The 57,671-nt window shown below is 72.3% G+C and carries 44 protein-coding genes and 4 pseudogenes (1 of these 48 running past the window's edge); 41 read left to right on the top strand and 7 right to left on the bottom strand.

The annotated features are described in order from the left end of the window. Window positions 1-634, top strand: partial view of a class III extradiol dioxygenase subunit B-like domain-containing protein gene (locus ACF1B9_RS31070; protein WP_391744727.1) — the 3' portion only. Its footprint begins 80 nt before the window's first position; the window shows 634 of its 714 coding nt (coding positions 81-714); the start codon falls outside the window, past its left edge; it ends in the stop codon at window positions 632-634. Window positions 635-728: 94 nt separating this feature from the next. Here the strand turns inward: ACF1B9_RS31070 and ACF1B9_RS31065 are convergent, their stop codons facing one another. Then, window positions 729-1,007, bottom strand: a complete 279-nt coding sequence (locus tag ACF1B9_RS31065; RefSeq protein ID WP_391744726.1) for an antitoxin — start codon at window positions 1,005-1,007, stop codon at window positions 729-731. 604 nt (window positions 1,008-1,611) lie between these two features. On the opposite strand from ACF1B9_RS31065, the gene ACF1B9_RS31060 reads away from it, so the two are divergent. From ACF1B9_RS31060 to ACF1B9_RS30950, 23 genes are all read left to right on the top strand, one after another. Continuing rightward, on the top strand, window positions 1,612-1,806 hold the full coding sequence (locus ACF1B9_RS31060; protein ID WP_391744725.1) for a hypothetical protein: 195 nt from the start codon (window positions 1,612-1,614) through the stop codon (window positions 1,804-1,806). Window positions 1,807-1,947: 141 nt separating this feature from the next. After that, a complete protein-coding gene (locus tag ACF1B9_RS31055; protein ID WP_391744723.1) occupies window positions 1,948-2,991 on the top strand; it encodes a DUF6879 family protein in 1,044 nt (347 codons plus the stop codon). An 87-nt stretch (window positions 2,992-3,078) separates the two neighbouring features. Next, window positions 3,079-3,348: an acyl carrier protein gene (locus ACF1B9_RS31050; RefSeq protein ID WP_391744722.1), complete on the top strand. Its 270-nt coding sequence runs from the start codon at window positions 3,079-3,081 to the stop codon at window positions 3,346-3,348. 49 nt (window positions 3,349-3,397) lie between these two features. Further along, on the top strand, window positions 3,398-4,672 hold the full coding sequence (locus ACF1B9_RS31045; protein WP_391744720.1) for a beta-ketoacyl-[acyl-carrier-protein] synthase family protein: 1,275 nt from the start codon (window positions 3,398-3,400) through the stop codon (window positions 4,670-4,672). Next, window positions 4,669-5,865 carry a beta-ketoacyl synthase N-terminal-like domain-containing protein gene (locus ACF1B9_RS31040; protein ID WP_391744718.1) on the top strand — a complete coding sequence of 399 codons (1,197 nt, stop codon included), beginning with the start codon at window positions 4,669-4,671 and terminating at the stop codon, window positions 5,863-5,865. The genes ACF1B9_RS31045 and ACF1B9_RS31040 overlap by 4 nt, the downstream gene beginning before the upstream one ends. Then, window positions 5,862-6,917: a beta-ketoacyl synthase N-terminal-like domain-containing protein gene (locus ACF1B9_RS31035; protein WP_391744716.1), complete on the top strand. Its 1,056-nt coding sequence runs from the start codon at window positions 5,862-5,864 to the stop codon at window positions 6,915-6,917. Before ACF1B9_RS31040 ends, ACF1B9_RS31035 begins: the two co-directional genes overlap by 4 nt. Continuing rightward, the gene (locus ACF1B9_RS31030) at window positions 6,914-7,771 is read left to right on the top strand and encodes an alpha/beta fold hydrolase (protein WP_391744715.1); all 858 of its coding nucleotides are present in this window, start codon (window positions 6,914-6,916) and stop codon (window positions 7,769-7,771) included. The genes ACF1B9_RS31035 and ACF1B9_RS31030 overlap by 4 nt, the downstream gene beginning before the upstream one ends. Then, on the top strand, window positions 7,768-8,742 hold the full coding sequence (locus ACF1B9_RS31025) for an acyl-CoA thioesterase (protein ID WP_391744713.1): 975 nt from the start codon (window positions 7,768-7,770) through the stop codon (window positions 8,740-8,742). The genes ACF1B9_RS31030 and ACF1B9_RS31025 overlap by 4 nt, the downstream gene beginning before the upstream one ends. After that, entirely contained in the window at window positions 8,739-9,926 is a 1,188-nt protein-coding gene (locus ACF1B9_RS31020) for a beta-ketoacyl-[acyl-carrier-protein] synthase family protein (RefSeq protein WP_391744711.1), read from the top strand. The genes ACF1B9_RS31025 and ACF1B9_RS31020 overlap by 4 nt, the downstream gene beginning before the upstream one ends. Next, on the top strand, window positions 9,923-10,978 hold the full coding sequence (locus tag ACF1B9_RS31015) for a beta-ketoacyl synthase N-terminal-like domain-containing protein (protein ID WP_391744709.1): 1,056 nt from the start codon (window positions 9,923-9,925) through the stop codon (window positions 10,976-10,978). Before ACF1B9_RS31020 ends, ACF1B9_RS31015 begins: the two co-directional genes overlap by 4 nt. Beyond that, window positions 10,962-11,777, top strand: coding sequence for an SDR family NAD(P)-dependent oxidoreductase (locus tag ACF1B9_RS31010; protein ID WP_391744707.1), 816 nt, complete (start codon window positions 10,962-10,964; stop codon window positions 11,775-11,777). The genes ACF1B9_RS31015 and ACF1B9_RS31010 overlap by 17 nt, the downstream gene beginning before the upstream one ends. A gap of 161 nt (window positions 11,778-11,938) precedes the next feature. Next, the gene (locus ACF1B9_RS31005) at window positions 11,939-13,057 is read left to right on the top strand and encodes a beta-ketoacyl synthase N-terminal-like domain-containing protein (protein ID WP_391744705.1); all 1,119 of its coding nucleotides are present in this window, start codon (window positions 11,939-11,941) and stop codon (window positions 13,055-13,057) included. 91 nt (window positions 13,058-13,148) lie between these two features. Then, on the top strand, window positions 13,149-13,412 hold the full coding sequence (locus ACF1B9_RS31000; protein WP_351082769.1) for an acyl carrier protein: 264 nt from the start codon (window positions 13,149-13,151) through the stop codon (window positions 13,410-13,412). Further along, window positions 13,409-13,822 carry a 3-hydroxyacyl-ACP dehydratase FabZ family protein gene (locus tag ACF1B9_RS30995; protein WP_391744703.1) on the top strand — a complete coding sequence of 138 codons (414 nt, stop codon included), beginning with the start codon at window positions 13,409-13,411 and terminating at the stop codon, window positions 13,820-13,822. Before ACF1B9_RS31000 ends, ACF1B9_RS30995 begins: the two co-directional genes overlap by 4 nt. After that, window positions 13,819-14,322 (top strand): 3-hydroxyacyl-ACP dehydratase FabZ family protein, encoded by a 504-nt coding sequence (locus tag ACF1B9_RS30990; RefSeq protein WP_391744702.1) that lies wholly within the window; start codon window positions 13,819-13,821, stop codon window positions 14,320-14,322. Before ACF1B9_RS30995 ends, ACF1B9_RS30990 begins: the two co-directional genes overlap by 4 nt. Before the next feature lie 12 nt (window positions 14,323-14,334). Further along, on the top strand, window positions 14,335-15,129 hold the full coding sequence (fabG, locus tag ACF1B9_RS30985) for a 3-oxoacyl-[acyl-carrier-protein] reductase (RefSeq protein ID WP_391744701.1): 795 nt from the start codon (window positions 14,335-14,337) through the stop codon (window positions 15,127-15,129). Continuing rightward, window positions 15,126-15,854, top strand: coding sequence for a 2-hydroxychromene-2-carboxylate isomerase (locus ACF1B9_RS30980; RefSeq protein ID WP_391744699.1), 729 nt, complete (start codon window positions 15,126-15,128; stop codon window positions 15,852-15,854). Before fabG ends, ACF1B9_RS30980 begins: the two co-directional genes overlap by 4 nt. A gap of 179 nt (window positions 15,855-16,033) precedes the next feature. After that, complete coding sequence (locus ACF1B9_RS30975) at window positions 16,034-19,600, top strand: AMP-binding protein (protein ID WP_391744697.1); 3,567 nt, start codon at window positions 16,034-16,036, stop codon at window positions 19,598-19,600. Window positions 19,601-19,640: 40 nt separating this feature from the next. Beyond that, complete coding sequence (locus ACF1B9_RS30970; protein ID WP_391744696.1) at window positions 19,641-21,467, top strand: acyl-CoA dehydrogenase family protein; 1,827 nt, start codon at window positions 19,641-19,643, stop codon at window positions 21,465-21,467. Next, window positions 21,464-21,763, top strand: coding sequence for an acyl carrier protein (locus ACF1B9_RS30965; protein ID WP_351075201.1), 300 nt, complete (start codon window positions 21,464-21,466; stop codon window positions 21,761-21,763). Before ACF1B9_RS30970 ends, ACF1B9_RS30965 begins: the two co-directional genes overlap by 4 nt. Before the next feature lie 128 nt (window positions 21,764-21,891). Next, window positions 21,892-22,875 carry a 2,3-diaminopropionate biosynthesis protein SbnA gene (gene sbnA, locus ACF1B9_RS30960; RefSeq protein ID WP_391744695.1) on the top strand — a complete coding sequence of 328 codons (984 nt, stop codon included), beginning with the start codon at window positions 21,892-21,894 and terminating at the stop codon, window positions 22,873-22,875. Window positions 22,876-22,880: 5 nt separating this feature from the next. Then, entirely contained in the window at window positions 22,881-24,239 is a 1,359-nt protein-coding gene (locus ACF1B9_RS30955) for a condensation domain-containing protein (RefSeq protein WP_391744694.1), read from the top strand. Continuing rightward, window positions 24,236-25,042, top strand: coding sequence for an FkbM family methyltransferase (locus ACF1B9_RS30950; RefSeq protein WP_391744692.1), 807 nt, complete (start codon window positions 24,236-24,238; stop codon window positions 25,040-25,042). Before ACF1B9_RS30955 ends, ACF1B9_RS30950 begins: the two co-directional genes overlap by 4 nt. A gap of 108 nt (window positions 25,043-25,150) precedes the next feature. Here ACF1B9_RS30950 and ACF1B9_RS30945 read toward each other — a convergent pair. From ACF1B9_RS30945 to ACF1B9_RS30930, 4 genes and pseudogenes are all read right to left on the bottom strand, one after another. Continuing rightward, window positions 25,151-25,366: pseudogene (locus ACF1B9_RS30945) on the bottom strand (hypothetical protein); the annotation flags it as partial. Window positions 25,367-25,487: 121 nt separating this feature from the next. Next, a pseudogene (locus tag ACF1B9_RS30940) lies at window positions 25,488-25,592 on the bottom strand (transposase); the annotation flags it as partial. A 25-nt stretch (window positions 25,593-25,617) separates the two neighbouring features. Next, complete coding sequence (locus ACF1B9_RS30935) at window positions 25,618-27,093, bottom strand: IS1182 family transposase (protein ID WP_391744691.1); 1,476 nt, start codon at window positions 27,091-27,093, stop codon at window positions 25,618-25,620. 190 nt (window positions 27,094-27,283) lie between these two features. Next, window positions 27,284-27,793 carry an AAA family ATPase gene (locus ACF1B9_RS30930; protein ID WP_391744690.1) on the bottom strand — a complete coding sequence of 170 codons (510 nt, stop codon included), beginning with the start codon at window positions 27,791-27,793 and terminating at the stop codon, window positions 27,284-27,286. Window positions 27,794-28,282: 489 nt separating this feature from the next. On the opposite strand from ACF1B9_RS30930, the gene ACF1B9_RS30925 reads away from it, so the two are divergent. Next, window positions 28,283-29,212: a hypothetical protein gene (locus ACF1B9_RS30925; protein WP_391744688.1), complete on the top strand. Its 930-nt coding sequence runs from the start codon at window positions 28,283-28,285 to the stop codon at window positions 29,210-29,212. 206 nt (window positions 29,213-29,418) lie between these two features. Here ACF1B9_RS30925 and ACF1B9_RS30920 read toward each other — a convergent pair. After that, window positions 29,419-29,493, bottom strand: a pseudogene (locus tag ACF1B9_RS30920) (GNAT family N-acetyltransferase); the annotation flags it as partial. On the opposite strand from ACF1B9_RS30920, the gene ACF1B9_RS30915 reads away from it, so the two are divergent. From ACF1B9_RS30915 to ACF1B9_RS30895, 5 genes are all read left to right on the top strand, one after another. Next, on the top strand, window positions 29,487-29,906 hold the full coding sequence (locus tag ACF1B9_RS30915; RefSeq protein ID WP_391744686.1) for a hypothetical protein: 420 nt from the start codon (window positions 29,487-29,489) through the stop codon (window positions 29,904-29,906). The pseudogene ACF1B9_RS30920 and the gene ACF1B9_RS30915 overlap by 7 nt on opposite strands. 687 nt (window positions 29,907-30,593) lie before the next feature. Further along, on the top strand, window positions 30,594-30,851 hold the full coding sequence (locus tag ACF1B9_RS30910; RefSeq protein WP_391744684.1) for a hypothetical protein: 258 nt from the start codon (window positions 30,594-30,596) through the stop codon (window positions 30,849-30,851). Between the two features lie 8 nt (window positions 30,852-30,859). Then, window positions 30,860-31,228: a hypothetical protein gene (locus ACF1B9_RS30905; protein WP_391744780.1), complete on the top strand. Its 369-nt coding sequence runs from the start codon at window positions 30,860-30,862 to the stop codon at window positions 31,226-31,228. 499 nt (window positions 31,229-31,727) lie between these two features. Then, entirely contained in the window at window positions 31,728-32,588 is an 861-nt protein-coding gene (locus ACF1B9_RS30900; RefSeq protein WP_391744682.1) for a phosphotransferase, read from the top strand. Window positions 32,589-32,654: 66 nt separating this feature from the next. Beyond that, entirely contained in the window at window positions 32,655-33,035 is a 381-nt protein-coding gene (locus ACF1B9_RS30895; protein WP_391744681.1) for a hypothetical protein, read from the top strand. A 76-nt stretch (window positions 33,036-33,111) separates the two neighbouring features. Here the strand turns inward: ACF1B9_RS30895 and ACF1B9_RS30890 are convergent, their stop codons facing one another. Further along, window positions 33,112-33,855 carry a hypothetical protein gene (locus ACF1B9_RS30890; RefSeq protein ID WP_391744679.1) on the bottom strand — a complete coding sequence of 248 codons (744 nt, stop codon included), beginning with the start codon at window positions 33,853-33,855 and terminating at the stop codon, window positions 33,112-33,114. Between the two features lie 25 nt (window positions 33,856-33,880). On the opposite strand from ACF1B9_RS30890, the pseudogene ACF1B9_RS30885 reads away from it, so the two are divergent. From ACF1B9_RS30885 to ACF1B9_RS30835, 11 genes and pseudogenes are all read left to right on the top strand, one after another. Continuing rightward, window positions 33,881-34,463, top strand: a pseudogene (locus ACF1B9_RS30885) (IS5/IS1182 family transposase); the annotation flags it as partial. 236 nt (window positions 34,464-34,699) lie between these two features. Further along, the gene (gene sbnB / locus ACF1B9_RS30880; protein WP_391744677.1) at window positions 34,700-35,698 is read left to right on the top strand and encodes a 2,3-diaminopropionate biosynthesis protein SbnB; all 999 of its coding nucleotides are present in this window, start codon (window positions 34,700-34,702) and stop codon (window positions 35,696-35,698) included. A 59-nt stretch (window positions 35,699-35,757) separates the two neighbouring features. Next, a complete protein-coding gene (locus ACF1B9_RS30875) occupies window positions 35,758-35,976 on the top strand; it encodes an MbtH family NRPS accessory protein (protein ID WP_351075194.1) in 219 nt (72 codons plus the stop codon). 41 nt (window positions 35,977-36,017) lie between these two features. Beyond that, on the top strand, window positions 36,018-41,036 hold the full coding sequence (locus tag ACF1B9_RS30870; protein ID WP_391744675.1) for an amino acid adenylation domain-containing protein: 5,019 nt from the start codon (window positions 36,018-36,020) through the stop codon (window positions 41,034-41,036). Continuing rightward, the gene (locus ACF1B9_RS30865) at window positions 41,033-51,886 is read left to right on the top strand and encodes an amino acid adenylation domain-containing protein (RefSeq protein ID WP_391744674.1); all 10,854 of its coding nucleotides are present in this window, start codon (window positions 41,033-41,035) and stop codon (window positions 51,884-51,886) included. The genes ACF1B9_RS30870 and ACF1B9_RS30865 overlap by 4 nt, the downstream gene beginning before the upstream one ends. Before the next feature lie 40 nt (window positions 51,887-51,926). Then, the gene (locus ACF1B9_RS30860) at window positions 51,927-52,850 is read left to right on the top strand and encodes an ornithine carbamoyltransferase (protein ID WP_391744672.1); all 924 of its coding nucleotides are present in this window, start codon (window positions 51,927-51,929) and stop codon (window positions 52,848-52,850) included. Then, complete coding sequence (locus tag ACF1B9_RS30855; protein WP_391744670.1) at window positions 52,847-54,115, top strand: MFS transporter; 1,269 nt, start codon at window positions 52,847-52,849, stop codon at window positions 54,113-54,115. The genes ACF1B9_RS30860 and ACF1B9_RS30855 overlap by 4 nt, the downstream gene beginning before the upstream one ends. After that, a complete protein-coding gene (locus tag ACF1B9_RS30850) occupies window positions 54,090-54,869 on the top strand; it encodes a thioesterase II family protein (protein ID WP_391744669.1) in 780 nt (259 codons plus the stop codon). Before ACF1B9_RS30855 ends, ACF1B9_RS30850 begins: the two co-directional genes overlap by 26 nt. A gap of 4 nt (window positions 54,870-54,873) precedes the next feature. Continuing rightward, a complete protein-coding gene (locus ACF1B9_RS30845) occupies window positions 54,874-55,809 on the top strand; it encodes a TauD/TfdA family dioxygenase (protein ID WP_391744668.1) in 936 nt (311 codons plus the stop codon). A 45-nt stretch (window positions 55,810-55,854) separates the two neighbouring features. After that, window positions 55,855-56,628: a 4'-phosphopantetheinyl transferase family protein gene (locus tag ACF1B9_RS30840; RefSeq protein ID WP_391744667.1), complete on the top strand. Its 774-nt coding sequence runs from the start codon at window positions 55,855-55,857 to the stop codon at window positions 56,626-56,628. Beyond that, on the top strand, window positions 56,625-57,548 hold the full coding sequence (locus ACF1B9_RS30835) for a TauD/TfdA family dioxygenase (RefSeq protein WP_391744665.1): 924 nt from the start codon (window positions 56,625-56,627) through the stop codon (window positions 57,546-57,548). The genes ACF1B9_RS30840 and ACF1B9_RS30835 overlap by 4 nt, the downstream gene beginning before the upstream one ends. The last annotated feature ends 123 nt before the right edge of the window (window positions 57,549-57,671 follow it).

Genomic DNA, 57,671 nt, shown 5'->3' with positions numbered 1-57,671 from the left:
CACCCTGCGGGACGCCTGCGCCGATGCCCTCGGCGTACTGGCCGCCGCCCGGCCGGATCTGCTGATCGTGATCGGGACCGCGGACCACGAGGGCCGTGGCCCGCACCCCGAAGGGGCCACCGGCACCTTCCAGGGCTTCGGCGTGGATCTCGGCGTACGGCTCGGGCGTGACCGCGGACCTGTGGCGGACCGGCCGCTTCCGCCGTCCCTGGCCGTCGGTGCCTGGCTGCTCGCCCGCGCGGGCTGGGCCGCCGCGCCGGTCGAGGGGCTCGCTGTGGGGGCGCCGCTCGAAACCGAACGCTGCATGAGCACCGGACGGGACCTCGCCGCCAGGGCGGACCGGTTGGCGCTGCTGGTGATGGGCGACGGCAGCGCCTGCCGCACGCTCAAGGCCCCCGGCTACCTGGACGACCGCGCCGAGGCGTTCGACGCGGCGGCCGCCCGCGCGCTGGCCGCGGCGGATCCAGGGGCGCTGACGGCGCTGGACGCGTCGCTGGCGTACGAACTGAAGGCGGCGGGCCGGGCGCCGTGGCAGGTGCTCGCGGGCGCGGCCGAGGGGGCGGGCCTGGGCGGCCGGCTGCTGTACGAGGACGCCCCGTACGGCGTCGGCTACCTGGTCGCCACCTGGTCCTGAGTCCGTGCCGCACCCCGGCGCAGGCGTACGGCGGCCGTGCGGCGTTGTCACCGTACGGCCGCCGGTCGGTGCCGACCGGTTGAACGGCCGCTGTTCAGGAAGCGGGCGGCGGCGTACCCGGCGGCGTACCGCCCTCCTCGTGTTTGGGCGTACCACCCTCGTCGTGTCTGTGGGACAGGCGCTCGACCGCTTCCTTGGCCTTCCTCGTGCCGGACTCGATCTTGTCGCTGTACTTGCCCTTGGTCTTTTGGTCGACCGTCCGTGCGGCTTTTTCGAGCCCGTGGTCGATCTTCTCCCCGTGCTGCTGCGCGAGATCGCCGACCTTGTCCTTGGCGGGGCTCAGCTTGGCCTTCAAATTGTCCAGGAAGCCCATCGGACACCTTCCCTGCTGGGGGACTACGGTCGGGCGTCCTCTCCGGCCGCGCTGCCGACCGCCTCGTCGGGCGGTCCTGCACAAACGACAAACCATGAAAAACGCCCTTATTCACCTATGAATTCTACTGGCATGGGCGTGGATCCGCGTCAGCCGGAACGTGCCGGCTCCCTGTCTCGCGCATGCCCCGCGGCCGGCACGGCAAACGGCTCCTCGTCCGGGTGCCGCTCCTATCGGCTCCCGCGCTGTCCGCCGTGCCCGGAAGGAGGATCGACCGGCAGGGCTGGCATCATGCTGCACGTCGAGGGGGTCGGGGCGGAATGTGCCGCCCGACCGCTCATGGCCGTCACGGCCCGACCGGCCGACGCGGGAGGGCGTGAAAGGGCGTAACTCCCACCTCGGGGACGGGTGAGTTCCCTCCCGGGGCCGTACGGATGAGAAGTGGGAGTCACAATTCCGCTGTCAGTACCTTGTCAGCGCAGTTCCCTGCCGGTGAATCCGCTGGTCTCCGGCGGAGGGTTTCGGCGAGGATTCCATCACCGGCCGACGCGAGTCGGACAAGGGAATCGACAAGGAATCCATACTCCCGGGGGGCGTACGTTTCATGGGCAAGATGCAGGTGCGTGCCGTTGTTGTCACACTGGCCTTCTTCGCCGCGGCTTTCGGTGCCGTCGGCACCGTCGGCGCGGCTGCGGCCGACCGATCGAATGCGTTGTCCGCGGTGGTTTCGGTGACAACTCCGCAGGACCCCATCTGGGGAGTCGAGCCGACCGACCCCCAGGACCCGATCTGGGGATGACATTCGCGTCGTGAGACATGAATGGATGCAGGGTTGCGCAACTGAGCAGCCCTGCATCTGTGTTTGCTCTGTGCTACCGTGCGGTTCATACGCGTGTTCGTTGCTAAATCCTTTCGATTTCTTCATGATGCTTCATGCTTCGTGGAGATCGGCGAAGGGTGGGGGACGTACATGCTTGAACCGTTGGGGATCGGACCCCGTGCGGCCGAGGCCTATCGAGCCGTACTCGGACGGCCGAATTCCGATGTGGAGAGCCTTGCCGAGGCGCTGGGCTGGAATGTGGAGCAGGTCCGTTCCGCGCTCGACGAATGTGTGCGCCTCTTACTTGTGAAACCTTCGTGGGACTCGCCCGGAAGGGTCAGACCGGTCAGTCCCGAAGTCGGCCTGCAGGCGCTTCTCGCGCGTCAGGAGAGTGAACTCCTGGAGCGGCAGAGGAAAATATCCGAGACGCGCGTCGAAGTTGCTCGTTTCATCGACGAGTACACCGAAGTGCAGCAGAAATTACGCAGTTTCCTTGTGGAGCGACTCACAGGGATCGAGGAAATCCGTTCCCGTATCGAGGAACTCACCCAGGACTGCTCCTCCGAACTGCTCACCTTCGCGGCCGGAGGCCGGCAGGCCGAGGCCAGCCGGCAGGCCAGTCGCCCCTTGCTGGAGGATCTGGCCGCGCGTGGTGTCGTGATGCGCAGCATCTATCTGGACAGCGTCCACAACGACCCCGCCACCGTGGAGCACCTGCGCTGGTTGCACACCCATGGCGATCAGGTGCGCACCACTCCCTCGCTGCCGTCGCGCATGCTTCTGTTCGACCGCAGTCACGTGGTCCTGCCCATCGATCCGGACGACTCCGCTTCCGGCGCACTCGTGTTGAGCGGTGCGGGCGTCATCACGGCGCTGTGCGAACTCTTCGACCGGATCTGGGACAGCGCCGTCCCGTTCAGCGGCTACCGGCCGCCGTCGCGCGAGCCGGGGAACGAGAGCCTCTCCGTGCAGGAGCAGGCCGTGCTGCGGTTGCTCAGCGAGGGGCTCACCGACGAGGTCGTGGCCCGCAAGCTGGGCATCTCCGTGCGCACCGGGCGTCGTATCACCGCCGATCTCATGGGGCGGCTCGGCGCGCGCAGCCGTTTCCAGGCGGGACTGCGAGCCGTGCAACTCGGCTGGCTGGAAGGGCCAGAAACCGTATAGGGCGCGTATAGCCGCCGATCCCACTCTCGACTCATCACATGGATGGCGGAGTCGCCGGACTCCGGTTTTGATCCCGAGGGAGTCGAGATGACCAACGCGAACGTGACGAACGGACTTGACGCTGCCCGCAAGCAGGAGATCAAGGAGATCGTCTGCGACATTCTTGAGATCGACGAGGACGAGGTCACCGAGACCAGCCTCTTCAAGGAGGAGCACGACGCGGACTCGCTCCGCGCCATCGAGATTCTCGCCGCTCTCGAGCGCACCCAGAAGGTGACCATCGACCAGGCGGAGCTGAGCCGGATGGTCAACCTGGAGGGTGTGTACGTCGTGGTGTCCGAAGCCGCCCGTAACTGATCTGCCGTCCCGATCGCCAGCAGATGGGTGAGCTTCGATGAACGCTTCGATGAAGACAGACGCGCGAGGTCACGGCGGACACGACGGTCCTTTCTCCGAGACCGCAGGACGACGGGTGGTCATCACCGGACTCGGTGTGGTCACCAGCATCGGGATCGGTGTCGAGGCCTTCACCGCCGGCCTTCGTGAGGGACGCAGCGGCGTCAAGCCGATCACCGCGTTCGACACGACCGGGTTCGCCCATGCCAACGGCTGCGAGGTCACCGACTTCGAGCCGGAGCGCTGGATCGTCGGGCAGCCCGTGGAAGAGCTGGGCCGGGCCGGCCAGTTCTCGGTGGCGGCCGCCCGCATGGCGGTCGAGGACGCGGGGCTGAGCGCGCAGGACGTGCGGGCCCGCCGCTCCCTGGTGTCCGTCGGCACCACGGACGGTGAGTCCCGCGACCTCGACCAGCTCGTCGCCACGGGCCTGGACGGCGGGCCCGAGGAGTACGACCCGGTCGTCGCCCGGCGCTTCTCCGCCGGACGGCTGTCCGCGGGCATCGTGCGCGAGCTGCATCTGGAGGACGTGGAGGCGGTGACGATCCCGACCGCGTGCGCGGCCGGCAACTACGCGGTCGGATACGGCTACGACGCGCTGCGCAGCGGGGACGTGGACATCGCCCTGTGCGGCGGCGCCGACGCGGCCTGCCGCAAGACGTTCACCGGGTTCTACCGGCTCGGCACCATCGCCCCCGAGGTGTGCCGGCCCTTCGACAAGGACCGGGAGGGCATCCTCACCGGCGAGGGAGCGGGCATCCTCCTCATGGAGAGTCTCGACTCGGCACTGGCGCGCGGTGCCCGCATCTACGCCGAGGTCCTCGGGTACGGGCTCGCCTGCGACGCCCTGCATCCCGTCGCCCCGGACCGGGACAGCATCGCGCGGACCATCCGGATCGCCCACCGGAACGCGGGCATCACGCCGGACCAGGTCGATTTCGTGTCCGCGCACGGCACCGGCACCAAGGCCAACGACATCACCGAGGCCGGCGCCATCCGCCAGGTGTTCGGCGCGGACACCATGCCCCGCACTGTGTCCATCAAGTCGATGATCGGCCACAGCATGGGCGCGGCCAGCGCCGTCTCCGCCGCAGCCTGCGCGCTCGCCCTGACGGAGGGGTTCATCCCGCCGACGGTCAATCACCGGGAGACCGATCCGGAGTGCGGCGTCGACTGCGTACCCAACGAGGCGGTCGAGGCGGAGCTGTCCGTCGTGCAGAACAACGCGCTCGCCTTCGGCGGCAACAACGCGGTCCTGGTCCTCGGGGCCCACCGGAGCGCGTCATGAGCTGGATCGTGACCGGTATGGGCGCCGTCGCCAGCATCGGCGGCAGCGTCGAGGAGATCTTCGGTTCGCTGGTCGCGGGCCGCAGCGGGCTCGCCCCGCTGCGCGGCTACGACCCCGCCAACTTCCGTGCGCGGGTGGCCTACGAGATCGACGACCGGCCCGCGCCGGGCGTCGACGAGCCGCTGCGCGCCACCCGCTGGCTGGAGAGGGCCGTCGCACAGGCGGCGGCGGACGCCGGACTCGGCGACGACCTGTCCGGGGTCCCGGTCCTGATCGGCACCACCCTGCGCGAACTGCGCTCGGTGGAACTGTCCTGGCGCGACGACGTGCCCTTCGACGTACGGGACCTGCACTTCGGAACGGCCCTGCGCAGGCGCTTCGGCGCGGACGACACCCACACCGTCGCCAACGCCTGCTCCGCCTCGCTGTACGCGCTCGGCCTCGGCGCCGACCTGCTCGACCTGGGCGCCGCGGACACCGTCGTCGTCGCCGGGGTCGACACCATCACCGAGAGCACGTACGGCCTGCTCGACCGCTGCTATCCCGAACCCCCCGACCGGGTCCGGCCGTTCGACCGGGCCCGGCGCGGCATGCTGCAGGGCGAGGGCGCGGTGGCCATGGTGCTGCGCAGGGAGGCGGACGGGCCCGGAGCGGGAGCTCGGGTCCACGCGCGGGTGCGGGGCGTCGCCGTCAACTGCGATGCCCACCACCCGTCCGCGCCCGACGCGAAGAACATCGCCGCGGCCGTCCACGAGGCACACGAGCGGGCCGGGGTACGGCCCGCCGACATCGATCTCGTGATGCTGCACGGCACCGGCACACCACTCAACGACGAGGCCGAGTCCACGGCCCTGAACACCGTGTTCGCCGGCCTCGACCCCTCCCCGTACATGACGGCCATCAAGTCGATGACCGGACACACCGCCGGGGCCTCCGGACTGCACAGCCTGGTCGCCGCCGTGGACGCGATGCGCACGGGGACCGTCCCGCCGACGGTGTACCTCGACGACCCGGTGGACGCCGTGGCCGGATTCCGGCTGGTCCGGGGCCGTGCCGAGCGGCCCGGACAGCGGCTGGAGCTCGCGCAGATCGACTCGTTCGGATTCGGCGGGCTCAACGCGGTCGCGGTCGTGGAACGGGTCGACGGACACCCGGCCGGACTCGGGGAACCGGACGAAGGAGCGGGCCAGTGAGCACCACACCCACGGCACGCGCCGTGATCACCGGGATCGGCACGGCCGTGCGCGGCCTGGCGGAGCCCGCCGGACTGCTCGGGCCGCTGCCCGAGGACCACCGGGCGGCGCCCGACCCCGTGTCCCGGCTCACCGGACGCGGCCTGCGCTACAAGGACCGGGCCACGAAGCTGGCCATGGCCGCCGCGCGGGACGCGCTGGCCGAGGCCCGACTGGTGGACGCCAAGGGGGAGCTGACCGTTCCGGGCGAGAGCGTCGGGGTGGTCACCAGTACCAACTACGGCAACGCCGACACGGTCTGCGAGACGGTGCGCACCATCGCCGAGTCCACCTATCTGGCGACCAGCCCGATGATGCTCCCCGCCACTTCCAGCAATGTGGTCGCCTCGTGGCTCGCCATCACGCACGGCCTGCGCGGCGCCAACCTGACTCTGTGCAACGGGCCGACCTCCGGGCTCGACGCCGTCCACTGGGCCCGGCTGCTGATCGGGGCGGGCCGGGTGGAACGGGTGCTCGTCGTCGGCACCGAACCGGACAACGCCCCCGTGCGCCACCTCACCGAGGTGCCGGACGACGACGGCGCCGGTGCGCCCGCGCTCTTCGACGGCGCGGTCGCCCTGGTCGTCGAGTCCGCCGCTTCGGCAACGGCCCGTGGAGTGGACGCGCTGGCCGCGATCGGACCGTACGCACGCCGTGGCGATCACGCCGTCGCCGTCGCCGACGTGCGCGGCAGGCTGCCGGGACCGGTCGGCCTGTGGTGCGTGCCGCAGCACCCGGACGGGGTGCGCGCCCCCGCACCCGGGCTCGGCGCCGGGGCCGGAACGGTCCCGGTCCACGACCTGTCCGCGCTGTACGGCCCGTCGTCGGGCGCGCTCGGCGTGCTCCAGTGCGCGGCGGCGGCCCTCTGGTTCGACGACGCGGAAGCGGGCTCCGGGACCCTGGTCCTGGCCAGCGCGGGTACGGGCGACGCGGGCGGGGACGACGCGAGCGCGGCCCTGCTCCTGGCGGCCCCCGGTGCCCCGGTACCCGGTCCGGCGGGCGCGGCGCGATGACCCACTACGACGGGGAGGGCAGCCCGGAGCCCATGGCCTCGGTACGGCTCCGGCGTTCCGCCCGCGGACCGGGGGGCGCCGTGCGCGTGCTCGCGCTGCACGGCCTCGCCGGGAGCGTGTCCAGCTGGGCGCCGTACGAGCGACTCGCCCTCGACGAGGTCGAGTTGTGGGACGGGGAGCTGCCCTGGGGCTCCGCCGGCGACCCCGGCTGGAGCCTGCGGGACGACCCGGCCGACCATGTGGAGCGCGCGCTCGACGCGGTGCCCGGAGGCGTCGATCTCCTCCTCGTGCACTCCTTCACCGCGGGCCCCGCGCTGGAGGCCCTCGTACGCCGGGCGGACTCCGGCGGACCTCGGGCCGCCGTGGTCGTCGCCCCGTTCCACCGGCGTCGTACCGACGACTTCTCCTGGGACGACGCCACGTACTACCTGGGCGGCTTCCACCGCATCCTGGAGGAGGGCCTGCGGATCGGCGGCGGCGAGCGGCTGCCGGCCGAGGTGCGGGCCGCGATGGCGCTGCGGGTCCGCGACCGGGTCGGCCCCTACGGCTGGCAGCAGTTCTTCGGCGCCTATCTGCGCAGCCCCTTCCTGGACGTCGCCTCCTTGCGGCTTCCGGTGCTCGTCGTGGCCGGGAGCGGGGACTTCGCGGCTCCGCCGGACGACGCCCGCGCGCTGGCCGCCGCCCTGCCCGACGGCAGGCTCCGGCTCTTCGACGACTGCGGCCACTTCGCGATGGCCGAACAGCCGCAGCGCTTCGCCGACGCGGTGCACGAACTGCTCCGCGAGACCTTCCCCGCCGCTCCCGCCACCCCTTCCCCTTCCGATGTCCATCCCTACGTACCGGAGTTGACGTGACAACGAACACCGCTGGCATCGAGGCCGCGGCTCTCGCGCTCCAGGAGCCCAGCACCCTGGAGATCCGCCCTCGCTACGAGGGCTCCAACATCTGCACCTGGATCGGCTTCAAGCACGTCAACTACCTCGTCGAGGAAGCCGTCCTGAACCATCTCAGGCAGGCCGGGATCGCTCCGGGCGCGATCTACGAGACGTACGGCCTGTGCACGGACATCGTCGACATCGACACCCGCATCCTGCACGCCTTCCACATCGACGACACGGCCGTCGCCGAGGTCAGGCCGCACCGCAGGGCCAAGGACGGCGAGCTCGTCCTCGCCGTCACGCTCCAGGTGCGGCGTGAGTCCCTCCTGAAGGCGGTCACCTCCACGGTCCGTGTCCAGTTGCGCCTCGACCCGCGCGGCGGCAGCGAGCAGCCCGTTCCCGCCGCGCTCGCCCCCTACGCCGTCGACCGGCTCGGCGCCGTGCCCGGCTGGACGCCGGAGCCCGTCGCGGCGGACCCGGCCGCCGCCGACCTGGTCAAGGAGCTGACCGCCGGACGCAACGCGTACGCCTGGAAGTTCCGCATCCCCTACTGGTACTGCCACTTCACCGAGCGTCAGCAGATGTCCGGCTATCTGCGGCTCATGGAGGAGGCCAAGGACCGGCTCGTCGCCGATCGCGGGGTCTCCATCAAGACGCTGCTCGACGAGCAGAACTGGATCCCCGTCGTGCCGCACTCGCGGATCACCGTGCTCGACGAGGCGCGGATGGAGGAGGACCTGTATGTCGTCCTCACCGTGGAGAACGTCTTCAAGGGCTTCACGTACGACTCCCGCATGGACACCTACGTCGTCCGTGACGGGAAGCTGCTGCAGACCGCGACCGGCCGGATCACCCACGGCTACGCGGTGATCGAGAACCGCCGCGACTGGAGCCTCGTCCCCTTCGACGACCGTATGAACGCGGCCCTGGAGGGCCGGACGGCATGAACACCGAGGTCGAGGTCGTGGTCACCGGGGTCGGCGCCGTCACCTGCCACGGTGCGGGTGCCGACACCCTGTGGCGGGCCATGGCGGCGGCCGGGGTCCGTCGGCCGGAGCGGCCGGCGGACCCGCTCGCCCGGATGGACCTGCCGCTGATCAACCTGGTGCCCGACCTCGGCCCCGACCCCGTCCCGGCGGCCGAGCGGGCGACCCGCTTCGCCTCCCACGCCGCCGCCGAGGCCCTCTGCGACGCCCGCCACGACGCCGCCTCACTGCGCGCCTGCCGCACCGCCGTCGTGCTCGGCAGCTGCATGGGGGAGCCCGGCCCGAACGAACGCGGACGGGGACGCGGGATCCACGGCGACGGCTTCGACTGGACCCCTCCGTTCCGGCTCGCCGGCCGACTCGCCTCCGAACTGGGCGTGTTCGGGCCCGTGCACGACATCGCCAACGCCTGCGCGGCCGGCGGCTACGCCCTCGGTATCGCCGCCGACCTGATCCGCGCGGGGGAGGCCGACGTGGTGATCGCGGGCGGATCCGACGCGTACTCACGCGTCGCGCTCGGCTGCTTCAACCGGCTCGGCGCCGTGGACCCCGAGCGGTGCCGCCCCTTCGAGAGCGACCGGGCCGGCACGGTGTTCGCCGAAGGCGCCGCAATCCTCGTCGTCGAATCGGCCGCGCACGCCGGGGCCCGGGGGATACGGCCCGCACTGCGTCTGAGCGGGACCGCGTGGAGCTGCGACGCGGGCCACCCGACGGCCCCCGAAGCGGACGGCGAGCAGATCGTACGGGCGATGCGGCAGGCCGTCGGCGATGCGCCGGAGACCATCGGCTGTGTGATCCCGCACGGCACCGGCACCCGCCTCAACGACGTGCTGGAGAGCCGCGCGCTGCACCAGGTGTTCGGCCCCCGCGCGGCGCGCGTCCCGGTCTACAGCCTCAAGGCGCTGCTCGGTCACGCGGGCGGCGCGTCCGCGGCGCTCGGCGCGGTGGCGGCGGCCCTGATCCTGCGGCACGGCTCCGTCCCCCCGAACGTGCCGCTCAAGGACCAGGATCCCGAGTGCGAGGTGCTGCTCCCGCAGGGAGCAGCCGTCCCGCTGCCGCCGTCGCGGCGGCGCGTACTCGTCAACGCGTACGGGTTCGGCGGCAACAACGCCTCGCTCGTTCTCGCGGGAGGTGAGGACCGGTGAACGGCCCGTACGGACAGCAGCTCGCCGTCACCGGCGTCGGCGTCGTCTCACCCTGGGGCGACGGGCCCGGACCCGCCCACGCCGCCCGGGGAGCCGCCCCGGCCGGGAACGGTGCCTGGTTCGACCACCGGGTCCGGCTCGGGCCGCGCGGCTACAAGTACCTGCCCGCCGCCGCCCAGTACGCGCTGGCCGCGGCCCGTGCCGCGCTCGCCGACGGCGGGCGGCCCGACGCGGTGCCCGACCACCGGCGCGGTCTGCTGCTCGCCACCAACGCGGGGCTCGCCGGGCTCTTCGACACCATGGACGCGACCGTGGCCGAGGACGGTGGAGCGGCACGCCTCTCTCCGGCCACGGCCCCCTACTTCGCCGTCAATGTCCTCGGCAACCGGCTGGCCGCCGAACTCGGCCTCAAGGGCTTCGCCCTGACGGTCGCGAACGAGCGCACCGCCGCCGTCGACGCGCTGGCCACCGGTGCGCTCGCCCTGGCGGCGGGCCGCTGCGACACACTCCTGATGGCCGCGGCCGAGGAGCCGCCGCCCGGGGGGCGGGGCGAGCAGGGGGCCGCGGCCCTCGCGCTGGAGCCGCTCGCCGCCGCGCGGGCCCGGGGAGCCGGGGTGCACGCCCTGGTGGCGGCGCGCTCCCTGTTCCTGCCGCCGCGCGCGCTGGAGAGCCCTGCGGGCCGGGACGGCGCGGTGAACCGTCTCGCGGAGGTTCTCGCGGCGGTACCGGGCCCGCGCACCGTACATCTGGACCTCGACGGGTCCGCGGTGTCCGAGACGGTGGCGCTCGCCGTGGCCCGGGCCGCGGCGGGCCGGACCGTGCCGCCGCCCGGCGGCGCGACGGCCGAACCGCGCCGCACGCAGCCGCTGTCGCCGCATCGCGGGGCCGGCTGCCTCGGACCCGCGTTCGCCGTCGCGCACGCCGTCACCACAGCCCGCGAGGAAGACCGGCTCGTCGTCACGGCCGACGGCGCCGGACACGTCGCCCTGGTCCGGATCTCTTCCCCGCCGGCCCACCACACACAGGAGTCGCAGCATGCTGAAACCGCTTGAGGGGAGCTGGAGCCTGGTCCTCGGAGCGTCCAGCGGGATCGGCCGGGCCATCGCCCTCGGACTCGCCCGCGAGGGCGTGCACATCGCCGGGGTGCACTTCGACACGGCCTCCCGCACCGAGGAGGTCGAGGCCGTCGTCGACGAGATCCGGTCGCTGGGTGTCGAGGCGCACTTCTTCAACGCCAACGCCGCCGCCAGGGCCACCCGGGCCGACATCGTGCCGCAACTCGCCGAGCTGACCGGATCGGGCGGCGGCGTCCGGATCCTCGTCCACTCGCTGGCCTTCGGCACCCTCGTCCCGTTCACACCGCGCGAGGGCTGGGACAAGCAGGTCAGCTCGCGCCAGCTGGAGATGACGCTCGACGTCATGGCCAACAGTCTCGTGTACTGGACCCAGGACCTGCTCGCCGCGGGCCTGCTGCGCAGCGGGGCGAAGGTGTACGCGATGACGAGCGCGGGCACCTCCCAGGCGCTGCCCAGTTACGGTGCGGTCTCCGCGGCCAAGAGCGCCCTGGAGTCCCATGTGCGCCAACTGGCGTGCGAGTTGGCCGTCAGCGGCATCGCTGTGAACGCCCTGCGCGCCGGCACCACCGTCACCCCCGCGCTGCGGCGCATCCCGGAGCACGCCGGCTACATCGAGCGCGCGGCGGAGAACAACCCGCACGGCCGCCTCACCCGGCCCGACGACCTCGCCGAGGCAGTCGCCCTGCTCTCACGCACCGACTCCTCGTGGCTGACCGGCAACACCATCGGCGTCGACGGGGCGGAACTGCACGCCGCCGCCGGGGCGTGGGGCTGAGAGCCCGTCGGCCCCCAGGGGCCTCCACCGGATCCCCCTCGTCCGGCCCGCCCGTCCCGCCCGTCCCGGCCGGGGCGGGCACCGGGCAGGGAACCACACCGGCCAGGTATTCGACCGACGGGTCCACACCCCGGATCCTTCACCGACAGGAGCAGAACGCGATGAGTGCCAGTCTTGCCACCGGGGCGGACCCGGACACCCTGGTCGTATCCGGCTGGTCGGCGTCCTCCCCGTACGGGCTCGGCGCAGCAGCCTTCACCGAGGGCATCCGCGCCGACCGGGACGGGACGCGGGCCGCCGACGGCACCGCGGACCTCGGACCCTACGAACGGGCGGGCCGCATACCGGACTTCGACGCCCGGTCGGTACTCGGCCGCAAGGGCACCCGCGCCATGGACCGCGCCACGGCCATCGCCGTCGCCACGGCCGGGATGCTCCTCGGCCAGGCCGGGTCCGGTCTCGCCGAGGACGTCCCGGAGGCCGTCGGCATGGTCCTCGGCACCGGGCACGGCAGCGTCCAGAGCATCATGGACTTCACCCGGGACTCCCTCACCGGCGAGAAGCCCTTCCACGTCGACCCGGCCCTGTTCCCGAACACCGTGATGAACCGCGCGGCGGGCCAGAGCGCCATCTGGCACATCCTGCGCGGTCCCAACACCACGGTCGCGGGCGGCGCCCCGACCGGGCTGCTCGCGCTCAACTACGCGGCCAGGCTGCTGCGTCAGGGCCATTGCGAGGCCGTGCTGTGCGGAGCCGTGGAGGAGTTCTCGGCCGAGCGGGCCTGGCTGGAGTACCGGGCCCGCACCGGTGGCCCGCACCGCAGGCCCGCGGGGCCGCTCGGCGAGGGCTGCGCCCTGTTCCTGCTCGAATCGCCGGACCGGGCCCGCTCCTACGGGCGGACCCCGCTCGCCACGCTGCTCGGTACCCGCTTCATGGCGTTCACCGACCCCGAGCGTGCCCAGGACGTGGTGTCCCGCGCCGTCACCGAGGCGCTCAAGAACGCCGACGTACGTCCCGACGAGATCACGCTGATCGTGCCGTCGGACAGCGGCGGCCCGCTCGGCGCCCGCGAGGACGCCGCGCTCGCCGCGCTCTTCGGCGACCGGCTGCCGCCCCGGCTGCGGCTGCGCAAGCTCGTCGGCGACGCCGGGGCGGCGTCCGCGTCGCTGCAGCTCGCCGGCGCGCTCGCCGCCGACGCCGCGGCCGGGCCCGTGCTCGTCACCTCCATCGACCCGGACGGCCAGACCGGTGCGGTCGTACTGCGCACCGGCGCGTCCTGACCCCTGGGCCCACCGCGCGGGGTGCCGGCCGCACCGGATCCCCGACCACCGCCCGTATGCCGAACCACACCCGGAAGGACGTGTCCCGCTCATGCCCGAGACCACCACCCCCGCACTCGACAAGGAAGAACTGCGCGACCTGGTCGCGGATGTCCTCGACCTGGACGTCGCCGAGGTCACCGACAGCGCCCACTTCATGGAGGACCTGGAGGTCGACTCGCTGATGGCTCTGGAGATCGTCGTGCGCCTGGAGAAGGAGTACGGGGTCCGGCTCGCCGAGTCCGAACTGACCTCGATCACCTCGCTGCTGGGCACCTACGAACTGCTCGCCGACAAGCTGCGGGACGCACGGTGAGCGCCGCCACGCCCCTGGGCGACATCGAGCTGATCCGCATCGGCGCGCAGGGCGCGATCGCGGCGTTCGACGCTCCCGTCGACGGCCCGGTCGTCGACGGGCACTACCCCGGCTTCCCCCTGCTGCCCGGCGTGTTCCTCATCGAGGCCGCCGACCGCACGGTCCGGCAGTGGGCCAGGAGCAATCGCGCCACCCCCGGCGGCGACGACGGCGAGGTGGAGCTGGTCGCCATGGACCGATGCCGCTTCCACCGGCCCGTCCACCCGGGCGACCGGGTGCACACCGACATCGGCGTCACGGAGAGCGCCGCCGGGCTGCTGTTCAAGGCGGCCGTCACCACCAACCGCGGCAAGGTGGCCGACATCCGGCTGCGCTACCGCGACAAGGACCGGCACGAGGAGGTCCGATGACCGTCCACGGCGTCGACCGGATCAAGGGCACCATCCCGCACCGCGGCGAGATCCTGCTGGTGGACCGGGTCGCGGACGTGGTGCCGGGCGTGAGCCTGACCGCGTACAAGGCCGTCTCCGGCAACGAACCGGTGTACGCGCCGCTCGGCCAGGACGCCACGGCGTCCGACTACGCCTACCCGACCTCGCTCGTCATCGAGTCGTGGGCCCAGTCCGCGGTGCTGCTCTCCGTGTGGGAGAAGCCCAACCCCGACGTGCTCGCCGGGAAGGTCGAACTGGCCGGGGCCATCAACGAGGTCGTCGTCGGCGGGCGCGCCTGGCCCGGCGACGTGCTGGAGCACCGGGTGCGCCTGGTGAAGGCCGCCGGGGAGACCTCGGTCCTGGCCGGCGAGACGCTCGTCGGCGGGCGCGAGGTGCTGCGGGTCGGCGCGTTCGTGGTCGCGCTGCGCGACATGAGCGAGTTGCTTCCGGCGCCCGACCGCGCCCTGCTGAAGGTGTGAGGAGAGGACGCAATGAGTGCGCACAGCACTGCACGGAACCAGACCACCGCACAGAGCGGCGGCGAACCGCACGGGGACAGGGTCGCACTCGTCACCGGAGGGTCGCGGGGCATCGGCCGCGCGGTCGTCGGGCGGCTGGCCCGCGACGGCTACGACATCGGCTTCTGCTACCGCTCCGACGACCAGGCGGCGGCCCTGGTGGAGAAGGAGGTACGTGAGCTGGGGCGCCGCGTCCTGGCGCGGCGGGTGGACGTCACGGACCGCACGCAGGTGCGGGACTTCGTCACCGCCGCCGAGGACCGGCTGGGCCCCGCGTCGGCGGCGGTGACATCGGCCGGCATCACCCGGGACTCCCCGCTGGTGCTGATGCCGGACGAGGACTGGGACGCCGTACTGCGCACCAACCTCGACGGCACGTACAACCTGTGCCGCGCGGTGGCCTTCCCGATGATCAAGCGCGGCGGCGGCGCCGTCGTCACGCTGTCGTCGGTGGCGGGCGTCGCGGGCAACGCGGGCCAGACCAACTACTCGGCGTCCAAGGCGGGGATCATCGGCTTCACCCGGTCGCTCGCCAAGGAGGGCGGGCGGCACGGCATCCGTGCCAACACGGTGGCGCCGGGGTTCATCGACACGGACATGACCTCGGAGCTGCCGCCGAAGGTGGCCAAGGAGATGCTGGGCCGGATCCCGCTGAAGCGGTTCGGGCGACCCGAGGACGTGGCGTCGCTCGTGGCGTTCCTGGTGTCGCCCGAGGCGTCGTACGTCACCGGGCAGGTGTTCCAGGTGGACGGCGGGATCGCGCTGTGAGCGGCGCCGCCCGCGAGCAGCGCCGTCGCAGGCGTCCCCCGCGGTTCTACTTCTCGCTGCGCAGCCCGTACTCGTGGCTGGCGTGGCGGGACCTGCTCGACCGCTGTCCGGCCACCGCCGCGGCCGTGGAGTGGGTGCCGTTCTTCGAGCCGGACGAACTGAGCCGGAAGCTGCTCGCCGAGGCGGGCGGCGCCTTCCCCTACACACCGATGTCCCCGGCCAAACACCGCTACATCCTTCAGGACGTGCGGCGCCTGGCCGCCGAACGGGGACTGTCCTTCACCTGGCCGGTGGACCGCGATCCGGTGTGGGAGGTGCCGCACCTGGGCTACCTCGCCGCGCACCGGCACGGCAGGGGGGCCGAGTTCATCGCGCTCGCCGCGCGGGCCCGCTGGGAACGGGGGCAGGACATCTGCGACCGCTCGGTGATCGGCGGCTTCGGCCCCGAACTGGGCCTGGACGGCGAAGAGCTGGCGTCCGCCGCCGACGACCCGGGACTGCGGGCCGAGGGCGTGCGGGTGCTGCTCGACATCGAGCGGGACGGAGTCTTCGGCGTACCGTTCTTCGTCGACCACTTCGACAAGTACTGGGGCGTCGACCGGCTGCCGGCCTTCGCCGCGGCACTCGCCGCCGAGCCCCCCGAGGCCCCGCCCCCCGCGGACGCAGCCCCGCCGCCCGCCCCCGCGGCCTCGGTGGACGACGGCCACGCGGGCGGCTGCGGCTGAGCCGCCCCGCACCGGCGCGGCCCGCAGCAGGCCGCGTCCAGGGCCGCCGCACGACGCCTCCCCCGCGTCGTGCGGCGGCCCTTCCGTGTCCCCCGGACGGCCGAGTCCGCGTATAGGTGCCGCATAGCGCACGGCGGTTGCCTGGGGATCCGTACTGCTACGAGAAGGTGGGTGGTTGGGTGTCCGGCTTCGAGAGCTTCGTCAGCGCGCTGCGCCGCGGGGCGGCGGCGGCGCCCGAGCGCCGCGCCGTCGTGTTCGGTGCCGCGTCCGGCGAGGAGGAACTGTCCTACGCGTTGCTGGACACCGGGGCGCGGGCCGCGGCCGTGACGGTCGCGGAGCTGGTCGCACCCGGCGACCGGGTGCTGGTCTCCTGCCTGCCCGGCACCGGCTTCCTCCGCGCCTTCCTCGCCTGCCTGTACGCGGGTGCGGTCCCGGTCCCGGTCCCCGCCCCCGGAGGGTTCGGCCGGCAGGAGTCCCGGACCAACGCCATCGCCGTGGACACCGGCGCCCGGCTGGTCCTCACCGACGAGGCGAGCGCCGCCGCCGTCACCCGCTGGATCGAGGACGAGCGTGCCGCACTGCCCGGCCTCGACGCCGTCACGGTGGAGTCCGCCGAGCGGGCGGGCGATCCGGACGCGTGGACCGAGCGGTCCGTCGAACCCGGCACGCTCTGTTTCCTGCAGTACACCTCCGGGTCGACCGGCGACCCGAAGGGCGTGATGGTGCCGCACGGCGCACTGGTGCACAACCTGCGTCTGATGCGGGACAGCCACGGCTGGCACGGCGGCATGACATGGTGCAGCTGGCTGCCCGCCCACCACGACATGGGCCTCATCGCGATGATGCTCGCCCCGCTGTACCTGGGCGGCACCGCGGTCCTCATGTCGCCCACCGACTTCCTCAAGCGGCCGGTGTCCTGGCTGCGGTTGATCGCGCGGCACGGCGCCGAGATCAGCTGTGCCCCGAACTTCGCCTACGACCTGTGCGCCCGTCGCCTCACCGAGGAGCAGACCTTTGGGCTCGACCTGTCCCGCTGGCGGTACGCCTGCAACGGCGCCGAGCCCGTCGACGCCGCGACCCTCGCCCGCTTCGCGGAGCGGTACGCCGCAGCGGGCTTCGAGGCGCGCTCCCTGCTGCCCGGCTACGGCCTCGCGGAGTCCACGCTGTACGTCAGCGGAACCCGTGCGGAGCTTCCTCCGACGGTGCTCCGCGCGGATTGCGACGCGCTGGCCCGCGGCGAGCTGACCGAGGCCCGGCAGGGCGTTCCGGTGCAGGAACTGGCGAGCAGCGGCGTCGTGCGCGGACTCGACGTCCGGGTCGTCGACCCCGCCACGTGCGCCGGACTGCCGGACGGGCGCGTCGGCGAGATCTGGATCCGCGGCGGCAGCGTCGCACTCGGCTACTGGAACCGTCCCGAGGAGACCGCCGCCGTCTTCGGCGCACGCACCGCCGCCGGCGAGGCCGGCTTCCTGCGCACCGGCGACCTGGGCGCGCTGCGCCTCGGCGAGCTGTACGTCACCGGGCGCATCAAGGAAATGATCATCGTGCACGGACGCAACCTGTACCCGCACGACATCGAGCGTGAACTCCGCGAAGCGGTACCCGCGTTCGCCGAGCACACCGCGGCCGTCTTCGCGGTGCGTCCGGGCGGCGGTCACACGGCGGAGGAGATCGTCGCCGTGCAGGAGACCCGTGGGCGCGGCCTGTCGGGGGAAGAGCTCACCGCCCTCGCGCGCGGCGCCCGCGGCGCTCTCGCCCGGCGGCTCGGATTGCGGGTCGGCGGTCTCGTCCTGGTCAGACCGGGACGGGTCCGGCGCACCACCAGCGGCAAGGTGCGGCGCGCGGTGATGCGGGAGCTCTTCGAGCGCGGTGAGCTGGAGGTTCTGCACGAGGAGCTGGCGCCGGAGGTGGCCGCCGCGTTCCGGGGACCGGCCGCGGCAGGGCGGGCCCGCCCCGTGGACGCGCTCGGCGTGCCGGCCGACGAGCCCTGGCACCCGTACGCGCTCAGCCGCGAACTGGAGGCGAGGCTGGGCGACCCCGGCGACGAGAGCGGGGTGTTCTCCCGCCCGGCCTGCGCACGGCTGGACCGGGCCGAGGAGTTCCCCGCCGCGATCTGCCGGGAGCTGGACGCCCTCGGGGTGCCGCGCTGGTTCGCCCCCGCCCGGCACGGCGGCGAACTCCGCTCCGTCGAAGAGCTGTCGCAGCTCATCAGGACGCTGGGACGGCGCGACTTCACCGTCGCCCTCGGACACGTCAAGACGTACCTGGGTGCCGTCTCGGTGTGGGTGGCCGGAACTCCCGAACAGGCCCGGACCCTCGCCTCGCGCGTCGCCTCGGGCGCGGTGGTCTCGCTGGCGGTGACCGAGCGGGAGCACGGCAGCGACCTGCTCGCGGGGGAGCTGCGAGCCACACGCACGGAGCGCGGATGGCGGCTCGACGGTGAGAAGTGGCTGATCAACAACGCGACGCGGGCCGATTTCGTGACCGTGCTCGCCCGCACCACCGACCAGGGGGGAAGCCGGGGCTTCAGCCTCTTCCTGGTCGACATGTCCCGGCCGGCGGCGGGGAGCCGGCGCGCCCTTCCCCGAGTGCCCACGCACGGCGTGCGCGGCGCCGACATCAGCGGCATCGCCTTCGACGGCGCCGAGGTGCCCGCCGACGCGCTGATCGGCGCCGAGGGCGAGGGCCTGGAGATCGTCCTCAAGGGATTCCAGATCACCCGGACCCTGTGCTCGGCGATGTCGCTCGGCATGACCGACCACGCGCTGCGCATCGCGCTGGACTTCGCCCGCACGCACCGCCTCTACCGGCGTCCGCTCGCCGAACTTCCCTACGCCGCACGCACCTTGGCCGAGTCCTACGCCGACCTGCTCGCGATGGAGGCGGTGAGCCTCGTCGCGACCCGCTCGATCCACACACTCACCGGTGAGCTGGCTGCGGTCTCGGCCGTCGTCAAGTACCTGGTGCCGACCCTGGGCGACGAAACGATCGGGGCGCTGCGCGGACTGCTCGGGGCACGGGCGATGCTGGTCGAGGACTTCGCCGACGGCGCGTTCCAGAAGCTGGAGCGCGATCACCGCATCGTCGGCATCTTCGACGGCAGCACCGCCGTCAACCTCAACTCCCTGATCAACCACTTCCCGGTGCTCGCCCGCGGCTACCGCGACGGCACTGCCGACCGGGACGCGGTCGCGACGGCCGCCCGCCTGGACGGGCCGCCGCCCGAGCTCGACCACGGACGGCTCGCGCTGTACGCGCGGTCGGGCTCCGGCGTCGTGCAGTCCCTGCCGGACGCGGTGGCGCGGATCAGGTCGGCGGTGCCGTCCCAGGTCGCGGAGCGCGCCGCGCGGCTGCTCGCCCTGGCCACCGAACTCCACGAGGAGCTGAAGGCGTCGCGGCACAGCCCCCGCGCCGTGCCGCCGGAGGCGTTCGCCGCGGCGCGCCGCTACGCCCTCGTGTACGCGGGCGCCGCCGCGGTGCACCTGTGGCTGGAGAACGCCGGCACCGTCCGGGCGAGCGGCCCGCTCTGGCAGGACGCGGCATGGCTCGACGCGGTCCTGGCCCGACTGCTGCGCCGCCTGACGGGTGTCCCCGACCTGGAGGACGAGGACGGGCCCGCCCTCGACGCCCTGCTGCCCGCCCTGTACGCCCAGCACGAGGAGGGGCTGCTGTTCTCGCTGCTGCCCTGCCCGTTGGGCGAGGGGCGCCGGGTGCCCGGCGGCGGGCCGGCGAGGGACGCGGCGTGACGCACCCGACCACCACCCCGACATCGACGAAGGACCTGGCATGACGGACCTGTTGACCACCGGCGCCCGCGAGGCCCCGCACCTCGCCGGGGAGGGTCCGGTGTCCGACCCGGACCTGGCGCGCGTCGACCGCCTGGAGACCCTGCTGGGCGATCCGCGGGACGCCGCCAATCCGCTCGGTCTGCGAGCGGTGCTCGCCGCCGACGAGCGCGGCGAGCTGTCGGCCGACGGAGAGCGCGCGCTCGCGGACTTCGGGCTGGGTGCCGAGTTCGTGCCGGTCTCCCTGGGCGGCCGGTTCGCGCGCGCCGACCGGTTCGCGCTGCTCATGCGCTCCCTGTTCCGGCGCGACTGCGCGCTCGGCATCGGCTACGGCGTCACCAGCTTCATCGCGGGCCTGCCCATCTGGGCCGACGGCAGCGACGAACAGCGCCGCCGAGCCGCTGAACTGCTCATCGGCGGCGGCCGGATCGTCGCCGCGTACACCGAACTCGACCACGGCAGCGACTTCGCCCGTATCTCGCTGACCGCCGCGCCGGCACCCGGCGGCCATCTCCTGGACGGCGGCAAGCAGCTGGTGAACAACATCGGCCGCGCCGAGGCCGCCGTCCTGTTCGCCCGCACGGGCGAGGACACCGGCAGCCGCGCCCACGCGCACTTCCTGGTCGATCTCGACGCGCTGCCCACGGAGCGCGCGGACCGCTCCGCCCGGTTCGCCACATCGGGCGTACGGGGATGCCGTCTCGGTGGCATCGACTTCGACGCCTGCCAGGTACCGGCCGATGCGCTCCTCGGCGTCGAGGGGGGTGCCATGGAGACCGTCCTGAAGGTCTTCCAGGTCACCCGCAGCGTGCTGCCGGGCATGGTCGTCGGCGTCGGCGACACCCAGCTGCGCGCGGTGCTCGACTTCGCCCGGCAACGCCTCCTCTACGGACGGCCCGTGTCCGAACTCCCCGAGGTACAGGGCGTGCTGGCGGAGTCCTTCCTCGATCTGCTGATCTGCGACGCACTGTCGGTCGTGGGGGCGCGGACACTGCATCTGGCACCGGGGGAGGCGAGCGTACGTGCCGCGGCGGTGAAGTACCTGGTGCCGAAGCTGCTTCAGGACAACTCCTACCGCCTGGGTGTGACGCTGGGCGCCCGCAGCTACGTACGTGAGGGGCCGTACGCCGTCTTCCAGAAGGCCGCCCGGGACCTGCCGGTCGTCGCCCTGGCGCACGCGAGCGGAGCGGTGTGCCTGTCGAACATCGTTCCCCAGCTGCCGCGGCTCGCGGAGCGGTCCTGGCGGCCCGCCCTCGACGGCGGGACGGCCGCCCCCGGTGCCGCGGCGCTGTTCCGGCCCGACGACCCGATGCCCGACCTCGACTTCGGCCTGCTCGAACTGTCCGCGCGAGGCGCCGACGGCCTCGCGGCGTGCCTGCCCGCGTTCGCCCGCGACCTCGCCGAGCGCGCCGTCCGCGAAACCGAACTCGGTGAACTCGCCGCACTGGCAGGCATGTTCGCCGAGGAGCTGGCCGGCCTCGCCGACCGGGCCGCCGTCCTGCCGCCGCGCGACCGCACTCCGCTCGCGAGCCGTCGCGCCTTCCTGCTCGCCGAGCGCTACACCCATCTGCTCGCGGCCGCCTCCTGCCTCGGCATCTGGCACGCGGCCACGCCCGCCGACGGCTTCGCCGCCGACCCGCTGTGGGTCACCGGCGCGCTGCACCGGCTCGCCGCCCGGCTCGGGCCGCGTCGCGGCCCGCTGCCCGGACACCTGGTCCGGGGCCTGACGGCGGAACTCGCCACCAGACACGAACACCACCGCACCTTCGACCTGTTCCGCGGACGGCTCGCCCACGGGCCGGTCCCCGCCAAGGGAGTCATCGCATGACCGAGACCACCGCAACCAGCCCCGACCCCGTCATTCGCACGCCGCAGGCGATCAGCTCCTGGCTCGTCGACCGCGTCTCCTACTACCTGGAGCGCCCCGCCTCGGAGATCGACGAGGGCGCCCAGCTCGCCGAGATGGGCCTGGACTCGGTGTACGTGTTCACGCTCTGCGGTGACATCGAGGACCGGTTCGGCCTGGTCGTCGAACCGACCATGGCGTGGGACCACCCGACGGTCGAGGCCATCACCGCCCACCTGGTGGCCGAGCTGGCCGGCCGGGCCGCGTCCGACCGATAGCGCCGTCCGCCCGGAGGGCGCCGGGCGGGATCCGTCAGACACGACCTGGTCCGGCGGACCGGGGCCGGACAGGGCCCCGGTCGCGCCCAAGTACGCGCTTCGCAGTGACTATCCGGGAAGGGGCAGCCATGCCCGACAAACCGTTCCCAGGCATTCTGTCGACCGTGGGGAACACCCCACTCGTGGAATTGGAGAAACTGCTGCCGGATTTCGGCTCCCGGGTCTTCGGGAAGATCGAGCGCTTCAATCCGGGCGGCAGCATCAAGGACCGCTCAGCCCTCGGCATGCTGCGCGAGGCCATCCGCAGCGGTGAGGTGCAGCCCGGCCGTTCGGTGATCGTCGAGTCCAGCTCGGGCAACCTGGCCGTCGGCCTCGCGCAGATCTGCCGCTACTACGGACTGCGCTTCGTCTGCGTCGTCGACGCGAAGACCACCGAGCAGAACCTCGCGATCCTGCGCGCCTTCAGCGCCGAGGTGGAGGTCGTCACCGAGCGCGACGAGCTGACCGGGGAGTACCTGCCCGTGCGACTGCGCCGGGTACGCGAACTGGTGGCCTCCATCGACGGGGCGTACTGGCCCAACCAGTACGCGAGCCTGCTCAACCCCAAGGCACACGAGACCACCATGCGCGAGATCGAGGAAGCTCTCGACGGCAAGGTCGACTACCTCTTCTGCTCGGTCTCCACCTTCGGCACCCTGCGCGGCTGCCGCGACCACATCAGGGCCCGGGGCCTGGACACCACGATCGTCGCGGTGGACGCCCAGGGCAGCGCGATCTTCGGCCTGGAGTCGACCCAGCGCCTCATCCCCGGGCACGGCGCCTCGGTGGTACCGCCCCTGATGGACGCGTCGGCGGCCGATGAGGTGGTGCACATATCCGATCTGGAGTGCGTGGTCGCCTGCCGTCGTCTGATCGCCCGCGAGGCCGTCCTCGCGGGCGGATCGTCGGGCGCCACCGTCGCCGCACTGTGGAAGTTCAAGGACCGCGTTCCCCGGGGTTCCCACTGCGTGCTGGTCTTCCCCGACGGCGGCGACCGCTACCTCGACACCATCTATTCCGACAACTGGGTGAGCCGGAACTTCGGCGACGTGGCACACCTGTGGAAGGACTGACCTGCATGTCCACCGGGCTCATCTCCACCGGCCAGGAAGGACTCTGGCTCGCCCATCAACTCGACCCGGACAGCTCCGCGTACAACGTGGTTCTCGCGGTCCGGCTGCGCGACCCGGTCCGTACCGACGTCCTCCAGGACGCGCTCACCGCGCTCGTGCTCCGGCACGAACTGCTGCGCTCCCGCTTCCCCGGTACGGACGCGGGGCCGACACGGGTGACCGATCCCGCCGACTCCGTACGGCTCGATGTGCGCGACGTGCCGGGAGCGGACGAGGAGGAGTTGTTCCGGCTGGCCCGGCGAGCGGGCGAGGAGCCCTTCCGCCTCGCCGACGAGGGCGCCTTCCGGGCGGTGCTGCTGCGCGCGGCGCCCGACGACGCCGTGCTCGTCACCGTCACGCACCACATCGTCAGCGACGCCACCTCGCAGTGGCTGCTCGTCAGGGACCTGTTCGCCGAGTACGGCGCACGCACCGGTCAGGGCGGCGCGGCCCGCCCCCCTGCCCCCACCGGCTGGGACCAACACGTCCGCGCGGAACACGAATTCATCGCCTCACCGCGAGGCGAGCGGTCGGCTGCGCACTGGCGCGACCTGTGCCGGGGCCTGCCTGCGGCGGCTCTGCCCACCGACCGGCCGCGCCCGGAACAGCCCACCCTCAACGGGGCCACCGCTGAACTCACCCTTCCCGTCACCACCACCCGCCGGCTGCGCGAGGCCGCCGCCGAACGCGCGCTGACGCCGTTCGCCTGGCTCCTCGGCACCTTCCAGTCCGCGTTGCACCGCTGCGGCGCCGGGGACGCCTTCCTGGTCGGCTGCCCGGTCACCACCCGGTTCACGCCCGCGACCCGCGAAGCCGTCGGCTACTTCGTCAACTCGCTCCCGGTGGCCGGCCGGTTCGTGCCCGCCACCACGTTCCTTGAGACCTTCGAGGCGGCGCAGCGTCAGCTGCGCACCGGCATCGCGCACGCCCGTCACCCGGTCGAGCTCCTGCCGGGCGGCGCCGAGCGCGGTCCGCTCTTCCGGATCGTCTGCACCCTCATCGCCGTGGACCGGCTGCCGATCCCCGGGCTCTACGAGGGCCGGGTGCGCCTCGGCGGCCTGCGGGCCGAACTGTGCGACGTGCCGCAGCAGGAGGGCCAGCTCGACCTCGCCGTCGAAGTCCTGCAGAACAGCGCGGAGTTCAGGGCTGTTCTGCGCTACAACACCGACCTGTTCGACCGGGAGACCATCGAGCGGTTCCGCGACACCTGGCGGCGGCTGATCGACGTGTCCCTCGACACGCCCGCGGCCCGCGTCGCCGATGTCGGCCTCGTCGCCGTCGACGACCTGGCGCGTCTGATCGCTCTCGGGGCAGGTGCGCCATGACGGGGGACACGGTCCAGGCCGGTCCGGAGGAGCAGCTCCGGCTGCGGCTTCCCGCAGGACCCGCCGTCTGGTGCACCAACGGGCCCGCCGCCGTGGCGATGTGGCGCGAGATGCAGCCGCCCGGCGCCTACCACCGGGTGGCGCACAGGCTGCCGGCCGCCGCCACCGTCCTGGACATCGGCGCGAACATCGGGCTCATGGCGGTGCACTGCGCCCGCGTCCGGCCCGACGTCCGCGTCGTCGCGGCCGAGCCGGCCCCCGACCTGCACGCCTGTCTGGTCCGCAATCTCGCCGAGCACGCGGCCCCCGGCTGGCAGGCGGAGTGCGCGGCCGTCGCGGACCGCCCCGGCGAGCTGCGCTTCACGTACTACCCGCAGGCGCCGGGCAACTCCGGCGTCTACGCCGACCGGCACGCCGACGACGAGATAACCCTGGCGTACCTGCGCAACAGCGGCGTCGACGCCGAGGACGCCGAGGAACTGGTGGAAGGGCTCCACGACGGCGTCGAGTTCACGGTCCCCGCGCTCACCGTCTCCGAGCTCATCCGGCGCCACGGCGTCGCCCGGGTCGACCTGCTGAAGGTGGACGTGGAACGCGCCGAGATGGATGTGCTGCGGGGCGTCGAGGACGAGCACTGGCCCCTGATCGGCGCGGTCGTCGCCGAGGTCCACGACGAGGACGAGCGCCTGGCCCGCTTCACGGCCCTGCTGCGCTCCCGGGGCTTCACCGTCACGGCCCGCCAGGACCCGCTGCTCAAGGGGACGGGACTGTACGACGTGGAAGCGGAGCGGCACGAGTCCTGAGCCGGCACGGGTCCTGAGCCGGCACGGGTCCTGAACGGCGCCGCACACCGAACGGGGCCGGTTGCGAACGACGCCGTGGCCCGAGGACGGTTCGTGCCCCTGGAAGACTCATAAGGATCTTGCTGAGGGGCTGTCCGGCCGTGGGCCGGGTGGCCCCTCGGTCCATGCGGTGGCTGGGTTGATCGTCCAGGTGCTGCCTGTGCGGGTGAGTCCGAGGTTGATCAGTGGGCGGAGGTTGAGGGCGGCGGCTCGGGTGTGGAGCCAGATGTCGTTGGCGATCGTGCCGCGGTAGCGGAATTTGCGGTTGCCGTGGTGGACGAGCCCGGCAACGGCGCGTTCGACCGGTGGTCTCCAGCGGCGGTAGTCGGCTTTGCCAGTCGGGGTCGGTGGCGGCCTGGCGGCGGGCGGCCGCGAGCAGGTCGTGGTGGGGGCGGATGGTCAGGATGCGTCCGGCCTTGGCCTTGGTGCACCGCTCGCGCAGGGGACATCCGGTGCACAGGTTTCCGAAGGCGGCCTTGCGCTGGTTGTGCCGTCCGCCGGGGTCTGACAGGGGGACGGTGTGGCCGGCGGGGCAGTCACCGTGGCGGCGGCGCGCGGGAGCGGGCCCGGCGTATGCCGGTGATGTCCAGGGCCTGGTTGATGGTGCCCTCCACGCCCGCGCGCAGGGCGTATTTGGTCTTCCATGTCTCGGTCTTCTGCTCGGCGCGGGCCCGGACGAGGGCCTCGTACGGTTCCCTGGGCCGCAGGGTGAGCATGCGCCGGCCCGCCGCGGAGTTGGTGCACTGTTCCTGGAAGGGGCAGGGGCGGCAGGTGCGGATGCTGAAGGTGATGACGATCGCGTCCGCGCCGTGCTGCTTCACCGGGTTCCAGTGCGCGCTGGTCTTCCCGGCGGGGCAGCGGACCTGGCGGGCTTGCCAGTCGATGGTGAAGGCGTTCTTGTCGAAGCCGGTGGCGGCCTTCGCCTGGGCGGAGTGGTCCAGCAGGACGGGGGTGACCATGCGGGTGCCCTGCTTCAGGGCGGTGGTGATGAGATCGGCGGAGGGGTATCCGGAGTCGAGGTAGTGCTCTGCGGGTCGCACCCCGTGCTCGGCCAGGCGCTGTTGGACAGGCTCGGTCGCCTTCACGTCGGGCACGGTGGCGTCGGTGGTGAACACGTCGGTGATCAGGTTCGGTGCCACCTGGCCCTCGGCTTCGGCTGGAGTGTCGCAGGTCTCGGTGAGGTGGACCTTGTATCCCATCCAGAACAGGTCTGCGCCCTTGGCCGCCCAGCGGGCATCGGGGTCGTAGGGGGAGGCCAGGCGGAGTTGGCCGGGCGGGACGCCCTCGTCGTCGGCGTCCCGCTTCCTGATCACCTCCGGTCCCCGGGTGTCGGTGTGCAGGTAGTAGGTCTGCACGAGGATCTGCCGCAAGAGCCGTAGGGACTCGATCTCCCGGATCCAGCCGGGGGCGTCCACGGCCCAGGCGGCCCGGCACAACGCCAGGGCATCCTGCCCGAAGACCTGCGCGAGCCGGTCGCGTTTCGTCTGCGTGGACGGCATGCGCCAGCCGTCCACTCTCGGCCCGTAGCGGTGGGCGAACTCCGCCACGTCAACCTGCCCGGCCAGCCAGGCCGGCGCCGCGACCGCGAGGGCCTCCAGGGCCGCCCGCACGCTCTCCCCGGCCAGTTCCAGACGGTTCAAGTGCCGCACCGCGCTGATCACATGGGTGGAATCGGTGCGCTGCTTGCCCCCGGCCGTCACCAGGCCCTCGTCCTTGCAGTGTTCCAGGATCCGGTCGAAGATCACACGCTCCATGCCATGCCCGGCCAACCGAGCGCGGAACCGGCTCAGCACGCTGGCATCGAAGCCCGTGTCCGTCAACTCGGCCCCGAGCGCGTACTTCCAGTCGATCGCCCGCACCGCCATCGCCGCGGCCTGCCGATCAGTCAGGTCCTCGGCAAACTGCAACACCGTGACCAGCGACAACACCCCCGGTGACAGCCCAGGGGTGCCACGCACCCCGAACGCCTCGGCGAACGGCTCGTCGGCGAAGACCTCCGCAAAGCCGATCACGCACCCGCATCGCCAGGCTCCCCCGCGGGAACGCCGCCCGGGCCACCGCCGCAGTCTGCACCGGCACCTCCGGCAGTCCCTTCGGCCGCATCGACAACCGCATCACCCCCACGGCCGCACAACAGGACAACGACCGCACGGACGATCATCCCGCGCCCACCTGTCCTGTCGCAGCGAAGGTTGAGCAGTCTCACCGAAGTTTGAGCACGGCCTCTGCGGTCTCCTCCGCGGTGAGGTCGGTGGAGTCGAGAACGTTCTTCTCGTACGGGCCGAGGTCGGCGAAGCTGTCGTATATCTGGTTGAGGATCTGCCGGTCGGTGAGCGGGTGTTGATCGCGGGACATCCCGCGATCAAGTGCGACTTCCCGGTCAGGCCGCAGCACCACGTAGACCAGTCCGACACCCACGCCCTTCGCCGCCTTCTCGTACTCCTCCAGGAACCACGGCCCGACTACCCCGTCGACCACGGTGTGGTAGCCCCCGGCGGCGTAACCGGCGGCAGCCCGGGCGATCACCCCAGCGACGGTCCGGTTCTGCGCGTGCGCCTCCGGCAGGTACGGCGCCAACGCTCCCTGCTTGATCGCCGCGTAGAAGTCGTCCGTATGAAGATGCACGCTGGGAGAGAGCCTGCTCTGGGCCAGGATGCGCGCGACGGTCGTCTTCCCTGAGCCCGAGGGCCCGCTCACCAGGATGATTTGCATCCTCCCACCCTAGGGGCAGGTGCTCAGCCTTCGCTGCGGCAGGACACCACCCTCACCTCGCACGGAATTGCGCAGCAGAGTCGTCCTGCTGGTGGCTGCGGGTCTTGTGGATGTGCCGGGCTTCGGGGTCGACGGTGGAGTGAAGTTTCCCCGCGATCTCGGACGCTCGTTCGTTATGCCGCGAGGGCGTGCTTGTGCCGTTGCCGGGTCTCAGCCGGGGTGAGGTAGCCGAAGACCTTGTGTTTACGCAGGCGGCGGCGGTTGTAGAACGTCTCGATGAAGGCGAAGACCTCGGCGCGGACGGTGGCCCGGTCGGGCCAGACACGAGTGCCGATCTCTTCCTTGAGCAGTGCAGTGTGCTACGGGCAATGTGGCTGACCGTAGTTGGCCGGTAACTGACTCGCCGGAAGCAACTTTCGCGCCGAAACCCACGTCTGCCAGTGGGAACGGGACCGAACCCCACCGACCCATACATGAACGGAGCTTTCGGTGCTCATAGGACTGCTCACCGCCGTGGCAGCATCGATCTGTTACGGCACGGGCTCCGTCCTTCAGGCCGTCGGATCACGGAAGTCAGCCCGCCGGGAGGCTGCCGCGGGCAGCGTGACCCAGCACGGTGGCCCGAGCCTGTCGTCCACTGCGAAGGCGGCGATGACCTGGGAGTTCATCGTCGGGACCATCCTGGACTTCGTCGGCTTCGGGCTCGGCGCACTGGCGGCGCGCCTCCTGCCGCTGTTCCTGTCGCAGACCGTGATCAGCGCCAACTTGGTGATCACGGCGGTGCTGAGCGTCAAGCTCCTCGGCATCCGGCTCAACCGCGCCGAGTGGACCTCGATTGCTGTGGTCTGCTCCGCGCTGGTGCTTCTGGCGACGGCGGCGGGCCCGGAAGGCAGCGGCGACACCCCGATCTCCACGCACTGGTGGCTGCTGGGGATCTCGCTGCTCCTGATCGTGGGCGGCACCGTGGTCGTACGCCTACTGGGGGCGCGCGCCGCGATCCTGGCCGGCCTGCTCTCCGGACTGGGCTTCGGCGCCCTGGGTGTCGGGGTCCGTGTGCTGAACGGCATCGACCCTTTCGACCCGGGAGCGTTGCTCTGCGACCCGGCGCTCTACGCGATCCTGGTGGCAGGCATCGGCGGCATGTACCTGCACACGGTCGCCCTGCAGATCGGCTCGGTCAACGGCGCCACCGCCGCGCTGGTCGTCGGCGAGACCGTCCTGCCGGGCATCATCGGCGTGCTGTGGCTCGGCGATGCCTCCCGTCCCGGCTTCGCCTGGGCGGCGATCACCGGGTTCGTGCTCGCCGTATCGGGCGCGGTGGCAGTGGCCTGGTTCGGGTCCCCGAAAGGGCACGGCAGCGGCCCTGCGGCGGCGCCCGTGACACCCACCAAGGACGCCCGGACGTCCGCGGGGGTCTGACCCGGCACCAGATGCGCCGAATTTCCAACGCTTTGCTTTGTTCACCGGTTTCCGACAGCAGTTGTTCAGTGCTTCGAGAGGCACCCGGGCCGCAGCGTGTTCGATGTTCACGCACAGAAAGTGAGCCAGAACCCGAGTAGCGACAGCACTCGCGCGCGCCGATGAAAATGTTGCCGCTCCAGGCGGACCCCACGAGCTACTGGATGCGGCGCCGCGTCGGCGTCGGTGAACGGCCGTAGTCGCAGGCGGGCGGTGTGCAGCTCGGGGGTGGGCAATGTCATACGGAGCATCCTGCCGCGTCACGCTCGCCCCCGACCATCCGTCTATCCGGACGGTCGGGGGCGCCTACGTCCTCGGTGACGCCGGACGCGCCGCATGGGCGGTGATCCGCAGCGGCATGGCGAGTAAACGGCGACCGTACTGGCGCACCCTCGGGACGCCGACCAGCCTCGTCCTGTACCGGACCCCGGACGGATGGAGGTACGCCGTCCACTTCACCGGGCCGGCCGGCATCGCCGACGGCGCGTTCGCTGGTCCTCCGCCCCCGTCCGAGCCGGACATCGCGCAGGCGGCCCTGGTTCAGAAGGCGGAGGAACTCACCCACCGCGGGCTCGACGTCCTCTGGCACGCACCCGATCAACCGGACTGGCGGACCGGCACGGTCACCGTCGCAGAGCCGCTTCCACCTGCCTGAAGCCGGCGCACCGATGCGGCCGGAGCACCAGACCCCGACGGCGTTGGCCATCGCACCCCAGCAGCAACCTCTCCGTGCCAGTACTGCTGTCGAAACCGTGAACATTTCGATTCCCTCTCGGGCGGCGGCTGCCTCCCGAACCGGTGTACATCCGCTGCCCGTTCGCGCGTACCTGCACGCTTGTGCGTGACATGCGACGGCTTCGAACAGAGGCTGGATGCTGACCGTGACTCGGATGCGATGACCTGCGGCAGGTCGCCCCATCTGTTCGCCCTGTCTACTTGGGCGGATTCGGCGCCTACTTTGAGAGATTCGTTCAGTTCTCCTCATGGGCATTGGAGCTTCAGGCCGGTCCATAGTGTGCTGATCACGCGGTCCCGCCTTGTCGCGTCCCTCCGGTCCAGTTGGCCGGAGGGAGGACGGCCTCCCCTTTCGGTCACCGGTAAGGAGGCAGTGCATGAGGGGGACGATGCGCCGGACCACGCCGCGTGGAGCTTCTACCTGAGTCTGGTCGAGGTAGCGGTCGACGGCTCCGCGCCCGACGCGGCATCGCTTGACGACAAACAAACTCTGGCATACCCCTCATGCGACCGACCTGGTGGCCCGCCCTTCGTCGTCCTCTCAACACTCAGGTCAATGGGTACGGGTACGCACCCGTATCCTGGTGGGATGGGAAGGAGTACGACAATGTCCGATGCCAATGTCCGTATCCCCGAGGAGGCCAAGGACCGGCTGGCCGCGATCGCGGCTGCCGAGGGCCTGTCACTGCGCGCGTACCTCGCGCGCCTGGCCGAGACCATGCTCACCCCGGCCGAGCGTGCAGAGCGCGCGGAGAAGGCCCTGGCCGCGCTGAAGGCGTGGAACGGCTACGCCCCCACCCGCTCCGAGCAGAACGAGCTGGACAGTGAGCTGGACCGGCGCCTGGCCCGGGTGACGGCCCGGTGAGCGACGCCATGCACATCGTCCTGGACGACACCGCGATGGCCGCGGCCGGCCAGGGCAACGTCCTCGCCTCCCGCCTGATCCACCGGGCCCATGCCGAGCCCGGCTGGTTCCTCTATGCCCCGTCCTGCGCCCTCGTCGAAGCCGACCGTGCACGGCCCGGCACGGCGGAACATCTGGCTGCTCTGCCCGGTATCACTGTCCTGGACCTGGATCTGCCGGCCGCCCTGGCCGTCGCGCGGCAGGAGACGTGGGCCGCGGCGCACAGTCAGTACGCGGCGCAGCCCACGGCGGACCGTCCCGATGGGGCGATCATTGCGACCACTGCCCCGGGCCGGTGGGTTGGTGAGCTGGTCCGCGTCCTGGATCTCACACCCTGACCATCGGCAGCATTCCGCCTGTGGCCCTGCCGGATCCGGCAGGGCCACAGCGCGTCATGGGGTGCCGTGCGGAGGGTCTCTCGTCGGGTTGCCCAAGGCGCCTGCCCACGAGGGCGGGCCGCACCGGTGCTCGCACGCAGGCTAACTCCTCCGGCGGGGACGGAGGCCGGCGGAACAGAAGGCTGCTCCGCGACCTGCTCGATTGAACCTGCGAACCCACGATGCCGCAGGGGAAGGACATCGTGCGCCCCGGCCGACCAGTGGGCTTGCAGGATCCGGCCGTCCCAGGTGCGCCGGAAGCGTCGGCCGAGAGTGACGCCTTCTCCGCGACGGGGTGCGGGTCTGGGCTGAGGGCGGTCCGTTCCAGACCCGATTGATCTGACCTCTTGCAGCGAAGTTTGAGCGATTGTCGTTGAACTTTGAGTGACCTGCGTCACTGTACCGAGTCGCGATAGTTGGCATCGCCCTCGCTCATCTATGCCAAGATTCGAGGGTGGATATGACCGACGTCACGCGTGCGATCGCGGCTGCGACTTCGGTCGCCGCATCGCTCGACCTGCCGGCCAACGATGCAATCGTTCTCCACAACTCGAACAAGCTGGCACTGCGGCTGACGCCATGCGACGTCTTTGCCCGGGTCGCCCCTGTGGGACAAGAGGTTGCACAGTTCGAAGTCGATCTCGCTCAGCGGCTCACCGAGGTCGGATGCCCGGTGTGTCCCTTGGAGCCTCGGGCGGACCCGCGTGTGTACACGCGCGATGACTTCGCGGTGACGCTGTGGACCTACTACGAGCCCGTGACACCTCACACCTCACCGGTCGACTACGCCAAGGCACTGGAGCAGCTGCACGCCGGCATGCGCCAGGTCGAGGTGCCGAGTCCGAGGTTCACGGACCGGATCACGGAGGCGGAAGAAGTTGTCGCCGACCCGGATCGCTCGCCGGAGCTCACCGACGCGGACCGCGTGTTCCTCAGCGGCAGGCTGGCAAGTCTGCGACGAGCGATCGACGACCGCGGCGCCGTGGAGCAGCTGCTCCACGGCGAGCCGCATCCAGGCAATGTGCTCAGCACGAGGAACGGCCCGTTGTTCATCGACCTTGAGACGTGCTGCCGTGGACCCGTTGAGTTCGATCTCGCCCATGTTCCCGAGGCGGTCTGCGAGCACTACCCAAGCGTTGACCAAGGGCTGCTGGACGAGTGTCGGCAGCTCGTTATCGCGATGGTCGCCGTGTGGCGCTGGGAGCTTGGCGACCAGTTTCCGAATGGGAGGCGATTCGGAGAGGAATTCCTGCGCTTGTTGCGCGAGGGTCCTCCTTGGCCGACCCTCGACACGGTGACCAGGCGGCTGGATGGTCTGTAGAAATCGCCGAAGGCCACGAGAAAGCGGCAAGGAACCAAGCGGCGAGACCGTCGCCGTTGCAACCCCATGCCCGCCGGCCTCGCTGCCGCGCTGAACCATGGCGCCGGTCCCGACACCTACGACCTCATCGACGAGCTGGTAGTTCTCGCCGCCCGCCATACGGATGTCGACGCGCTCAACGCCGGGGCCCAGCAGATCCGCCGCGCCGCCGACGAACTCGGCACCGAGCACACCTACGCTCTGCCCGGCGGCGACCGGCTCAGCCTCGCGGCCGGGGACGCCGTGCGGGTCCGCGTCAACGACTACCGCAGCCGCCGCGGGGAGGGCCCGGACCTGCTGAACGGGTACCGGGCCGTCGTCAGCGAGATCGCCCAGGACGGCGGATCGAGATCACCTGGCGCACCCGAACGCGCGGCCAGGACGATACCCACGTGTCCGGGTGGCTGACGCCGGACCAGGGCGCCTCCGGGGCCCTGTCCTTGGGGTACGCCATGACGATCGCCGCCTCGCAAGGGATGACCTGCTACACGAGCCTGCTGTACGGGCACGGAGCCAACGCCTTCGCGACGTACCCGGCCTCACCCGGGGCAAGGCCGCCAACCACCTGTGGCTGCCGCTCGCGGTCATCGAGAGAGAGGACACCCGGGCGCGGCTCGGTGACGCCCGCGCCGAGAAGGAGCGCCTGGAGCGCGCCGTCGACGCATTCGCCCGCTTCCTGGGGCAGTCCCGGCCGGACTCGATGGTCTCCGACCTCCTCCACGAACCACCGGCCCCCGTGCCCGTGCCGTCGCAGACCCGCACCATCGACCGACGGGCCGCCCTCGCACGGTCGGTGTCCACGACGGTCCACAACCAGCGGCAGCGAGCCGCCCTCCAACAGAAGCGCGAGTACCGGCTGACCGACGAGCAGAAGGAGCAGCTCGCCGCCATGAAGGAGGAACGGGAACTGGCGCGGGTCAGCCCGTGGACCAGGCGCCCGTACGGCGACCGGACCGACCAGGAGCTCACCCGGCTGATCGCCACCAGCCCCGTCGAGGCCCGGCGCGAGGACAAGACGGCGGCCGCGGCCGAGGAGACCGAACGCACCCTGCTGGAGCAGATCGCAGCCGACCACACGCGCGGGGAGACCCGGGGCCAACGAGAAACCGCGCCCATTTGCCGGCTGCTCGACCTCGCCGACGAGAAACTCGTCCTCGCCCTGGCCGAACAGGCCCGCGAAACGGCAGCGGCCGAACAGGCAGCGACAGCCGACGAGCACCTGCGCCACCTCGCAACGTTCGACGGCAAGAGCCGACTACAGCGACCCCGGCAAACCAAGGATCGTCTGGAACGACGAGGAGGCCCGCGCCGCCCTCGTAGACGCCCTGGTAGGCGACGCACTCAGGCTGCTCGGGCACCTGCCCGAGCAGGAACTGGGCGAGAAAGCAGCGAACGCTGTCGGCATCCTGTCCCTGGTCGCCGGACAGGACGTCGAACCTGCCGAGGACTCCGACGGCCGCGACGGGCGCTGGCGCGTCACCCGGGGCACCGCCTACGACCGGATGGTCTCCACCGTCGACCCCGAAGCCCGGCACATCCACAAGACCCGCAGCCACCAGCAGGACGGATACAAAGCCCACTTGGCCATCGAGCCGGAGACCGCGTTATACACCGCGGTGGCCCTCACTCCCGGCGTCGGGCCCGAGCACCACGAGGCCACCGTCGGTGGACGCCTTCGGTGACACCGCCTACTCCACGGGCGAGGCCTGCCAGACCCTCGAAGCAGCAAGCCACCGGTTGTTCTTCAAACCCGCCCCGCTCCGGCCCGCCGTCCCCGCGGGCTTCACCTTGGACGACGTCCGTATCGAAACCGCCGCCGCCACGGTGACCTGCCCCGCCGCCACACCGTCCCCCTGTCAGACCGCCACCCGGCCCACGGCCGGACAGCCCCTCAGCAAGATCTTCATGAGTCTTCTAGGAACGGTTCGTGCTCCGAGAACGGCTCGTGCCCCGGCGGGGGTCATGCCGCCGGGGCACGAGCCGTCCGTATAGGCCGTATATAGCGGCCTCTCGCACCATCTCCGCATCACCAGGCTTTGCCTCCCCCGTCAGCCCCGCAGGAAGGGAACCCCATGCTGATTCTCCGGCGCGCCGATGTGGCGGACGTCCTGGCCGACCGCGAGGCGGAGATCATCGAGCTCGTCGGCGAGACCTACCGGCTGCACGACGAAGGGCTCACGTCCCTGCCGCACTCGACGTTCCTGCGCTTCCCCGAGGAGCGGCACGACCGGGACCGGATCATCGGCCTGCCGGCCTACCGGGGCGGCCAACGGCCCGTCGCCGGGATGAAGTGGATCGCCTCGTTCCCCGGCAACGTGGAGGTGGGAGCCGAGAGGGCCAGCGCGGCCATCGTGCTCAACTCGCTGGACGACGGCCGCCCGACGGCGTTCGTCGAGGGCGCGGTGATCTCCGCGAAGCGCACCGCCGCGAGCGCGGCTCTCGCCGCCCGGGAGCTGACCGCGGGAAACGCCCCGGACTCCGTGTTGCTGATCGGCTGCGGCGTGATCAACCTGGAGGTCCTGCGCTTCCTGGCCGCCGCCCTGCCGGGGCTGCGCGAGGCCGCCCTGTACGACACCGATCCGGCGCGCGCCGCGGCGTTCGCGGAGCGGTGTGCCGAGGCGGCCCCGAAGGTCACGACGTCCGTGGTGACCGACCTGACCGAGGCCCTCGGCGCGCACCGGCTCCTCTCTCTCGCCACGACCGCCGCGGCCCCGCACATGGACCTGGCGGCCTGCGGCCCCGACACCACCGTGCTGCATGTCTCGCTGCGGGACCTGACGGCCGACACGGTCCTCGGCGCGGTCAACGTCGTCGACGACGCCGACCACGTCTGCCGTGAACGCACCTCCCTCGACCTGGCCCAACAGGCCGTGGGAAACCGCGACTTCGTGGCCGCGCCGATCGGGGCGCTGTTGCGTGGCACGGCCACGCTGCGCCGCGCGCCGCACCGCCCCGTCGTGTTCTCGCCCTTCGGCCTGGGCGTGCTCGACATGGCGCTCGCGGAGTACGTGCGCGAGCGGGCCGAGGAGCGCGGCCTCGGCGTCCGCGTCGAGGACTTCCTGCCCGCCTGATCCCGTGGGCCCCGACCGGATCCCGTACCCACCACCCCATCCACACCAAGGAGTCAGTCATGACCGCAGAGCAGTCCGAAGGCCCCGTCCAGCGCGTGGTGTTCAACGACGAGGAGCAGTACTCGCTGTGGCCCGCCGGGCGCGAGCTGCCCGCCGGCTGGCACGCCGAGGGCACGGAGGGCACCCGTGAGGAGTGCCTGGCGAGGATCAACGAGGTGTGGACGGACATGCGGCCGCTGAGCCTGCGCCGCCGCATGCACGAGTCCTCCGCGGCCTGAGCCCGTTCGCCCGCCCACCCGGATCTGTGACAGGAGTTACCGTGAACGCCGAACTGCTTTCGGAACGCTTCGCCGAGCAGGCGTTCCGTACCCCGCACGCGGTCGCCGTCGTCGACGGCGCCCGGGCGGTGACGTACGAGGAGCTGGACCACGCGTCGCTGCGCATGGCCCACCACCTGCGGGATCTGGGTGCCGGGCCCGAGACGCTGATCGGGGTCGGCCTGCCGCGCGGCGTCGATCTGGTCGTGGCGCTGCTCGGGGCGTGGCGCGCCGGCGCGGGCTACGTCCCGCTCGACCCGGCACAGCCGCCCGCGCGGCTGTCCGGCCTGGTCCGCGAGAGCGGGGCACACCTGGTGCTGGCGGGGCCCGAGCTGGCGGACGCGGTGCGCGACGCCGGGGCCCGGCGCGTGGGACCCGAGGAGGTCCCGGCCGGCGATGCGCCCGACGGGCCGCCGCTCGCCGCCGCACACTCCGACAACGTCGCGTACGCCGTCTTCACCTCCGGTTCGACCGGAAAGCCGAAGGCCGTCGTCATCACCCACGCGGGCATCGCCCACCGGGTCGGCTGGACCGTGGACCGGCACCGGCTGGGGGCCGACGACCGCGTCCTGCAGAAGACCACCATCGGCTTCGACGCCGCGGCCTGGGAGATCTTCGCGCCGCTCGTCAGCGGCGGCAGCGTGGTACTCGCCCCGGCCGGTGCCGAGCGCGATCCGGCCGGACTCCTGCGCACGGTCGCGGAAACCGGTGTGACGGTGCTCCAGGTCGTGCCGTCCGTGCTGCGCCTCCTCGTCGAGGAGGGCGACTGGAGCGGCTGCGGCTCGCTGCGGTTGCTCTTCTCGGCCGGCGAGGCCCTGCACGCCGAGCTCGTCGCCCGGGTGCGCGAACGGGCGGGCACCGAGCTGGAGGTGTGGAACACCTACGGGCCGACCGAGTGCTCCATCGACGTCACCGCCCAGCAGGTCGCCGCGGACGTCACCGCGGGGCCCGTGCCCATCGGCCGTCCGCTGCCCGGCATGCGGGTCATGGTCCTGGACGCCAACGGCGCGCCCGTACCGGTGGGCGTGCCCGGTGAGCTGTACGCCGGGGGCACGGGAGTGGCCCGCGGCTACGCGGGGCGCCCTGATCTGACCGCCGAACGCTTCGTGCCCGATCCGTACGCCCCCGAGCCCGGCGGGCGGTTGTACCGCACCGGCGACCAGGTGCGCTGGCGTGCCGACGGCACTCTGGAGTACCTGGGCCGGCTGGACCACCAGGTCAAGGTCAACGGGGTGCGGATCGAGCCGGGCGAGGTCGAGGCGGCCCTCGCGGCGCACCCGGCGGTCACCGGCGCCGTCGTGACGCCGTACACGGTCGACGGCGGCAAGCGGCTCGCCGCGCACCTCACCGTCGGCGCCCCCGTCGGGGCGGCCGAGCTGCGCGGGTTCCTCGCCGAGCGGCTCCCCGACAGCCATGTCCCCGCCTTCCTCCACACCCTCGACGCCTTCCCGCTCATGGCGAACGGCAAGGTCGACCGGGCGCTGCTGCCGACGCCGGACGAGATCCTCGCCGCGGAGCAGCCGGCGTTCACCGCGCCACGCGACGCGGCCGAGGAACTGGTCGCGGGGGTGTGGGCGGAGCTGCTGGGCCTGGAGCGGGTGGGCGCGCACGACGACTTCTTCGCCCTGGGCGGCACCTCGCTGCAGCTGACGCGCCTGGCCGCCCGACTGCGGGCCGCCTCCGGCGAGAAGGTGTCGCTGCGCGGCCTGTTCGCGGCCACCACGGTCGAGGCGCAGGCCGGGCTGATCGGCTCGGCGCCGGGGGCGCGGACCGAAGAGCCCGGCATCGTGGCCGTGCCGCGCGACGGCGAGCTGCCGCTGTCGTCGGGCCAGCGCCGCCTGTGGTTCCTGGACCGGATGCACCCCGGCAGCCCCGAGTGGGTCGCCCCGCTCTTCCTGCGGTTGCCGGCCGGTCTCGACGCGACGACGGTCCGGCGTGCCCTGGACGCTCTCGCCGCGCGGCACGAGCCGCTGCGGACCCGGTACGCCGACAGCGACGGGGAGCCGCGCCAGATCATCGACGCCCCGGACGGCACGAGCGTGGAACTGCGCGTCGAGTCCACCACCCGGGCCCACCTGCCGGCCCTGTTCGGCCAGCAGTTCCGGCGGGGTTTCGACCTGGCACGGGGACCGCTGTGGCGGGCGCTGCTCGCCCGGGTCGACGATCACGGCGACATCCTGCTCCTGACCATGCACCACATCACCTGCGACGGGTGGTCGACGGTGATCCTGGAGCGCGAACTGCGCGTCCTGTGCGAGGCCTTCGCCGCGGGCGAGGCGCCGCGGCTGCCGGCGCCGGCCCTCCAGTACGCGGACTACGGCGCCTGGCAGCACGCCCGGCTCACCGACGAGGTGATCGACAGGGAGCTGACCCACTGGCGGGCCGCGCTCGACGAGATCGCCCCGCTCGCCCTGCCCACCGACCGGCCGCGCCCGGCGGTGCGCGACCCGCACGGCGCGGTCGTACCGTTCCGGATTACGAGCGAACTGGCCGAGAAATTGGGCGAGTTGGGCAGGGCGCACGGTGCGACACCATTCATGACGCTCCTCACCGCGTACGCCACGCTGGTGGCCCGCTACAGCGGTCAGTGGGACGTGCCGGTCGGCACCCCGGTGGCCGGCCGCACCCGGCCCGAGACCGACGGCATGGTCGGCTTCTTCCTCAACTCCCTCGTCGTGCGCTGCGGATTGCGGCCGGGGATGAGCTTCGTTCAGGCACTCGGCCGGGTCAGGGACACCGCCCGCGCGGCCTTCGTCCACCAGGAGCTGCCGTTCGAACGGCTCGTCGACGAGCTGCAGCCCGAACGCGATCTGTCCCGCACACCGCTCTACCAGGTGGCCTTCGACCTGCACAGCGAGGGTGTGACCAGCGTCGTCACGCATGACGCGGACCTCGCGGCGTTCACCGAGGCCTGGCAGGTGGCCAAGACCGACCTGTCGCTGTTCATGCGGCAGACCCCCGAGGGGGGCCTCGACGGCGTGCTGGAGTACGCCACGTCCCTGTTCGAGCGGGCCACGGCCGAGCGGATGGCCGGCCACTTCCTGAGCCTGCTGGACGCGGTGGCACACGACCCCGACACCGCGCTGGGGGAGGTGCCGCTGCTGTCGCCGGACGAGCGCCGGCGGATCCTCGTGGACTGGAACGACACGGCGCACGGCACCGACGAACGCTCCGTGCTCGAACGGTTCGAGGAGCAGGTCCGCACCGCGCCGGAGCACACCGCACTGACGCACGGCGCGCAGACGCTCACGTACGGGGAGCTCGACGCCCGCGCCAACCGCCTCGCCCACCATCTGCGCACCCTGGGCGTGGGCGCCGAGTCACGCGTCGCGGTGCTGCTCGACCGGGGGCCCGACCTCGTGGCGGCGCTGCTCGCGGTGTGGAAGGCGGGCGGCGCGTACGTGCCGGTGGATCCGTCCCACCCGGCCGGACGCGTCGCCGAGATGTGCGCGACGGCGCGCGTGCGCACGGCGGTGACCGTCGCCGGGTACGCGAGCCGCTTCCCCTCGCTCGGGCCGCGCCTGCTGTGCCTGGACACCGACGCCGGGGCCGTCGCCGAGCGGCCCTCGGCGGTACCGGCCCGCGCCAGGGACCTGGACCGGCTGGCGTACGTCGTCTTCACCTCGGGTTCCACCGGCACGCCCAAGGGCGTCGAGGTGCACCACAGGGGCCTCGCGAACCACATCGACTGGGCGGCCCGGGAGCTGGCCGGGGGTGACTGCGGCGGCGGCGCCCTGTTCTCCTCCGTCGCCTTCGACCTGGTCGTCCCCAACCTCTGGGCGCCGCTGGTCACCGGGCAGCGGCTGTTCCTGCTGCCGCAGGACACCGACCTCTCGGAGCTCGGCAAACGCCTCGCGGAGGCCGAACCGTTCAGCTTCCTGAAGCTGACGCCCGGACACCTCGACATCCTCGCGACCCAGCTGACCGCGACCCAGGCGGGAGCGCTCACCCCGGTCCTCGTCGTGGCGGGCGAGGCGTTCACCCGCGCGAGCCTGGAGCGCTGGCGCGAACTCGCCCCGGACATGAGGATCCTCAACGAGTACGGGCCCACGGAGGCCTCGGTCGGCGCGACCGTCCACCCGGTACCGCCGGACGGCGAGACGCCCGACGTCGATGTGCTGCCGATCGGGCGTCCGCTGCCGAACACGACGGTGTACGTCCTGGACGCGGCGTCGGCCCCGGTGCCGGTCGGGGTGGCGGGCGAGCTGTACGTCGGTGGTACAGGTGTGGCGCGTGGCTACGCGGGACGCCCGGACCTGACGGCGGAGCGCTTCGTGCCCGACCCGTACGCGAAGGAGCCCGGTGCCCGCCTCTACCGCACCGGCGACCTGGCGCGTCGACTCCCCGACGGCACCGTCGAGTTCCTGGGCCGCGTCGACGACCAGGTCAAGATCCGGGGATACCGCGTCGAGCTCGGTGAGATCCGGGCCGTGCTCGCCGCCCACGACGCCGTGCGCGACGCCGTCGTCACCGTGCACCGGGCCGAGGGCGCCGAACCCCGCCTCGCCGCGTACGTGGTGCCCGCGGACGCGGACGCACCGCTGCCGGACCTCGTCCCGCACTGCGCCGAGCGGCTGCCCGAGTACATGGTCCCGGCGACGTACACCGCCCTCGACGTGATTCCCGTCAACGCCAACGGCAAGGTCGACCGACGCGCCCTGCCCGACCCCGGACGGCCCGAGCAGGACGGCGGACACGTCGCCCCGAGCGGCCCCGTCGAGGAGCGCATCGCCGGGATCTGGACCGAGCTGCTCGGCGTCCAGGCCGGCGCGCACGACAACTTCTTCCACGTGGGCGGCAATTCGATCCTCGCGATCCGGTTGATCTCGGAGATCCAGCGCGCGTTCGACATCGACTTCACCGTCCGCGCGGTGTTCGAGGGCCCGACCGTCCGGCGGCTCGCCGAGGTGGTCGAGGAGCACGTCACGGCACAGATAGCAGCGCTGACCGACGACGACCTCCGCGCGGCGGTCGAGGACACGGACAACGCACCGCAGACATCCAAGGAGCACCAGGCATGAGCACCGGGGAAATGGAGAGGCCCGCTGTCCCGGCCGTCGACGCCGAAGCACTCCGCGCCGAGCTGCTGCGCCGCCGCCTCGGGGGCCGCCGCACCACCGCCCGCCGCACCGGGATCCCGCGGGCCGACCGAACGGCGCCGCTGCCGCTCTCGTACGGGCAGCAGCAGATGTGGTTCCTCGGCCGCCTCGAACCCGACAGCCCCGAATACCTGGTGCCGCTGGTGCTCAGGCTGCGCGGCGACCTCGACACCGAGGCCCTCGGCCGGGCCTGGCAGACGGTGCTCGACCGGCACGAGATCCTGCGCACCCGCTACGAACTGCGGGGCGACGAGCCCGTCCAGGTGATCGACCGGCCGCGGGAGTTCCCGATCGTCGTCACCGACGCGGCCGACGAGGACGCGGCCCGCGCCCTGATCGAGGCAGACCTGGCCGAACCGTTCGACCTCGCCGGCGGCTGGCCGGTGCGGGCCCGGCTGATCCGGCTCACCGCCGACGAGCACGTCCTGGCGGTCGTGCTCCATCACATCGCCTGCGACGCCTGGTCGACCGGCGTCCTCGGACAGGAACTGAGCGAGCTGTACCGGGGAGACGCGCCCGCGCCGCTCGCCGTGCAGTACGCCGACTACGCGGTATGGCAGCGCGGTGAGCTGACCGGCGACGTGGTGGGACACCACCTGGACTACTGGCGCGGGCAGCTGGCCGGCCTGGCCCCGCTCGAACTGCCCACCGACCGGCCCCGCCCCGCCGTGCGGGACGGCGCGGGCAGCGCCGTCGCGTTCGACGTGCCCGGCCCGCTCGCCGCCCGGCTGCGCGACCTGGCCGCCCGGCACGACGCCACTGTGTTCATGCTGTTCCTCGCCGCCTACCAGTCGTTGCTCGCCCGCTGGAGCGGCCGCACGGACATCGCCGTCGGTACGGTCGTCTCCGGCCGGGGCCGGCCCGAGCTGCAGCAGCTCATCGGCTACGGCATCAACAGCCTGGTGCTGCGCGCGGACGTCGGCGGCGACCCCGCCTTCACCGAGCTGCTCGCCCGCACCCGCGCCACCGTCCTCGACGCCTACGACCACCAGGACGTGGCCTTCACCCAGGTCGTCGACGCGCTCGGCCCCGAGCGCGACCTGTCGCGCACGCCGCTGTTCCAGGTGGCGTTCACGATGCACGGCGACCGCGGGTCGTCCTTCACGTTCCCCGGCGTCGAGACCTCCCCGTTCGAGGGTTCGGGCCGGGTCGCCAAGTTCGACCTCGACCTGCAGGTCCGGGAGGGCGCGGAAGGCTCGCTCGGCGGCCATCTGGAGTACGCCACCGCCCTCTTCGACCGGGAGACCGTGCAGCGTTTCGCCGGTCACCTGCTGCGACTGCTGGAGGGGATCGCCGCCACGCCGGACGCGGCACTGTCCTCGTACGACATCTTCGACGCGCGGGAGCGGACCGTACTGCTCGGCACCCCGGCGAGGACGCGGCCCGTGACGCGGCGTGTGCACGAGGTCTTCGAGGAGCAGGCGGCCCGCACCCCGCACCGCGTCGCCGTGACCTTCGAGGGCACCGACCTGACGTACGCGCAGCTCAACGCCCGCGCCAACCGCATCGCGCACGCCCTGATCGCACGCGGCGCCGGCCCGGAGGTCCTCGTCGGCCTCAGCCTGGAGCGCGGCATCGAGCTGCTGCCCGCGCTGCTCGGCATCCTCAAGTCCGGGGCCGGATACCTGCCCCTCGACCCGGCCAATCCCGCCGACCGCCTGGCCTACATCCGTCAGGACGCCCAGGCCCCCGTCGTCGTCACCACAGCGGCGCACGCAGGGCCGTTCGACGTGGACCTGCTGCTCCTGGACACCGATGCCGAACTGATCGAGGCCCAACCGGACACGGACCCGGCCGTGCCGGGCAGCCCCGACAACCTCGTCTACACGATCTACACCTCGGGCTCGACGGGCCGCCCCAAGGGCGTCGCGCTCACCCACCGCAATGTCGTACGTCTCCTGGAGCGAGGCCACGAGCACTACGCGTTCACCGAGACCGACGTATGGCCGCTGTTCCACAGCTATGCCTTCGACGTGTCGGTGTGGGAGATGTGGGGCGCGCTGCTGCACGGTGGCCGGCTCGTCGTGGTCCCGCACGCCGTCACCCGTTCCCCGGACGAGTTCCTTGACCTGCTGAAGCGCGAGCAGGTCACGGTGCTCAACCAGACGCCGTCCGCGTTCCGCTCGCTGGTGGACACGGACACCGAACTCCCGCTGCGGGCCGTGGTGTTCGCGGGGGAGAAGCTGGAGGTCTCCGAACTGCGTCCGTGGACCGACCGGTTCGGCCTGGAACGCACCGCCCTGGTCAACATGTACGGGATCACCGAGACGACGGTCCACACCACCTACCACCGCCTCACCGGGCGCGACCTGGACCCGCGGGCCGGCAACCCCGTCGGACATCCGCTCACCGACCTGGACGTGTACCTCCTGGACGCCCAGGGCGCCCTGGTGCCGATCGGCGTGCCGGGGGAGATCCACGTCGGCGGGCCCGGCGTGGCCCGAGGCTACCTGGGCCGGCCCGCGCTGACCGCCGAGCGCTTCGTGCCCGACCCCTACGGGCCCGCGGGCGCCCGCCTCTACCGCAGCGGTGACCTGGCCCGGCGGCTGCCCGACGGCAGCCTGGAGTTCCTCGGCCGCATCGACGGCCAGGTCAAGATCCGCGGCTTCCGCATCGAGCTCGGTGAGATCGAGACGGCCCTTGCCACGCACCCCGCCGTGCGCGACGCCGTCGTCCTCGCCCGCGAGGACACCCCCGGCGACAAGCGCCTCGTCGCCTACGTGACCCTGGCCGCGGACGCGGCCCCCACCCCGGCGGAGCTGCGCACGCACCTGTCCGGGGTACTGCCCGAGTACATGGTCCCCGCGGCCTTCGTCGCCCTGGACCGGCTGCCGCTGACCACCAACGGCAAGCTCGACGAGCGGGCCCTGCCCGAGCCGGGGCAGGACGCGCTCGGCGCCGGGGGGCACGTCGCGCCCCGCACCGTCGCCGAGGAGCGCATCGCGCAGGTGTGGGCCGAGGTCCTCGGGCTCGACCGGGTCGGCGTCGAGGACGGCTTCTTCGAGCTGGGCGGACACTCCCTGCGCGCCGTGACGCTCGTGGGCCGGCTGCGTGCCATCGGCTACGACCTCGCGGTGCGCGACGTCTTCGAGCACCGCACCGTCGCCCGGGTCGCCGAACTCGTCACCGGCCGCCCGGCACCCGCCGAGGCCGGCCGCACCGTCGAGCCGTTCGCACTGGTGAGCGCCGAGGACAGGGCGCTGCTGCCCGAGGGGCTCGTGGACGCCTATCCGCTCTCCCAGGTGCAGCTCGGCATGGTCGTCGAGATGCTGACGGACGACGGCAAGCACCCCTACCACAATGTGACGTCCTTCCGGATCCGTGACGAGCGGCCCTTCTCCCTCGACGCGCTGCGCGCCGCCGCGGCCGCGGTCGTCGCCCGGCACGAGGCGCTGCGCACCTCCGTCGCCCTCACCGGCTACTCCGTGCCGCTGCAACTGGTCCACGAATCGGCCGAGATGCCGGTCGGCGCCCGCGACCTGTCGCAGCTGACGGAGGACGAACTCCAGGCGTCCCTGCGGGATTTCACCCTCAAGGAGCGCGGCGAGCTGTTCGACCTGGCCGCGCCCCCGCTGCTGCGCCTGTACGCGCACGTGGCGGGCGACGGCAGCTGGTGGATCACGCACACCGAGTGCCACGCGATCCTCGACGGCTGGAGCCACCACTCCCTCCTGATGGAGGTCCTCGCCGACTACGGCCGCCTGGTCGATGGCGAGGAGCCGGCCGCACCGGAGCGCCCCGCCGTCCGGTTCGCCGACTTCGTCCGTGCCGAGCTGGACGTCCTCGGCTCCGCGGAGTCGCGCGGGTACTGGCAGTCGGTCGTCGACGGCCACGCCAGGCTCACCGTGCCCGCGCCCTGGCGCGGCGACCCCGCCGACGAGGGCGCCCCCTACCGGGTTCCGGTGCCTTTCCACGACCTGGAGGACCGTCTGCGCGCGCTGGCCTCGAAGTCGGGAGCCTCCCTCAAGAGCGTGCTGCACGCCGCGCACCTGAAGACGCTCAGCATGCTCACCGAGGAGGAGCGCTTCTTCACCGGACTGGTGTGCAACGCGCGCCCCGAGGTGCTCGGCGCGGACCGCGTCTACGGCATGCACCTCAACACGCTGCCGTTCGCGCACGACCGCACGGCCGCCACCTGGCGCGATCTGGTCTCCGCGGTGTTCGCCCGCGAGATCGAGCTGTGGCCCCACCGGGCCTTCCCGATGCCGGTCATTCAGCGGGAGCTCGCCGACGGCGAGCGGCTGATCGACATGCGTTTCAGCTATCACGACTTCGACCAGGTCGACCGCGAGCAGGTCGACTACCTGGCGAGCATCGACGACAGCCCCACGGAGTTCCCGCTGGGTGTCTCCGCACGCGTCGGCCACCTCGTCCTGACGGCGTCGCCGCGCGCGCTCAGCCGGTCGGGCACGGACCGCCTCGCGGCCATGCTGCGTCAGGTCCTGGAGGCGATGGCGGCGGATCCGGAGGGCGACGCGCAGGCGTCGTTCCTGCCGCAGGGCGAAAGGGAGCGCCAGCTCGTCGAGTGGAACGACACGGCGTACGAGGCGCAGACGGCGACGGTGCTCCGGCGTTTCGAGGAGCAGGCGGCCCGGACCCCGGGCGCCGCGGCCGTCACGCTGGACGGGCGGAGCCTGTCGTACGCCGAGCTCGACGTACGGGCCAACCGGCTGGCACACCATCTGCGCGGGCGTGGCGTCGGCGTCGAGTCCCGGGTCCTGGTCCGGCTCGACCGCGGCCCCGACCTGCTCACCGCCCTGCTCGCGGTGTGGAAGGCCGGCGGCGCCTATGTCCCCGTCGACCCGACCCACCCGGACGAGCGCGTGGCCGTGATGCGCGAGGCGGCCGGTGCCACGGTGGTTCTCACGGAACTCCCCGAACAGGCCCTGAACTCCCTGCCGTCCACGGCGCCGGAGCGTGTGGACGATCTGGATGCTCTGGCGTATGTCGTCTTCACCTCCGGTTCGACGGGGGTGCCCAAGGGTGTGGAGGTGCATCACCGGGGTCTGGTCAATCATGTGGCGTGGGCGGCGCGGGAGCTGGCCTCCCGTGGTACGGGGGGTGCGCCGCTGTTCTCCTCGGTCGCGTTCGACCTGGTCGTGCCCAATCTGTGGGCACCGCTGATCACCGGCCAGGCGGTGCACGCGGTCGGCGGCGACGTCGACATGGCCGACCTGGGGGAGCGTCTCGTCGCCTCGGGACCGTACAGCTTCATCAAGCTCACCCCGGGCCACCTGGACGTGCTCGCCGGGCAGCTCACGGCGGAGCAGGCGGGAGCGCTCGCCCCGGTCCTGGTCGTGGCCGGCGAGGCGTTCACGCGCGGCACGCTGGAACGCTGGCGCGCGCTCGCCCCGCACACGGAACTGATCAACGAGTACGGGCCGACCGAGGCGTCGGTGGGGTCGACGGTGTTCCCGGTGACCGGACCGGTCGATCTCGACGTGCTGCCGATCGGGCGTCCGTTGCCGAACACGACGGTGTACGTCCTGGACGCGGCGCTGGCTCCGGTGCCGGTCGGGGTGGCGGGTGAGCTGTATGTCGGTGGTACGGGTGTGGCGCGTGGGTACGCGGGGCGTCCGGATCTGACGGCGGAGCGTTTTGTGCCGGATCCGTATGCGCAGCGGCCCGGTGCCCGGCTGTATCGCACGGGTGACCTGGTGCGTCAACTTTCCGATGGGAACGTGGAGTTCCTCGGCCGGCTCGACGACCAGGTCAAGATCCGCGGCTACCGGATCGAGCTCGGTGAGATCCGGGCGGTGCTCGCCGCCCACGACGCCGTGCACGACGCCCATGTGACGAGCGCCGACGGCGAACTGGTGGCGTACTACGCACCCGCGACGGCCACCGCCGACGAGATCCGCGCCCACCTGGCCGGGCGCCTGCCCGACTACATGGCCCCCGCGGCCCTGATCCCCCTGGACGCCCTGCCGCTGAACGCCAACGGCAAGGTCGACCGCAGGGCGCTGCCCGCGCCCGACCCCGCCGGCGCGGTGGACGACGGCTACGTGGCGCCGCGCACCGGGACGGAGGAGCGCGTCGCCGCGATCTGGGCCGAGGTCCTCGGCCTCGAACGGGTCGGCGTCCAGGACGAGTTCTTCGCCATCGGCGGCCACTCGATCCGTGCCGTCGCCCTCGTCGGGGCGCTGCGCGCCGCCGGGTTCGACATCGGGGTGCGCGACGTGTTCGAGTTCCGCACCGTCGCCGCGCTCAGCGAGCACCTCACCGGTCGGCCGGCGCCCACCGAGGCCGAAGCCCCCGTCGAACGGTTCGCGCTGCTGTCCGCCGAGGACCGGGCGTTGCTGCCCGAGGACGCCGTGGACGCGTATCCGCTGACCCAGGTACAACTCGGCATGGTCCTGGAGATGCTCGCCGACGACACCAAGCACGCGTACCACAACGTGTCGTCGTTCCGGATCACCGAGGACGTGCCGTTCTCGCCCGACGCGCTGCGCGCCGCGGCGCGCGCCGTCGTCGCCCGGCACGAGCTGCTGCGTACCTCCTTCCACCTCGACACCTGGTCCCAGCCGCTTCAGGTGGTACACGCCGAGGCGGACATCCCCGTCGCCGTGCACGATCTGAGCGGGCTCGACGGGACGGGACTGCGGGACGCCGTGGAGGAGTTCATCTCCCGGGAGCGGGCCGACCTCTTCGACCTGGAACGGGCGCCGCTGCTGCGGATGACCGCCCACGTCGAGGGACCCGGTGCCTGGCGGCTCGGCCTCACCGTGTGCCACGCGATCACCGAGGGCTGGAGCCACCGCGCGCTGTTGATGGAACTGCTCGACGACTACCGGCGCGTCCGCGACGGCGGCGCCCCTTCCGACGTGCCCGCGCCCGCGGTCCGCTACGCGGACTTCGTGGCCGCCGAGCAGCGCTCCCTGCGGTCCGGGGACGACCGTGCGCACTGGGCCGGCGTCACCGGCGGCCATGCACGCTTCACCCTGCCGACGGCCTGGGCGGGCGACCGCTCGGCACCGCGCGAGACCTTCCGGGTCGCGGTGCGGCTGGCCCCGTTCGAGCAGGGGTTGCGCGCCGTGGCCGCACGGGCCCGGGTCTCCCTGAAGAGCGTGCTGCTCGCCGCGCACCTGAAGGTCCTGAGCATGCTCACCGAGGAGACCCGCTTCCACTCCGGGCTGGTCTTCAGCGCCCGCCCCGAGGCGCCGGGGGCCGAGCGCGTGTACGGCATGTACCTCAACACCCTGCCGTTCGCCTTCGACGCCGACCGCGAACGCAGCTGGGAGGAACTGGTCCGTGACGTCTTCGCCCACGAGGCGGGGATGTGGGAGCACCGGCGCTACCCGATGCCGACGATCCAGCGCGACGCCGGGGTGGAGCGCCTGCTCGACGTCCGGTTCAGCTATCAGGACTTCGATCACGTGGACACCGAGCGGGTGGATGTCGGCGACAGCTCGGGGGAGGGCGCCACGGAGTTCGGCCTGGCCGTGTCCGCGGTCTCCGGCCACCTCCTGATGACGACGCACACCCACGCCCTGTCCCGTCACCACGCCGACCGGCTCACCGCCCTGTACGAGGGCGTCCTCACCGCCATGACGCGGGACCCGGCGGGCGACGCCCGGATCGTCCCGCTGCCCGAGGACGAGCTCCGGCGCCAGCTCGTCGAGTGGAACGACACGGCGTACGAGGCGGAGACGGCCACGGTGCTCCGGCGTTTCGAGGAGCAGGCCGCCCGCACCCCGGACGCCCCGGCCGTCACCCTGGACGGGCGGACCCTGTCGTACGCCGAACTCGACGCGTACGCCAACCGCCTGGCCCACGCGCTGCGTTCGCGCGGCGTGGGCGCCGAGTCGAGGGTCGCCGTCCAGCTGGACCGGGGACCCGCCCTGGTGGCGGCCCTGCTCGCGGTGTGGAAGGCGGGCGGCGCGTATGTGCCGGTCGACCCGTCATACCCGGCCGAGCGGGTCGCGGCGATCGTGCGTACATCGGGGGCCGGGACGGCTGTCACGTCCGACGCGTACGAGGACCGCTTCGGCGCCGCGGCCCGGGTACTGCTCATCGGCGACGACGTCGCCTCCCTGCCGTCCACGGCGCCGGAGCGTGTGGACGATCTGGACGCTCTGGCGTATGTCGTCTTCACCTCCGGTTCGACGGGGGTGCCCAAGGGTGTGGAGGTGCATCACCGGGGTCTGGTCAATCATGTGGCGTGGGCGGCGCGGGAGCTGGCCTCCCGTGGTACGGGGGGTGCGCCGCTGTTCTCCTCGGTCGCGTTCGACCTGGTCGTGCCCAATCTGTGGGCACCGCTGATCACCGGCCAGCGCGTCTTCGCCGTGTCCCAGGACACCGAACCCGGCGACCTGGGGCGGCAGTTGCTGGCAGGAGCCCCGTACAGCTTCATCAAGCTCACCCCCGGCCATCTGGAGCTGCTGGCCGCACAACTCACCACCGAACAGGCACAGGAGCTGGCCGAGGTCACGGTGGTGGCGGGCGAGGCGCTGCCCGGCACCGTCGCCGATCGCTCCCTGGACATCCTGGGGCCCGGCCGGCTGATCAACGAGTACGGGCCGACCGAGGCGTCGGTGGGGTCGACGGTGTTCCCGGTGACCGGACCGGTGGGCCGGGAGGTGGTGCCGATCGGGCGTCCGTTGCCGAACACGACGGTGTACGTCCTGGACGCGGCGCTGGCTCCGGTGCCGGTCGGGGTGGCGGGTGAGCTGTATGTCGGTGGTACGGGTGTGGCGCGTGGGTACGCGGGGCGTCCGGATCTGACGGCGGAGCGTTTTGTGCCGGATCCGTATGCGCAGCGGCCCGGTGCCCGGCTGTATCGCACGGGTGACCTGGTGCGTCAACTTTCCGATGGGAACGTGGAGTTCCTCGGCCGGCTCGACGACCAGGTCAAGATTCGGGGCTATCGTGTCGAGCTCGGTGAGATCCGGGCGGTGCTCGCCGCCCACGACGCCGTGCGCGACGCCCATGTGGCGGTGCACGAGCCGGTGCCCGGCGACCGGCGTACGGTGGCCTACTGGACGCCTGCTCCGCACACCGCCGCACCGGACCCCCAGGCACTGACCGAGCACTGCGCGCTGCGACTGCCGGACTACATGGTGCCGTCGGCCTTCGTCCCCCTGGACGCCCTGCCGCTGAACGCCAACGGCAAGGTCGACCGCAAGGCGCTGCCGGTACCCGACCGCGGCGCGCTGCGCACCGGTACGGAACACGTGCCGCCGCGCACTTCGACGGAGAAGACCCTGGCCGCCATCTGGTCCGATGTCCTGGGTGTCGAAGGGATAGGCGTCCACGACCGCTTCTTCGACCTCGGCGGCCATTCCCTGCTGATGATCAAGGTCCTGGCCGCGGCCCGCGAGGCGGGTCTGACGGTCTCCGTCTACCGCATGTATCAGCACGACACCCTGATCGACCTGGCCGCGGCGGTGGACGAGGACGCGGCGGGCTCCCCGACGGGCGGCACCGCCCCGGCCGGCTCCCCGGCCGAGTCACCGGTGGCGCCGTCCCCGGCGGAGGACGACTCCCCGGCGGCAGGCGCCGCCGCCACCGTGGAGGTGCCTGCGGAACTCCTCGCCGCGCTGCTCGCGCAGGCGTCCGACGGCGGACACGCGGACCACGACGCCGTCGCACGGGCCGCCGCGCTGCTCGGTCCGGCGCCCGAGGACGGGGACACCGACCCGCTCGCCGCGCGGCTCACCGGCGTCATGGCCGAGCACCACGTGCCCGGCGTCGCCCTCGCGGTCATCCGCGACGGCGCGCTCGCCGAACTGCGGGCCCACGGGGTCCTCGCGGCCGGGGGCGACGGACCGGTGACCCGGCGGACGCTCTTCCAGGTCGGCTCCGTCAGCAAGCACCTCACCGCCTTCGCGGTACTGCGCCTCGTCGACCAGGGCCTGATCGACCTCGACGCGGACATCGACACGTATCTGCGCTCCTGGCACCTGGACGACGACCCCGCCGCGCCGGGACCCGTCACGGTGCGCGCGCTGCTCGGACACCGGGCCGGCCTCGCCCGGCACCGCAGCGTCGGATTCCGGCCCGGCGAGCAACTGCCCACCCTGCTGAACCTGTTGGAAGGAAGCGGACCGGTCGGCACCCCGCGCGTGCGGCGCGAGCTGACACCGGGCAGGACGTTCCGCAAGAGCAGCACGCACTACTGGGTGCTGCAGCAGGTGCTGGAGGACGTCACGGGGGAGCCCTTCGAAGCCCTGATGCGCCGGCTGGTCCTCGACCCGCTCGGCCTTGCCGACAGCAGCTTCGACCAGGACCACCCGCGCACCTGTGGTCTCCCGGTGGCGCTCGGCCACGACGCGCACGGCACCCCCCTCAAGGGCGGCTGGCGCAACCGCGCCCACCTCGCCGCCGCCGGTCTGTGGGCCACCGCGGGCGACATCGCCGGGTTCGCACTCGCCGTCCGGGACTCCCTGCTCGGCACACCGGGCGCGCTCGTTCCCCAGGCCCTGGCGCGGGAGCTGCTCGCGGGGGAGGCCGGCACGTTCTACGGGCTCGGCACCATCGTCGACGACACCGGCGACGATCTGGAGTTCGGCCACGGCGGCGAGCCGTCGGGCTACTGGAACATGGCGATCAGCCGGATGCACGGCGGCACGGGGTTCGTCGCCCTCACCAACGCCGACTCGGGCAAGGCGGTCGTCAAGCACCTCACCGCCGAACTCACCGCCCACGACGCCCGGTTCGGCAGCGGCACGCTCGCCTCGGGCTGGCGCGACGCCTCCGGCACCGGCGAACTCCCCGCGGTCCTGGCCCCGGTCGTCACCGACGAGGACCGCGCGTCGCGGAACGACGCATGACGACATGTCATCCACATCTTCGGCACCTCAGGAGGACACCGTGGCCCACGTACGGCATCTGATCTCCATCGACGACCTCACCGACACCGAACTGCACGCCCTCGTCGCCCGCGGCGCCGCCTTCTCGGCGGGCGGCGCGGGCCGCCCCGCACCGCTCACCGGTGCCGTCGTCGGCGTCTACTTCAGCAAGACCTCCACCCGTACCCGTACCGCCTTCTCCAGCGGCGCACTGCGGCTCGGCGGGCAGGTCGTCTCGTACGGGCCCGGAGACCTGCAGCTCAACACCGGCGAGACGAGCGAGGACACCGGACGCGTCATGTCCCGGATGCTCGATGTGCTGGTCGCCCGTACCGCGGGCGACCCCGCCGAGATGCGGGCCTGGGCGGCGCAGGACCGGATGGCGGTCGTCAACGCCATGAGCGCGCAGGAGCACCCCACCCAGGCGCTCACCGATCTCACCACCCTGCACAGGCAGTTCGGCCGCATCGAGGGACTGCGTGTCCTGTACGTGGGCGAGGGCAACAACACCGCCTCGGCGCTCGCGCTCGCCCTGACCCGCTTCCCCGGCGCCACGCTCGAACTGCGCACCCCGCCCGGCTACGGCCTCGCCCCGTACTACCGCGAGCGCGCCGCCGAACAGGCGGCCCGGTACGGGGCCACGTTCCGGGAGCGGCACGACATGGACGAACCGCCCGCCGACCAGGACGTCGTCTACACGACGCGCTGGCAGACCACCGGCTCCAGCAAGCCCGACGCCGACTGGCGGGACGTCTTCGCGCCGTTCCAGGTGACCGCGGCCCTGTGGGATTCCAGCCCCAAGGCGGTCTTCATGCACGACCTGCCCGCGCACCGCGGCGACGAGGTCACCGCCGAGGTGCTCGACGGCCCGGCGAGCATCGCCTTCGCGCAGGCCGAGAACAAGATGCACAGCGCGATGGCCGTCCTGGAGTGGTGCAGGACATGACGCTCGTGGACGGTGCGGCGCAGGGGGCCGGAGCACCGGCCGGGCCGTTGCGCCGCAACCGGGAGTTCCTGCTGCTGTGGTCGGGGGCGAGCATGTCGTTCCTGGCCGCGCGGGTCACCACCGTCGCGTATCCGCTGATCGTGCTCTGGCACACCGGCTCGCCGCTCGCCATGTCCGCGGTGACCACGGCGGCCCTGCTGCCCCTGCTCCTGGTGCAGTTGCCCGCCGGGGCTCTCGTGGACCGCTGGGACCGGCGCCGGGTGATGCTGGTCTGCGAGGCGGGCCGGTTGCTGGTGGTCGGCGGCGTGGCGCTGTCGCTCGCCGCCGGCCGCGTCTACGTGGTGCACCTGGCGGCGGCCGCGTTCGCGGAGGCGTCGCTCTCGGTGTTCTACCGGCTCGCGGAGCGCGGCGCGGTACGCAATCTGGTGCACCCGGACCACCTGCCCGCCGCGCTCGCGCAGAACGAGGCGCGCGGGCGCGCGGCTGGGCTGCTCGGCCAGCCGGGCGGAGTGCTGCTGCACTCGCTGGGCCGCTCGTTCCCCTTCGGATTCGGGGCGCTCGGCTATCTCGTCTCGCTGCTCTCGCTGCTGTTCATCCGCAAGGACTTCCAGACGCAGGAGACCGGCCGGAGGGACGGCTCCCGGCTGACCGGTGAGGTCGCCGAAGGGATGAGGTGGCTGTGGCGTCAGCGGTTCCTGCGCTCCGCGCTCGGCTATGTGGCCGGCACCAACGTCCTGTTCCAGATGCTGGCGCTCGCCCTGATCGTGCGGGTCAAGGAGTCGGGGCTGTCGTCCTCGGCCCTCGCGGTGATCGTGGGCATCGGCGGCGTCGGCGGACTCTGCGGGGCGCTGGCCGGCGGCAGGGTGCGGCGCCGGATGCGCCGGCGCACCCTGCTGATCGGCGGAGCCGCCGCCTGGGCGCTGCTCATCGGCGCCATGGCCCTGACCGCGCACCCGGTGCTGCTCGGCGCCCTGTACGCGGGGACGGGATTCGTCGGCGCCGTGTTCAACGTGGCCGCCGCCGTCTACCAGGTGAGCATCACACCCGACGCGTACCAGGGCCGGGTCGCCGCCACGGCGACCCTCATCGGCTCGGGCACCAACGCGCTCGGGTCCTTCGCGGGCGGCCTGCTGCTCACGGCGTGGGGCGCACTGCCCACCGTCCGCTCGATCGCCGCGGCCATGGCCGTGCTGGCCCTGCTCGCCGTACTGGCACCGGATTTGAAGCGAGAGGTGACACATGAACCCGCCAAGGGGAGCGAGTGAGCGGACGGTGCGCGACGAGCCGTGGCTACGGCGCTACCCGGCCCCGTCCGGGCGGCCGCGGCTGCGCCTCGTCTGCTTCCCGCACGCGGGCGGCAACGCGCAGCTCTTCCACGGCTGGCCGGCGCGCCTGCCGTCCGACGTGGAGCTGCTCGCGGTGCGCTGTCCGGGCCGCCAGGAGCGGCTGAGCGAACCCTGTGTGGAGTCCATGGCCGCGCTCACCGACGCCGTCGGCGCCGCCCTGCTGCCCGAACTCGACGTGCCCCTCGCGCTGTTCGGGCACAGCATGGGCGCGTCCGTGGCGTACGAGACGGCCCTGCGACTGGAGCGCCGGCACGGCGTCGTACCGCGCCGCCTCCTGGTGTCGGCCCGCTCCGCACCACATCGTGCCCGCCCCACCGGACTGCATCTGCGCGGCGACGACGACCTGGTCGCCGGGGTACGCAGACTCGGCGACCTGGGCTCGGAGGCGTACGACATCCCGGAGCTGCGCGAACTGCTGCTGCCCGCGCTCCGCGCCGACTACCGGCTCATCGAGGAGTACCGGCCCGCGTCGCCACCGCCAAGGGTGTCGGCGCCGGTGACCGCGTACCTCGGCCGCGACGACCCGGGCTGCTCCCGCGAGAACGTCCTCGCCTGGTCCGAGCTCACCTCGGCCGGGGACTTCGCCCTTCGCACCTACCCGGGCGACCACTTCTACCTCGCTCCCCGCGAGGCCGAACTGGTCGCCGACATCACCAAGGATCTGGAGGCATGAACCCATGACGCACACGCAGGCCTGGACTCCCCTGGAGATCGAGACCGAGAGCATCGGCGGCTGCGAGGAGCTCGTCGAGCGGATCACCGGCATGGGAGAGGAGTTCGGCAAGCTGCTCGTGGCGGAGAAGGGCCTGGTCTTCCGCGGCTTCGGAGTCACCCCCGAGGACCTGGACCAGGTGCTCGACACACTGCTGCCCAACCGGCTCGCCTATGTGCACGGCAACTCGCCGCGTACCAAGGTCGGCAGCAACGTCTACACATCCACGGAGTACCCGCAGGAATTCACCATCTCCATGCACAACGAGATGAGTTACGCGCACGCCTGGCCGTCGCGGCTCGCCTTCTACTGCCAGGTGCGGCCCGGCAGCGGCGGCGCGACACCCGTGGTCGACGCGGCCGTGTGGCTCGAGTCCCTGGACGCCGAGGTGCGCGAGGCCTTCGCCGACGGCGTGCGCTACGTCCAGAACCTGCACGACGGATACGGCTTCGGCAAGAGCTGGCAGGACACGTTCGAGACGATGAGCCGGGCGGAGGTGGACGCCTTCCTCGACCGGACCGGCGCCACCTGGGAGTGGAAGGCGGACGGCGGCATCCGCGTCTCCTCGCTGCGACCCGCCACCACCCGGCACCCGATCACCGGTACCGAGGTGTGGTTCAACCAGTCCGACCAGTGGCACCCGGCCGGGCTCGGCGACGACACCGCCGGCGCCCTCGCGCAGATCCTGCCCGAGGACGAGCTGCCGCAGAACGTCACGTTCGCCGACGGCAGTCCCATTCCCGCCGAGTACGTCGCCCAGATCCGCGACCGCGGCCTGGAGCACGCCGTCGACGTGGACTGGCGCTCCGGAGACCTGCTGCTCATCGACAACGTCCTGCTCGCCCACGGACGGCGCCCGTTCACCGGCGACCGCCGGGTGCTTGTCGCGATGTCGGATTGACGTCCGTGGGCGAGGACCACGGACCCGGAAGAACGGACTGAGGCGATGACAGTCGCATACGAGTACCTGAGGGACCGCGACGCGGCCCACATCTGGCACGGCAGGGCCCCCGACGAACCCGCCCCCGGCGACGCCGTCCTGCTCGGCGAGGACGAACTGCGCAGCGTGCGGCGGATGTCCTCGCGCGCCGCGGTGCGCTACACCGCTTCGCACGCGGCACTGCGCAGGGTGCTCGCCCGGTATCTGGACGTGGCGCCGCAGGAGGTCGTCCTCGGGCGCCGTCCCTGCCCGCGCTGCGGCCACCCGAGGCACGGCAGACCGCGCGTCGACGCTCCCGTCACCGACCTGGACTTCAACTTCTCGCGGTCCGGGGGGCACTGGCTGCTCGCCGTGGTCGTCGGCCGGCAGGTCGGAGTGGACGTCGAGGACGGGCGTCGCCTCGATGTCGAGGGGGCCTCGAAACTGGTGATGAGCGCGTCCGAACTCGCGCACGCCCGCTCCCGGCCGGACGAGGCGGCGCGCCTCGACGCCTTCTTCCGTGCCTGGACGCGCAAGGAGGCCGTCGTCAAGGCGAGCGGCGTCGGCATCATCACGGACCTGAAGGCGGTCGACGTACAGCCCCACCGGGACGGCCCCGTCGTGGTGCGGCACACGGAGCGGACGGGCCCCGGCACCTGGCTGGTGCAGGACCTGCCGACGGCCGGCGGAGCGTTCGCCGCGCTGGCCCGCGAGGCGGGCTCGACGGGGCCGGTGGAACTGTGCGACTACGAGGAGCCGCGGAACGAGGAGCGGCAGTGGAGAGGGGTACTGGTCCCATGACCGCGATCGAGTACACGGCGGAGCCGGGCACGAAGGTGCACGAGTACATCGCCGGGAACCGGACGAAGCTGCGGCGGATCCTCGGCGAGCGCGGGGCGATCCTGCTGCGCGGCTTCGAGGTGGGCGGCGTCGACGGCTTCGACGCGGTGGTGCGGGAGTTCTCCGGCACCGGACCCCTGAGCTACACCGAGCGGTCGTCGCCGCGCTCCACCATCAAGGGCCAGGTGTACACGTCGACGGACTATCCGGCCGACGAGGAGATCTTCCTGCACAACGAGAACTCGTACCAGGCCGTCTGGCCGCTCGCGCTGTACTTCTACTGCGTCGAGCCGGCCCAGACCCGGGGCGCCACACCGCTCGCCGACATCCGTGAGGTGTACCGGTCCATCGACCCCGAGGTCCGCGAGGAGTTCGCCCGGCGCGGCGGCTGGCGGGTGGTGCGCAATTTCCACGGCGACTTCGGAGTGCCGTGGCAGGAGGCGTTCAACACCCATGACCGGGCCGCGGTCGAGGCGTACTGCCGGGACAGGGGGATCTCGCCCGAATGGCGCGAGGACGGCGGCCTGCGCACGACGACGACGCGGGACGCGGTCCACGCGCACCCGGTCTCCGGCGAGCGGGTCTGGTTCAACCACGCCACGTTCTGGCACGTCACTTCGCTGGCGCCGGAGGTGCAGGAGGGGCTGCGGGAGATCTTCCCGGACGAGGACCTGCCCACCAACACCTACTTCGGCGACGGCACCCCGATCCCGGACGGGACGGTCGCCCATCTCAGGGCCGCCTACCGCGCGGCGACGACCCGCTTCGACTGGCGGCGCGACGACGTACTGATCGTGGACAACATGCTGGCCGCACACGGCCGGGAGCCGTTCACCGGGCCGCGCAGGATCGCGGTGGCGATGGCCGAACCCTCGGCCTGAACCCCGGTACGCGAAGGGCCGGGGGCCCCCCACCACAAGAGGGGGGGGGCCCGCCCCAACCCGGCCCCCCCCACCCCCAGGCCGCCCCCCCCCCCCCCCCGGCCCCCCACGGGGACCCCCCCC

The sequence above is a fragment of the Streptomyces sp. NPDC014727 genome (assembly GCF_043083485.1).
Taxonomy (GTDB): Bacteria; Actinomycetota; Actinomycetes; order Streptomycetales; family Streptomycetaceae; genus Streptomyces.
This window is presented reverse-complemented; position numbering and strand designations above follow the sequence as displayed.

Bases quoted from the DNA above. Each gene is read 5' to 3' on its own strand.
- ACF1B9_RS31065 (WP_391744726.1), bottom strand. From the start codon at position 1,007: ATGGGCTTCCTGGACAATTTGAAGGCCAAGCTGAGCCCCGCCAAGGAC.
- ACF1B9_RS31060 (WP_391744725.1), top strand. From the start codon at position 1,612: ATGGGCAAGATGCAGGTGCGTGCCGTTGTTGTCACACTGGCCTTCTTC.
- ACF1B9_RS31050 (WP_391744722.1), top strand. From the start codon at position 3,079: ATGACCAACGCGAACGTGACGAACGGACTTGACGCTGCCCGCAAGCAG.
- ACF1B9_RS31045 (WP_391744720.1), top strand. From the start codon at position 3,398: ATGAAGACAGACGCGCGAGGTCACGGCGGACACGACGGTCCTTTCTCC.
- ACF1B9_RS31040 (WP_391744718.1), top strand. From the start codon at position 4,669: ATGAGCTGGATCGTGACCGGTATGGGCGCCGTCGCCAGCATCGGCGGC.
- ACF1B9_RS31030 (WP_391744715.1), top strand. From the start codon at position 6,914: ATGACCCACTACGACGGGGAGGGCAGCCCGGAGCCCATGGCCTCGGTA.
- ACF1B9_RS31020 (WP_391744711.1), top strand. From the start codon at position 8,739: ATGAACACCGAGGTCGAGGTCGTGGTCACCGGGGTCGGCGCCGTCACC.
- ACF1B9_RS31010 (WP_391744707.1), top strand. From the start codon at position 10,962: ATGCTGAAACCGCTTGAGGGGAGCTGGAGCCTGGTCCTCGGAGCGTCC.
- ACF1B9_RS31005 (WP_391744705.1), top strand. From the start codon at position 11,939: ATGAGTGCCAGTCTTGCCACCGGGGCGGACCCGGACACCCTGGTCGTA.
- ACF1B9_RS31000 (WP_351082769.1), top strand. From the start codon at position 13,149: ATGCCCGAGACCACCACCCCCGCACTCGACAAGGAAGAACTGCGCGAC.
- ACF1B9_RS30990 (WP_391744702.1), top strand. From the start codon at position 13,819: ATGACCGTCCACGGCGTCGACCGGATCAAGGGCACCATCCCGCACCGC.
- fabG (WP_391744701.1), top strand. From the start codon at position 14,335: ATGAGTGCGCACAGCACTGCACGGAACCAGACCACCGCACAGAGCGGC.
- ACF1B9_RS30970 (WP_391744696.1), top strand. From the start codon at position 19,641: ATGACGGACCTGTTGACCACCGGCGCCCGCGAGGCCCCGCACCTCGCC.
- ACF1B9_RS30965 (WP_351075201.1), top strand. From the start codon at position 21,464: ATGACCGAGACCACCGCAACCAGCCCCGACCCCGTCATTCGCACGCCG.
- sbnA (WP_391744695.1), top strand. From the start codon at position 21,892: ATGCCCGACAAACCGTTCCCAGGCATTCTGTCGACCGTGGGGAACACC.
- ACF1B9_RS30955 (WP_391744694.1), top strand. From the start codon at position 22,881: ATGTCCACCGGGCTCATCTCCACCGGCCAGGAAGGACTCTGGCTCGCC.
- ACF1B9_RS30950 (WP_391744692.1), top strand. From the start codon at position 24,236: ATGACGGGGGACACGGTCCAGGCCGGTCCGGAGGAGCAGCTCCGGCTG.
- ACF1B9_RS30930 (WP_391744690.1), bottom strand. From the start codon at position 27,793: ATGCAAATCATCCTGGTGAGCGGGCCCTCGGGCTCAGGGAAGACGACC.
- ACF1B9_RS30915 (WP_391744686.1), top strand. From the start codon at position 29,487: ATGTCATACGGAGCATCCTGCCGCGTCACGCTCGCCCCCGACCATCCG.
- ACF1B9_RS30910 (WP_391744684.1), top strand. From the start codon at position 30,594: ATGTCCGATGCCAATGTCCGTATCCCCGAGGAGGCCAAGGACCGGCTG.
- ACF1B9_RS30905 (WP_391744780.1), top strand. From the start codon at position 30,860: ATGCACATCGTCCTGGACGACACCGCGATGGCCGCGGCCGGCCAGGGC.
- ACF1B9_RS30900 (WP_391744682.1), top strand. From the start codon at position 31,728: ATGACCGACGTCACGCGTGCGATCGCGGCTGCGACTTCGGTCGCCGCA.
- ACF1B9_RS30895 (WP_391744681.1), top strand. From the start codon at position 32,655: ATGCCCGCCGGCCTCGCTGCCGCGCTGAACCATGGCGCCGGTCCCGAC.
- sbnB (WP_391744677.1), top strand. From the start codon at position 34,700: ATGCTGATTCTCCGGCGCGCCGATGTGGCGGACGTCCTGGCCGACCGC.
- ACF1B9_RS30875 (WP_351075194.1), top strand. From the start codon at position 35,758: ATGACCGCAGAGCAGTCCGAAGGCCCCGTCCAGCGCGTGGTGTTCAAC.
- ACF1B9_RS30865 (WP_391744674.1), top strand. From the start codon at position 41,033: ATGAGCACCGGGGAAATGGAGAGGCCCGCTGTCCCGGCCGTCGACGCC.
- ACF1B9_RS30855 (WP_391744670.1), top strand. From the start codon at position 52,847: ATGACGCTCGTGGACGGTGCGGCGCAGGGGGCCGGAGCACCGGCCGGG.
- ACF1B9_RS30850 (WP_391744669.1), top strand. From the start codon at position 54,090: ATGAACCCGCCAAGGGGAGCGAGTGAGCGGACGGTGCGCGACGAGCCG.
- ACF1B9_RS30845 (WP_391744668.1), top strand. From the start codon at position 54,874: ATGACGCACACGCAGGCCTGGACTCCCCTGGAGATCGAGACCGAGAGC.
- ACF1B9_RS30840 (WP_391744667.1), top strand. From the start codon at position 55,855: ATGACAGTCGCATACGAGTACCTGAGGGACCGCGACGCGGCCCACATC.
- ACF1B9_RS30835 (WP_391744665.1), top strand. From the start codon at position 56,625: ATGACCGCGATCGAGTACACGGCGGAGCCGGGCACGAAGGTGCACGAG.